This window comes from Xylophilus rhododendri (assembly GCF_009906855.1).
Classification (GTDB): Bacteria; Pseudomonadota; Gammaproteobacteria; order Burkholderiales; family Burkholderiaceae_C; genus Xylophilus; species Xylophilus rhododendri.
Map to the genome: position 1 here is coordinate 5,668,612 of NZ_CP047650.1, position 55,368 is coordinate 5,723,979.

General features: G+C 68.5%; 55 protein-coding genes, 1 pseudogene and 2 riboswitches (2 of these 58 cut by a window edge). Of the genes and pseudogenes, 39 read left to right on the forward strand and 17 right to left on the reverse strand.

All coding sequences use genetic code 11. The features are described from left to right. The 10 genes from GT347_RS26245 to GT347_RS27315 form a co-directional block, all read left to right on the forward strand. Positions 1–1,434, forward strand: partial view of an NADH-quinone oxidoreductase subunit M gene (locus GT347_RS26245; RefSeq protein ID WP_160554989.1) — the 3' portion only. 42 nt of this gene lie to the left of the window's left edge; the window shows 1,434 of its 1,476 coding nt (coding positions 43–1,476); its start codon lies off the left edge, out of view; the stop codon is at positions 1,432–1,434. Positions 1,435–1,458: 24 nt separating this feature from the next. After that, positions 1,459–2,943 carry an NADH-quinone oxidoreductase subunit NuoN gene (nuoN, locus tag GT347_RS26250; protein WP_160554990.1) on the forward strand — a complete coding sequence of 495 codons (1,485 nt, stop codon included), beginning with the start codon at positions 1,459–1,461 and terminating at the stop codon, positions 2,941–2,943. A 28-nt stretch (positions 2,944–2,971) separates the two neighbouring features. Beyond that, the gene (locus GT347_RS26255) at positions 2,972–3,277 is read left to right on the forward strand and encodes a DUF2818 family protein (RefSeq protein ID WP_160554991.1); all 306 of its coding nucleotides are present in this window, start codon (positions 2,972–2,974) and stop codon (positions 3,275–3,277) included. A gap of 4 nt (positions 3,278–3,281) precedes the next feature. Continuing rightward, positions 3,282–3,947 carry an NUDIX domain-containing protein gene (locus tag GT347_RS26260; RefSeq protein ID WP_160554992.1) on the forward strand — a complete coding sequence of 222 codons (666 nt, stop codon included), beginning with the start codon at positions 3,282–3,284 and terminating at the stop codon, positions 3,945–3,947. Further along, positions 3,944–4,420 carry a DUF1178 family protein gene (locus tag GT347_RS26265; protein ID WP_160554993.1) on the forward strand — a complete coding sequence of 159 codons (477 nt, stop codon included), beginning with the start codon at positions 3,944–3,946 and terminating at the stop codon, positions 4,418–4,420. The genes GT347_RS26260 and GT347_RS26265 overlap by 4 nt, the downstream gene beginning before the upstream one ends. Before the next feature lie 13 nt (positions 4,421–4,433). Then, entirely contained in the window at positions 4,434–4,604 is a 171-nt protein-coding gene (locus tag GT347_RS26270) for a hypothetical protein (protein ID WP_160554994.1), read from the forward strand. Positions 4,605–4,765: 161 nt separating this feature from the next. Beyond that, positions 4,766–4,963 carry a CsbD family protein gene (locus GT347_RS26275; RefSeq protein ID WP_160554995.1) on the forward strand — a complete coding sequence of 66 codons (198 nt, stop codon included), beginning with the start codon at positions 4,766–4,768 and terminating at the stop codon, positions 4,961–4,963. A gap of 229 nt (positions 4,964–5,192) precedes the next feature. Next, on the forward strand, positions 5,193–5,675 hold the full coding sequence (locus GT347_RS26280) for a BON domain-containing protein (RefSeq protein ID WP_160554996.1): 483 nt from the start codon (positions 5,193–5,195) through the stop codon (positions 5,673–5,675). A 48-nt stretch (positions 5,676–5,723) separates the two neighbouring features. Beyond that, positions 5,724–6,932 (forward strand): PLP-dependent transferase, encoded by a 1,209-nt coding sequence (locus tag GT347_RS26285; protein ID WP_160554997.1) that lies wholly within the window; start codon positions 5,724–5,726, stop codon positions 6,930–6,932. Positions 6,933–6,996: 64 nt separating this feature from the next. Then, positions 6,997–7,173, forward strand: a complete 177-nt coding sequence (locus GT347_RS27315; protein WP_195812373.1) for a hypothetical protein — start codon at positions 6,997–6,999, stop codon at positions 7,171–7,173. Positions 7,174–7,193: 20 nt separating this feature from the next. On the opposite strand, the gene GT347_RS26290 is transcribed toward GT347_RS27315, so the two are convergent. After that, complete coding sequence (locus GT347_RS26290) at positions 7,194–7,811, reverse strand: arylesterase (RefSeq protein ID WP_160555529.1); 618 nt, start codon at positions 7,809–7,811, stop codon at positions 7,194–7,196. Between the two features lie 54 nt (positions 7,812–7,865). Here GT347_RS26290 and GT347_RS26295 point away from each other — a divergent pair, with 54 nt between their 5' ends. After that, on the forward strand, positions 7,866–8,564 hold the full coding sequence (locus tag GT347_RS26295; protein ID WP_160554998.1) for an ABC transporter ATP-binding protein: 699 nt from the start codon (positions 7,866–7,868) through the stop codon (positions 8,562–8,564). Positions 8,565–8,571: 7 nt separating this feature from the next. Then, on the forward strand, positions 8,572–9,324 hold the full coding sequence (gene rlmB, locus GT347_RS26300; RefSeq protein WP_160554999.1) for a 23S rRNA (guanosine(2251)-2'-O)-methyltransferase RlmB: 753 nt from the start codon (positions 8,572–8,574) through the stop codon (positions 9,322–9,324). Here the strand turns inward: rlmB and mltB are convergent. The 4 genes from mltB to GT347_RS26320 are packed head-to-tail and all read right to left on the reverse strand — an operon-like array spanning position 9,321 to position 14,440. Further along, entirely contained in the window at positions 9,321–10,460 is a 1,140-nt protein-coding gene (gene mltB, locus GT347_RS26305) for a lytic murein transglycosylase B (protein WP_160555000.1), read from the reverse strand. The genes rlmB and mltB overlap by 4 nt on opposite strands. A 7-nt stretch (positions 10,461–10,467) precedes the next feature. After that, the gene (locus GT347_RS26310; RefSeq protein ID WP_160555001.1) at positions 10,468–12,534 is read right to left on the reverse strand and encodes a transglutaminase family protein; all 2,067 of its coding nucleotides are present in this window, start codon (positions 12,532–12,534) and stop codon (positions 10,468–10,470) included. After that, complete coding sequence (locus GT347_RS26315) at positions 12,528–13,523, reverse strand: DUF58 domain-containing protein (RefSeq protein WP_229722546.1); 996 nt, start codon at positions 13,521–13,523, stop codon at positions 12,528–12,530. The genes GT347_RS26310 and GT347_RS26315 overlap by 7 nt, the downstream gene beginning before the upstream one ends. Next, the gene (locus GT347_RS26320; RefSeq protein ID WP_160555003.1) at positions 13,520–14,440 is read right to left on the reverse strand and encodes an AAA family ATPase; all 921 of its coding nucleotides are present in this window, start codon (positions 14,438–14,440) and stop codon (positions 13,520–13,522) included. Before GT347_RS26320 ends, GT347_RS26315 begins: the two co-directional genes overlap by 4 nt. Before the next feature lie 43 nt (positions 14,441–14,483). Between GT347_RS26320 and GT347_RS26325 the strand changes: the two genes are divergently transcribed. The 11 genes and pseudogenes from GT347_RS26325 to GT347_RS27320 all read left to right on the forward strand — a co-directional run bounded on the left by GT347_RS26325 (position 14,484) and on the right by GT347_RS27320 (position 26,517). Beyond that, complete coding sequence (locus tag GT347_RS26325; RefSeq protein ID WP_160555004.1) at positions 14,484–15,437, forward strand: histone deacetylase family protein; 954 nt, start codon at positions 14,484–14,486, stop codon at positions 15,435–15,437. Positions 15,438–15,441: 4 nt separating this feature from the next. After that, positions 15,442–16,695, forward strand: a complete 1,254-nt coding sequence (locus GT347_RS26330; protein WP_160555005.1) for a mechanosensitive ion channel family protein — start codon at positions 15,442–15,444, stop codon at positions 16,693–16,695. 45 nt (positions 16,696–16,740) lie between these two features. Further along, positions 16,741–17,490: an electron transfer flavoprotein subunit beta/FixA family protein gene (locus tag GT347_RS26335; protein WP_160555006.1), complete on the forward strand. Its 750-nt coding sequence runs from the start codon at positions 16,741–16,743 to the stop codon at positions 17,488–17,490. After that, a complete protein-coding gene (locus GT347_RS26340; RefSeq protein WP_160555007.1) occupies positions 17,490–18,422 on the forward strand; it encodes an electron transfer flavoprotein subunit alpha/FixB family protein in 933 nt (310 codons plus the stop codon). The genes GT347_RS26335 and GT347_RS26340 overlap by 1 nt, the downstream gene beginning before the upstream one ends. 105 nt (positions 18,423–18,527) lie before the next feature. After that, positions 18,528–19,619: an acyltransferase family protein gene (locus GT347_RS26345; protein WP_160555008.1), complete on the forward strand. Its 1,092-nt coding sequence runs from the start codon at positions 18,528–18,530 to the stop codon at positions 19,617–19,619. Between the two features lie 104 nt (positions 19,620–19,723). Further along, positions 19,724–20,907, forward strand: a pseudogene (locus GT347_RS26350) (multidrug effflux MFS transporter). 68 nt (positions 20,908–20,975) lie between these two features. Continuing rightward, a riboswitch (FMN riboswitch) is annotated at positions 20,976–21,132 on the forward strand. A 119-nt stretch (positions 21,133–21,251) separates the two neighbouring features. Continuing rightward, complete coding sequence (locus GT347_RS26355) at positions 21,252–21,737, forward strand: 6,7-dimethyl-8-ribityllumazine synthase (RefSeq protein WP_229722548.1); 486 nt, start codon at positions 21,252–21,254, stop codon at positions 21,735–21,737. Positions 21,738–21,862: 125 nt separating this feature from the next. After that, positions 21,863–23,047 carry a helix-turn-helix transcriptional regulator gene (locus GT347_RS26360; RefSeq protein ID WP_160555010.1) on the forward strand — a complete coding sequence of 395 codons (1,185 nt, stop codon included), beginning with the start codon at positions 21,863–21,865 and terminating at the stop codon, positions 23,045–23,047. A 54-nt stretch (positions 23,048–23,101) separates the two neighbouring features. Beyond that, positions 23,102–24,079, forward strand: coding sequence for a CDF family Co(II)/Ni(II) efflux transporter DmeF (gene dmeF, locus GT347_RS26365; RefSeq protein ID WP_195812374.1), 978 nt, complete (start codon positions 23,102–23,104; stop codon positions 24,077–24,079). A 45-nt stretch (positions 24,080–24,124) separates the two neighbouring features. After that, a complete protein-coding gene (locus tag GT347_RS26370; protein ID WP_160555012.1) occupies positions 24,125–25,126 on the forward strand; it encodes an XdhC family protein in 1,002 nt (333 codons plus the stop codon). Positions 25,127–25,239: 113 nt separating this feature from the next. Further along, complete coding sequence (locus GT347_RS27320; RefSeq protein ID WP_195812375.1) at positions 25,240–26,517, forward strand: hypothetical protein; 1,278 nt, start codon at positions 25,240–25,242, stop codon at positions 26,515–26,517. A 20-nt stretch (positions 26,518–26,537) separates the two neighbouring features. Here the strand turns inward: GT347_RS27320 and GT347_RS26380 are convergent, their stop codons facing one another. Both GT347_RS26380 and GT347_RS26385 read right to left on the reverse strand, forming a co-directional pair. Beyond that, the gene (locus tag GT347_RS26380; protein ID WP_160555013.1) at positions 26,538–28,124 is read right to left on the reverse strand and encodes a methyl-accepting chemotaxis protein; all 1,587 of its coding nucleotides are present in this window, start codon (positions 28,122–28,124) and stop codon (positions 26,538–26,540) included. Between the two features lie 110 nt (positions 28,125–28,234). Further along, positions 28,235–29,215, reverse strand: coding sequence for an NAD(P)H-quinone oxidoreductase (locus tag GT347_RS26385; protein WP_160555014.1), 981 nt, complete (start codon positions 29,213–29,215; stop codon positions 28,235–28,237). A 108-nt stretch (positions 29,216–29,323) separates the two neighbouring features. After that, a riboswitch (cobalamin riboswitch) is annotated at positions 29,324–29,570 on the forward strand. A 169-nt stretch (positions 29,571–29,739) separates the two neighbouring features. On the opposite strand from GT347_RS26385, the gene GT347_RS26390 reads away from it, so the two are divergent. The 8 genes from GT347_RS26390 (at position 29,740) to GT347_RS26420 (ending at position 39,501) form a co-directional block, all read left to right on the forward strand. Further along, positions 29,740–30,216, forward strand: a complete 477-nt coding sequence (locus tag GT347_RS26390; RefSeq protein ID WP_160555015.1) for a hypothetical protein — start codon at positions 29,740–29,742, stop codon at positions 30,214–30,216. Beyond that, positions 30,213–30,563, forward strand: coding sequence for a DUF2149 domain-containing protein (locus GT347_RS26395; protein ID WP_160555016.1), 351 nt, complete (start codon positions 30,213–30,215; stop codon positions 30,561–30,563). Before GT347_RS26390 ends, GT347_RS26395 begins: the two co-directional genes overlap by 4 nt. Then, complete coding sequence (locus GT347_RS27795) at positions 30,560–31,147, forward strand: hypothetical protein (protein WP_229722963.1); 588 nt, start codon at positions 30,560–30,562, stop codon at positions 31,145–31,147. The genes GT347_RS26395 and GT347_RS27795 overlap by 4 nt, the downstream gene beginning before the upstream one ends. Further along, entirely contained in the window at positions 31,075–34,626 is a 3,552-nt protein-coding gene (cobN, locus tag GT347_RS26400) for a cobaltochelatase subunit CobN (protein ID WP_229722954.1), read from the forward strand. The genes GT347_RS27795 and cobN overlap by 73 nt, the downstream gene beginning before the upstream one ends. Before the next feature lie 25 nt (positions 34,627–34,651). After that, the gene (locus GT347_RS26405) at positions 34,652–36,778 is read left to right on the forward strand and encodes a TonB-dependent receptor (protein WP_160555017.1); all 2,127 of its coding nucleotides are present in this window, start codon (positions 34,652–34,654) and stop codon (positions 36,776–36,778) included. Further along, positions 36,778–38,271, forward strand: coding sequence for a PepSY domain-containing protein (locus GT347_RS26410; RefSeq protein WP_160555018.1), 1,494 nt, complete (start codon positions 36,778–36,780; stop codon positions 38,269–38,271). Before GT347_RS26405 ends, GT347_RS26410 begins: the two co-directional genes overlap by 1 nt. Positions 38,272–38,392: 121 nt before the next feature. Further along, positions 38,393–38,683, forward strand: coding sequence for a hypothetical protein (locus tag GT347_RS26415; protein WP_160555019.1), 291 nt, complete (start codon positions 38,393–38,395; stop codon positions 38,681–38,683). A 35-nt stretch (positions 38,684–38,718) separates the two neighbouring features. Next, the gene (locus GT347_RS26420) at positions 38,719–39,501 is read left to right on the forward strand and encodes a heparan-alpha-glucosaminide N-acetyltransferase (protein ID WP_160555020.1); all 783 of its coding nucleotides are present in this window, start codon (positions 38,719–38,721) and stop codon (positions 39,499–39,501) included. A gap of 54 nt (positions 39,502–39,555) precedes the next feature. Here the strand turns inward: GT347_RS26420 and GT347_RS26425 are convergent, their stop codons facing one another. The 7 genes from GT347_RS26425 to pncB form a co-directional block, all read right to left on the reverse strand. Then, complete coding sequence (locus GT347_RS26425) at positions 39,556–40,344, reverse strand: peptidylprolyl isomerase (RefSeq protein WP_160555021.1); 789 nt, start codon at positions 40,342–40,344, stop codon at positions 39,556–39,558. Between the two features lie 121 nt (positions 40,345–40,465). Beyond that, positions 40,466–40,774: a BolA family protein gene (locus GT347_RS26430; protein WP_160555022.1), complete on the reverse strand. Its 309-nt coding sequence runs from the start codon at positions 40,772–40,774 to the stop codon at positions 40,466–40,468. After that, positions 40,771–41,328 carry a septation protein A gene (locus tag GT347_RS26435; protein WP_160555023.1) on the reverse strand — a complete coding sequence of 186 codons (558 nt, stop codon included), beginning with the start codon at positions 41,326–41,328 and terminating at the stop codon, positions 40,771–40,773. The genes GT347_RS26430 and GT347_RS26435 overlap by 4 nt, the downstream gene beginning before the upstream one ends. 103 nt (positions 41,329–41,431) lie before the next feature. Continuing rightward, positions 41,432–41,857, reverse strand: a complete 426-nt coding sequence (msrB, locus tag GT347_RS26440) for a peptide-methionine (R)-S-oxide reductase MsrB (RefSeq protein ID WP_160555024.1) — start codon at positions 41,855–41,857, stop codon at positions 41,432–41,434. Continuing rightward, entirely contained in the window at positions 41,854–43,365 is a 1,512-nt protein-coding gene (locus tag GT347_RS26445) for a protein adenylyltransferase SelO (protein ID WP_160555025.1), read from the reverse strand. Before GT347_RS26445 ends, msrB begins: the two co-directional genes overlap by 4 nt. A gap of 57 nt (positions 43,366–43,422) precedes the next feature. Next, entirely contained in the window at positions 43,423–43,929 is a 507-nt protein-coding gene (locus GT347_RS26450) for a hypothetical protein (RefSeq protein ID WP_160555026.1), read from the reverse strand. Between the two features lie 87 nt (positions 43,930–44,016). Then, entirely contained in the window at positions 44,017–45,222 is a 1,206-nt protein-coding gene (gene pncB / locus GT347_RS26455) for a nicotinate phosphoribosyltransferase (RefSeq protein WP_160555027.1), read from the reverse strand. A 61-nt stretch (positions 45,223–45,283) separates the two neighbouring features. Between pncB and arfB the strand changes: the two genes are divergently transcribed. Further along, on the forward strand, positions 45,284–45,691 hold the full coding sequence (gene arfB / locus GT347_RS26460) for an alternative ribosome rescue aminoacyl-tRNA hydrolase ArfB (protein ID WP_160555028.1): 408 nt from the start codon (positions 45,284–45,286) through the stop codon (positions 45,689–45,691). A 19-nt stretch (positions 45,692–45,710) separates the two neighbouring features. Here the strand turns inward: arfB and GT347_RS26465 are convergent, their stop codons facing one another. After that, positions 45,711–46,136, reverse strand: coding sequence for a hypothetical protein (locus GT347_RS26465; RefSeq protein ID WP_160555029.1), 426 nt, complete (start codon positions 46,134–46,136; stop codon positions 45,711–45,713). 367 nt (positions 46,137–46,503) lie between these two features. Between GT347_RS26465 and GT347_RS26470 the strand changes: the two genes are divergently transcribed. After that, positions 46,504–47,001, forward strand: coding sequence for a hypothetical protein (locus GT347_RS26470; RefSeq protein WP_160555030.1), 498 nt, complete (start codon positions 46,504–46,506; stop codon positions 46,999–47,001). A gap of 113 nt (positions 47,002–47,114) precedes the next feature. Next, positions 47,115–48,281 (forward strand): MFS transporter, encoded by a 1,167-nt coding sequence (locus tag GT347_RS26475; RefSeq protein ID WP_160555031.1) that lies wholly within the window; start codon positions 47,115–47,117, stop codon positions 48,279–48,281. 159 nt (positions 48,282–48,440) lie between these two features. Here GT347_RS26475 and GT347_RS26480 read toward each other — a convergent pair whose 3' ends face one another. Further along, entirely contained in the window at positions 48,441–50,666 is a 2,226-nt protein-coding gene (locus GT347_RS26480; protein ID WP_160555032.1) for an NADP-dependent isocitrate dehydrogenase, read from the reverse strand. Between the two features lie 161 nt (positions 50,667–50,827). Next, the gene (locus GT347_RS26485) at positions 50,828–51,286 is read right to left on the reverse strand and encodes an Lrp/AsnC family transcriptional regulator (protein WP_160555033.1); all 459 of its coding nucleotides are present in this window, start codon (positions 51,284–51,286) and stop codon (positions 50,828–50,830) included. Positions 51,287–51,396: 110 nt separating this feature from the next. Here GT347_RS26485 and metC point away from each other — a divergent pair, with 110 nt between their 5' ends. From metC to GT347_RS26510, 5 genes are all read left to right on the forward strand, one after another. Continuing rightward, positions 51,397–52,578, forward strand: a complete 1,182-nt coding sequence (gene metC, locus GT347_RS26490) for a cystathionine beta-lyase (protein ID WP_160555034.1) — start codon at positions 51,397–51,399, stop codon at positions 52,576–52,578. A 22-nt stretch (positions 52,579–52,600) separates the two neighbouring features. Then, positions 52,601–54,109 carry an FAD-dependent oxidoreductase gene (locus tag GT347_RS26495; protein WP_160555035.1) on the forward strand — a complete coding sequence of 503 codons (1,509 nt, stop codon included), beginning with the start codon at positions 52,601–52,603 and terminating at the stop codon, positions 54,107–54,109. Further along, on the forward strand, positions 54,106–54,615 hold the full coding sequence (locus tag GT347_RS26500; RefSeq protein ID WP_160555036.1) for a CMD domain-containing protein: 510 nt from the start codon (positions 54,106–54,108) through the stop codon (positions 54,613–54,615). Before GT347_RS26495 ends, GT347_RS26500 begins: the two co-directional genes overlap by 4 nt. Next, positions 54,612–55,220 (forward strand): peroxidase-related enzyme, encoded by a 609-nt coding sequence (locus GT347_RS26505; protein WP_160555037.1) that lies wholly within the window; start codon positions 54,612–54,614, stop codon positions 55,218–55,220. Before GT347_RS26500 ends, GT347_RS26505 begins: the two co-directional genes overlap by 4 nt. Positions 55,221–55,323: 103 nt before the next feature. Beyond that, on the forward strand, positions 55,324–55,368 hold the beginning of the coding sequence (locus tag GT347_RS26510; protein ID WP_160555038.1) for a Bug family tripartite tricarboxylate transporter substrate binding protein. 972 nt of this gene lie beyond the right edge of the window; 45 of the gene's 1,017 nt are visible here — the first part of the coding sequence; its start codon is at positions 55,324–55,326; the stop codon falls past the right edge of the window.

The following is a 55,368-nucleotide window of genomic DNA, read 5'->3' on the forward strand; positions in this document are numbered from 1 at the left end:
GGTGCTCTCTCTCTGCTGCTGGGCCGCCAGGGCCAGCAGAACCTGGTGCGCTGGCTGGCGCTGGCCGGTTCGCTGATCGCGTTCCTGGTCACGCTGCCGGTGGTCTTCGGTTTCCGCACCGGCACCGCCGCGATGCAGTTCGTCGAACGGCATGACTGGGTCGAACGCTTCAACATCCACTACCACCTGGGCGTGGATGGCCTGTCGATGTGGTTCGTGCCGCTGACGGCCTTCATCACGGTGATCGTGGTGATCGCCGCCTGGGAGGTCATCACCGACCGGGTGCACCAGTACATGGGTGCCTTCCTGATCCTGTCGGGCCTGATGATCGGCGTGTTCTCCTCGCTCGACGGCATCCTGTTCTACGTCTTCTTCGAAGCCACGCTGATCCCGATGTACCTGATCATCGGCATCTGGGGCGGCCCGAACAAGATCTACGCGGCCTTCAAGTTCTTCCTGTACACGCTGCTCGGCTCGCTGCTGACGCTGGTCGCGCTGATCTACCTGTACATCGCCTCGGGCGGCAGCTTCGACATCGCCACCTGGCACAAGCTGCCGCTGTCGATGACGGCGCAGACGCTGATCTTCTTCGCCTTCCTCGCCGCCTTCGCGGTGAAGGTGCCGATGTGGCCGGTGCACACCTGGCTGCCCGACGTGCACGTGGAAGCGCCCACCGGCGGCTCCGCCGTGCTGGCCGCGATCATGCTGAAGCTGGGTGCCTACGGCTTCCTGCGTTTCTCGCTGCCGATCGCGCCCGACGCCGCCCACAAGTGGGCTTGGCTGCTGATCACCTTCTCGATCATCGCGGTGGTCTACGTGGGCCTGGTCGCGATGGTGCAGAAGGACATGAAGAAGCTGGTGGCGTATTCATCGGTGGCGCACATGGGCTTCGTGACCCTGGGCTTCTTCATCTTCAACGACCTCGGCATGGCCGGCGGCATCGTCCAGATGATCGCCCACGGCTTCGTCTCCGCCGCGATGTTCCTGTCGATCGGCGTGCTGTACGACCGGGTGCACTCGCGTGACATCTCGGCCTACGGCGGCGTGGTCAACAAGATGCCCCGTTTCGCCGCCTTCGCGCTGCTGTTCGCCATGGCCAACTGCGGCCTGCCGGGCACCGCCGGTTTCGTGGGCGAGTGGATGGTGATCCTGGCCGCGGTCAAGTTCAACTTCTGGATCGGCCTGCTGTCGGCCACCGCGCTGATCCTGGGCGCGGCCTACACCCTGTGGATGTACAAGCGGGTCTACCTCGGCCCGGTGGGCAACCACCATGTGGAGGAACTCAGCGATATCGGCGCGCGTGAGTTCCTGATCATGGCGCTGCTGGCCATCGCCACGCTCTACATGGGCCTGTATCCCAAGCCCTTCACCGACGTGATGGATGCATCGGTGCAGAACCTGCTGCAACACGTTGCCCAGTCCAAGCTGCGCTGACCGAACGAATAAAAGACTGACGTTATGGAATCCTTCGGCTGGGCCACCCTGTACCCGGAAATCCTGCTGCTCGTGGCGGCCTGCGTGATCGCGCTGGTCGATCTGCGGGTCACCCACAAGCACCGCACGCTCACCTATGTGCTGACGCTGCTGGCCATCGGCGCCGCCTCGCTCATCGCGGGCGTGCAGGCGGCAAGCACCGAAACGCACTACGGCTTCTCGAACATGGTGGTCAGCGACCCCATGGGCAACTGGCTCAAGTGCTTCTCCGGCATCGCCATGATGGTGACGCTGGTCTATGGCCGTCCTTACGCGGCCGACCGTGAGATGACCCGCGGCGGCGAGCTGTTCACCCTGGGCATGTTCGCGCTGCTGGGCATGTTCGTCATGACCTCGGGCAACAACTTCCTGGTAATCTACCTGGGCCTGGAACTGCTGACGCTTTCGAGCTACGCCCTGGTGGCGCTGCGCCGCGACGACGGCACGGCCACCGAGGCCGCGATGAAGTACTTCGTGCTCGGCGCCATGGCCAGCGGTTTCCTGCTCTACGGCATGTCCATGCTGTACGGCGCGACCGGCTCGCTGGACATCGGCCAGGTGATCAAGGCCGTGTCTTCCGGCCAGATCCGCCACCAGGTGCTGGTCTTCGGCCTGGTCTTCATCGTCGCCGGCCTGGCCTTCAAGCTGGGCGCCGCACCTTTCCACATGTGGGTGCCGGACGTCTACCAGGGCGCACCGACCGCCGTCACGCTGATCATCGGCGGCGCCACCAAGCTGGCGGCCTTCGCCATGCTGATGCGCCTCCTGGTCGAGGGCCTGCTGCCCCTGGCCTTCGACTGGCAGCAGATGCTGGCGGTGATGGCGGTAATATCGCTGGTGGTGGGCAACTTCGCCGCCATCGCGCAGAGCAACTTCAAGCGCCTGCTGGCCTATTCGACTATCTCGCAGATGGGCTTCGTGCTGCTCGGCCTGATGTCGGGTGTGATCGGCGGCAATGCCTCGTCGGCCTACAACGCCTACAGCTCGGCCATGTTCTACATGGTCACCTACGTGCTGACCACGCTGGCCTCCTTCGGTGTCATCCTGATGCTGGCCAAGGAAGGCTTCGAGAGCGAAGAGATCTCCGACCTGGCGGGCCTCGGCCAGCGCAGCCCGCTGGCTGCCGCCGTGCTGTCGGTGTGCATGTTCTCGCTGGCCGGCCTGCCGCCGCTGGTGGGCTTCTACGCCAAGCTGTCGGTGCTGCAGGCGCTGATCACCACCGGCCTGCCGCTCTACATCGGCCTGGCTGTGTTCGCGGTGGTGCTGTCGCTGATCGGCGCGTTCTACTACATCCGGATCGTCAAGGTCATGTACTTCGACGCGCCCAAGCTGCCGGTGCTGGCCGCCGCGCCTGCCGATGTGCGGGTGGTGCTGGCCGTCAATGGCGCCCTGGTGCTGGTGCTGGGCCTGCTGCCCAGCGCGCTGATGAAGCTCTGCGCCGACGCCATCTTGCGCACCCTGGGTTCCTGAGCCGCGCGAGCGGCTGGAATCTTTCCGGATGGCAACGCATTTTTCCGTCTGGCTGGTGCTATTGGTGGGCCTGCTGGCCGCCAACCTGCCTTTCGTTTCGGAGCGCCTGCTGGGTGTGGTCGCGCTGAAGCGGGGCGACAAGCCCGGGCTGGCGCGCATCGGCGAGCTGGTGCTGCTGTACTTCGTGGCCGGAGCGGTCGGCCTGTTCCTGGAAGACCGGGCCGGGCAGATCGCACCGCAGGGCTGGGAGTTCTATGCGGTCACCGGCGCGCTCTTTTTGACCTTCGCCTTTCCCGGCTTCATCTGGCGCTACCTGCTGCGCCGCAAGGGCTGAGGCGATGGCTTCGCAGGGCACGCCCGCAACGGGCGACGACTCCCATCTGGCAGAGCGCCGCATCTCAGGCGAGAAGCTGCTGCAGGGCAAATTCCTCGAAGTGTGGCGCGACACGGTTGCCTTGCCGGATGGCCGTACCTCCACCCGCGAATACCTGATCCATCCCGGCGCCGTGGTGGTCATTCCCCTCGTGGAAACACCCGAAGGCCTGAAGCTGGTGCTGGAGCGCCAGTACCGCTATCCCATCGAGCAGGTGGTGATCGAATTCCCGGCCGGCAAGCTCGATGCCGGCGAACGCATCTTCGACTGCGCCCGCCGCGAGCTGCTGGAAGAGACCGGCTACACCGCCGGCGAATGGGCGCGTGCCGGCCTGATGCATCCGGTCATCTCCTACTGCAACGAGTTCATCGACATCTGGTTCGCACGCGGCCTGACGCCCGGAGAACGCAAGCTCGACGAGGGCGAGTTCCTCGATGTCTTCCTGGCATCGCCCGAAGAGTTGTTCACCTGGTGCCGCGACGGCCGCATCACCGATGCCAAGACCATGAGCTGCATGCTGTGGCTGCAGAACGTGCTGTCCGGCGCCTGGCCGCTGAGCTGGCGTTCTGCCGAGGCCTGCGATGCCGAGGAAACCCGCAAGCCCGTGCGCGGCTCTGTGGGCGCCGTATGAAGGTGCTCGACCTGCAGTGCGGCGGCCGGCACAACTTCGAGGGCTGGTTCGGCTCCGAGGATGAGTTCCGCGACCAGCTCGGCCGCGGGTTGGTGGCCTGTCCGGTCTGCGGCGATACGCAGATCGCCAAGATGCCTTCCGCGCCCCGGCTGAACCTGTCCGGCGCCCGCGCCGGTATCGATGAAGCAAAGGTCGCGGACCCAGCCCCGGCTACCGTGGCACCCGCGGCACCGGCTCCCTCGCCGCAGGAAGAGCAGCTGCGTGCCGCCCTCTGGCGTGCAGCCCGCGCGGCGGTCGCCAGTGCGGAGGACGTGGGCACCCGTTTCGCCGACGAGGCCCGTCGCATCCATCACGGTGAAGCCGAGGAACGCGGCATCCGCGGCCAGGCCACGAGCCGTGAGGCCCGTGAGCTGGTGGAGGAGGGCATCGCCGTCCTGCCGGTACCCGACGCCCTCAAAGAAACCTTGCAGTAAGAGAGACTGAACGATGCAATGGCAAGGCGTGGTGGTGGCATTGGTCTGCCTGGTGGTGACGGCCCTGGTCAGCCGTTATGTGCGCCGGGCGATCGAGCGCCGGCAGGCCCGCAAGCGCCAGGCGTCGCTGCCCGCCGCCAGCCGGCAGGTACGCCGGGCCGCCGAGCGCAAACGCAAGGCCTGACGCGGCCTGGCCGGTGAGGGAGGGATCACGCTCTCCCGCGTCCTTCCGCTTGTCCTACGCCATCATCAGCGGGCTCCCACCCATGCGCACCGGCGAGCTTTCTACAGTGAATTCAACAGCAGGCACATCAGCCGCTGCCTAACCACTGAAGAGGAATTGTCATGAACGAGCATCAAGTCAAGGGCCGCGTCGAACAAGCCAAGGGCACCATCAAGGAAGTCGCCGGCAAGGCCGTCGGCAACGAGCGCCTGCAAGGCGAGGGCATGGCCGACAAGACCGCCGGCAAGGCACAGGCCAGCTATGGCGATGCCAAGGAAAACCTCAAGGACGGCGCCAAGAAGGCCGTCGACAAGCTCTGATTCAGAGTCTGCACCATGTGCATCGGTAGCGAGGGCGTAGCCGCCCCCGACCGACGAACCCCGAAAGCCGCACGGTGATGAGCCGTGCCCCGCTTCGGGGTTTTGTCATCGTCACGCGTAATAAGAACGAAGGCAGTCCGCAGCGCAGGTCGGAACATCCGACCGCCAGGCGAGAGGCCCGGCCATCTTGAACCTGCCACGGGGCAGGAGGTCTTGAGGAGAGACGAGCATGATTTCCAGAATGTCCTTGCGCACCTGCGCCTCGGCTATCGCCCTGTCGGCCATCGCAATGGCCATGAGCGGATGCCAGAAGAGCCCCGAGCCCACCACCGTCGGCCAGAAGGTGGATGCTGCCATCGACAAGACCAAGGATGTCGCAGCCGATGTGCGTACCGAGGCGCGTACGGCACTCAGCGATGCCCAGACCCGCCTGAATCAGGACGGTCCCAAGGTCGAACAACGCGCCAAGGCCGCCGCCACGCTGACGGCCAAGGTGATCGACGATGCGGCCATCACCGCACAGGTCTCCGCCGGCCTGGCCCGCGACCCCGACCTGAGCGCGATCAAGATCGATGTGGATACCAAGGACGGCGCGGTCATCCTGCGCGGCCCGGCGCCCTCGGCCGATGCCCGTGAACGCGCCGGCCAGCTCGCACGCGGCGTGCTGGGTGTCGTCTCGGTGGACAACCAGCTGGTCGTCAAGACGGGCTGACAAGAGCGGTTTCGAACCCGCCCTGCGGTCCGTGGGTACGATGGCTGCATGACCCTCGATATCGCGACCTCGCTCATCCACCATCCCTACCGGCCACCGGCCGATTTCGATGCGCCGCAGCCCGGCGTGCACAAGGCTTCCACCGTCTTCTTTCCCAATGTCGCCGCGCTGGAAGCGCGTGAGTGGCGCGACAAGTCTGGCTATACCTACGGCCTGCACGGCACCCCCACCACCTTCATCCTGGAAGAGCGCCTGGCCACGCTGGAAGGCGGCCTGCAATGCCTGCTGGTGCCGAGTGGCCTGGCGGCGATCGCCTGCGTCTCGCTGTCGCTGCTGCAGGCCGGCGACGAGGTGCTGCTGCCGGACAACGTCTACGGCCCGAGCAAGGCACTGGCCGAGGCGGAGCTCAAGGCCCTGGGCATCGGCTGGCGTCTCTACGACGCCATGGACCCGGCTTCGCTGGAGGCCGCGCTGTCCGAGCGCACCCGGCTGGTCTGGCTGGAGGCGGCCGGTTCGGTCACCATGGAATTCCCGGACCTGCCCCGGCTGGCCGCCATCTGCCGGGCGCGCGGCGTCCTGAGCGCGCTGGACAACACCTGGGGCGCCGGCCTGGCCTTCGATCCCTTCCGCTTGGACGAAGCAGGGCAGGGCGTCGATCTCACCATCCACGCCCTCACCAAATACCCCAGCGGTGGCGGCGATGTGCTGATGGGCAGCATCGTCACCCGTGACGAGGCGCTGCACATGCGCCTGAAGATGACCCACATGCGCCTGGGCATCGGCGTGGGCGCCAACGACACCGAAGCGGTGCTGCGCTCGCTGCCCAGCATCGCGCTGCGCTACGACGCGCAGGATGCCGCCGCGCGTGTGCTGGCCGGCTGGCTGACGGATCGCCCGGAAGTTGCCGCCGTCCTGCATCCGGCCCTGGCCGGCTCGCCCGGCCATGCGCACTGGCAGGCCCTGTGCGGCGCGCGCGACCGCGCCGCCGGCATCTTCTCGCTGGTGTTCCAGCCCTCGTTCAGCCGCGCCCAGGTGCATGCCTTCTGCGATGCGCTGCGCCTGTTCCGCATCGGTTATTCCTGGGGCGGACCGATCAGCCTGGTCGTTCCCTACGATATTTCCGGCATGCGCGACCCCGGCGTCACACGCTGGTCACACCCCGGCACGCTGGTCCGGCTGTGCATCGGATTGGAGTCGGTGGAGGACTTGCGTTTGGATTTGGCCCAGGCGCTGGCTACACTGGCCCCCAAACGCTGATTTGCAGCGCTTATAGACCATCGCATGCGCTCTTTTCAGTGCCGCATGCACACCAGGAGATTGCGTGGCTACACCGAATTACGGATACGAAAAACGGCAAAAGGAATTGGCCAAGAAACGCAAGAAGGAAGACAAGCTCCGCGCCAAGGCCGAGCGCAAGACCGGTGAGGACGGCGAGCCGGTGCAGGACGAGGCCGGCACCACCGACGAGGTGGCGGGCACCGAGCGCCGCACCGAATAAGCCTGCGCTGCCGGCGCCAGCTACCGGGGCAGCAGCGGCGCCAGCGACGGCCAGACGTTGTCCAGCATGCGCGGATGCGCGCTGGCCAGCGGATGGATGCGGTCGGGCTGGAAGTTGGCCTCGGCATCCGGGGTATCGGCCACCCCGCGCAGCAAAAAGGGCGCCACCGCGCTGCCCGTCTTTTTGGCTACTGTCTCGAACACGCCCGAGAACTTCTGCATGTAGTCGCCGCCATAGTTGGGCGGCACCTGAATCCCCACCAGCAAAACCTTCGCCTTGATGGCCTGCGCCGCCTTCACCATGGCGGTGAGGTTGTCCTCGGTGCCGGCCAGCGGCAGGCCGCGCAGGGCGTCGTTGCCGCCGAGCTCGATCACCACGATGTCGGGCTTGTTCTTGGCCAGCAAGGGCGCCAGCCGGGCGCGGCCGCCGGAGGTGGTGTCGCCGCTGATGCTGGCGTTGACCACGGTGGCGGGCACCTTCTTCTCCGCCAGCCGCTTCTCCAGCAGGGCGACCCAGCCGCTGCCCCGGGCCAGGCCGTATTCGGCGCTGAGCGAATCGCCCACCACCAGGATGGTCTGCGGCACCGCCGGCCTGGCCGCGCAGGCCGTCAGCGGCAGGCCCGATGCCAGGGCGCCCATGGAGGCCAGGCCAATCACGATACAGTCTCTACGCTTCACTTCAACAGGCCTTTCATGACTGAGCCGGACCAGGCGCCCGAACCCATCATCGCGGTGGAACATCTCACCAAGTCGGTTTCCGACGCGACCGGTACGCTGGACATTCTCCGGGATATCGAATTGCGCCTGTTCCCAAGGGAAACCGTGGCCATCCTCGGCGCCTCGGGATCGGGCAAGAGCACGCTGCTGTCCATCCTGGCCGGGCTGGACACCCCCACCAGGGGCACCGTGCGGCTGGACGGCGAGGACATCTTCGCCATCGACGAGGACGCCCGCGCCGCGCTGCGCGCTCGCAAGCTGGGTTTCGTGTTCCAGAGCTTCCAGCTGATGGTCGGCATGACCGCGCTGGAGAACGTGATGCTGCCGCTGGAACTGGGCGGCCGCCGCGATGCCCGCCGCATCGCCAGCGACATGCTGGGCCGGGTCGGCCTGGGCCAGCGGCTCGGCCACTACCCGCGGGTGATGTCCGGCGGCGAACAGCAGCGGGTGGCGCTGGCCCGGGCCTTCGTGGTGGAGCCGGCCGTGCTGCTGGCCGACGAGCCCACCGGCAGCCTGGATTTCGCCACCGGCGAACGGGTGATGGAGCTGATGTTCGAACTCAACCGCGAGCGGGGTACCACGCTGGTTCTGGTCACGCATGACCGGGCCATCGCCACCCGCTGTGACCGCCGCATCGAGATCGAGGCAGGAGCACTGGTGCCAAGCCCGGGATAATGCGCGGATGTCTACTCCCAAAGTGCTGTTCGGCTTCCATGCCGTCGGCGTGCGCATCAAAACTGCGCCGGCCTCGGTCATCGAGGTGTATTTCGATTCTTCCCGGCGCGATGCGCGCATGCGGCAGTTCACCGACCGCGCGCGCGAGGCCCATGTGCGCCTGATCGAGTCCGACGGACTGCGCATCGCCAAGCTGGCCGGCAGCCATGGCCACCAGGGCGTGGCCGCCAGGGTGCACGACCTGCCGCAGGCGCGCTCGCTCGACGAACTGCTGGAAAACCTGGAGGAGGCCGGCGGCGATCCGCCGCTGCTGCTGGTGCTCGACGGCGTGACCGATCCCCACAACCTCGGCGCCTGCCTGCGGGTGGCCGACGGCGCCGGCGCCCATGCGGTGATCGCACCCAAGGACCATGCGGCCGGCATCAACGCCACGGTGGCCAAGGTGGCCAGCGGCGCGGCCGAGACGGTGCCCTATTTCATGGTGACCAATCTGGCCCGCACGCTGGGCGAGCTGAAGGAGCGCAACATCTGGTGCGTGGGCACCAGCGACGACGCGCCGGGCACGCTCTACCAGACCGACCTGCGCGGCGCGACCGCCCTGGTGCTGGGCGCCGAAGGCGACGGCATGCGCCAGCTGACCCGCAAGACCTGCGACCAGCTGATCTCGATCCCGATGCAGGGCGGGGTCGAGAGCCTGAACGTATCGGTGGCCAGCGGCGTGTGCCTGTACGAGGCACGCCGCCAGCGCTTGATCGTCTAGCGCGCGGCGGCCACGGCCGCGCCCAGTTCCAGCACCGCCATCGCGTAATAGCTCGACCAGTTGTAGCGGGTGATGACGTAGAAGTTCTCGGTGCCGGCCACATAGCTCGGAACGTCGTCGCCGTTCTGCAGCTCGATCAGCGCGAGCGGGCCGGCATGCTGGAGTGCCGGGCCTTCCAGCACCACGCCCTTGGCAGCGAAGCCAGCCGGGTCGAACGTGGGTTTGATGTCCGGCGCCAGCAGCGCGGGCAGGTCCAGCCGGGCCGCGTCGAAGGACACCGGGTAGGTCGCTGTCATGCCGGTCTTCCAGCCGAAGGCGCGGAAATAGCTGGCCACCGAGCCGATGGCGTCGTCGGCGCTGTTGAACAGGTCGATGCGGCCGTCGCCGTCGAAATCCACCGCCCAGCGCTTCCAGCTCGAAGGCATGAACTGCGGCAGGCCCATGGCACCGGCATAACTGCCGCGGGCGGTGGTCGCGTCCAGCGTGCCTTGTTGGGCCATCACCAGGAAGTTCTCCAGCTCGCCGCGGAAGAATTCGGCGCGCTCGGCCGCGCGTGGATGCTGGGCCGGGAAGTCGAAGGACAGGGTCGCCAGCGCATCGAGGATGCGCACATTGCCGCTTTGCTGCCCGTAGATGGTTTCCACGCCGATGATGCCGACGATGATTTCCGCCGGCACGCCGTACTGCGCCTCGGCCCGCGCCAGCGCCGCTGCATGCTCGGCCCAGAAACGCACCCCGGCGCGGATGCGGACCGGCTCGACGAAACGGCTGCGGTAAAGCCGCCAGTTCTTGGCCGTGCCGCCGGGCGGCGGCAGCACCAGCTTCGGGACGTAGGGCAGAAAGCCGGCTTGGCCGAGGGTGGCGCGGGTCCAGTCCGTGTCCAGGCCGCGCCGTGCGGCCAGTTCGTCGGCGAAGCGCATCGCGTCTTCCCGGGTGGCGTAGCGCACCAGCGGCGCTGCCGCCTTGGTGCCGGATGCCTTCGCGGTCCTGGCCTGGGGTGAGGCGTGTGCCTTGGAGGATGCGTGGTGGGTGCTGGCAGAGGCGGCAAACGCCAGTCCGGCCAGGCCGATGCCGATGGCGAGCTGGAGGCGATCGCGGCGGCGGAAGGAGGGCGGTGCTTGCAGTTCGTGGGGCATGGAGTGTTCAGTGGGCGCGCTCGCGTTCGGGCCAGCGCAGCCGGTGCATCTGGCGGCGCAGTTCGCCGAGGGCGGCGCGCGAGGCGCTGGTTTCGGCCGGCGCGTAGCGCTGGGCTTCCAGGCGCAGCAGCCAGTCGGACAGCGGCCGGGCGCTTTCGCCGAAACGCTGCACCGCCTGGCGAGCCAGCGCGCGCGGCGGCACCGCTTCGGTGGAAGGCATGCCCTTGCGGGACAGGCGCTGGCGCGCATCGGCATACAGGCGCAGCCAGGGATCGCGCCGCCTGCGCAGCGTGGCCTGCCAGGCGACGCCGGCCAGGAGTCCAACCAGGACCAGCACCGCCAGCACACGGGCCATGCTGCGCCAGTCGGGCGCATCGAAGCCCAGACGCTTGAGCAGGTCGAGCTGGCGGTCCTCGGTGTAGTTCAGCACCCACTGGTTCCAGCGGTCGTTGAGCGCCTCCCAGGTGGCACGCAGCCGGCTGCTGAAGTTGTTGCCGACGACGGCGCCGAAGGCCTGGCCGAAAGCGCCTTCGGGCGCCGGGGCGCGGAACTCGGCCAGGCGCTCGGGTGCGACCGAGGCGGTGGGGTCGACCCGCACCCAGCCCTGGCCGTCCATCCAGACTTCGGTCCAGGCATGGGCATCGCTCTGGCGCACGGTCCAGACGCCGTCCACGCTGTTGGGTGCGCCGCCCTGGTAGCCGGTGACGATGCGGGCCGGCACGCCCGCCGCCCGCATCAGCACCGCGAAGGCCGAGGCGATGTGTTCGCAGAAGCCGGCCTTGCGCTCGAACCAGAAGTCGTCGGCGGTGTCGCGGCCGTAGACGCCGGGCTCCAGCGTGTAGCGGTAGCCGCCGCTGCGCAGCCGGGCCAGGGCGGCATCCACGAGCTCCGGGGTGCCGCCGGCCGCCACCGCGGGCTGGGCGCGCAGTTCGCCGGCCAGGGCGCGGGTGCGCGGGTCGAAGCCGGTGGGCAGGGCGGTGTATTCCGCCAGCGAGGCGGGCGTGGCCTGCACGCCGAGCTGGTAGTCCGGATAGCTGGCGGCGCGGTAGCGCAAGACCTGGCTCAGGGGGCGGGCGGAGACCCATTCCATGTCGCCGCTGAGAAAACCCTCGGCGCCCTCGGGCCGGGCCGGCGCCGCGTCCATCACCAGCAGCCAGTGGCGGCCGCTGGGCTCCAGCGTGGCCTCGTAGCGGATCGGCTCGCCGCGCACCTGCAGCCGGGCGGGCGGCAGCCAGCGCGGCTGGTAGCGGCCGTTGAACTGCTCGGTGGCGGGCGTCCAGTTGCGGCCGTCGAAGCGGCTGAGCACCGGGCCGCGGAAGTACAGGGCCTGCTGCGAGGGCTGGGCGCGCGCGGGCAGGTCGGGGAAACGGATGCGCATGACCGGCGAGCCGTCCTGCGCCAGCGCGGCGATGTTGCCCACCCGCATGTCCTCCGACAGGCCGGTGCGGGCGCGCGAGGTGTCGCCCGGCACGCCCCACAGCGGCGCCACGCGGGGGAAGAAGAGGAACAGCGCGGCCATCACCGGCGCACCGAAGACCATCAAACGAAATGCGGTGCGCGCCGCCAGCGCCAGCGGCGGCCGGCCGACCGGCATATGCGCCTGCACCAGCGCCGTCAGCAGGCCGAACAGGCCGACCAGCGCGATCACCGCCAGCGGCAGCGCCTGCGAATACAGGAAGTTCATCAGCAGCACGAAGAAGCCGAGGAAGAACACCACCATGGCGTCGCGCCGAGCGCGCAGCTCCAGGGTCTTCAGGGCCAGCAGCAGCACGGCCAGGCTGATGCCGGCCTCGTAGCCGGCCAGGGTGCGGAAGCTGCCGAAGACGGCGGCCACGGCCAGCACCAGCAGTCCCACCCGCATGGCGCGCGAGGGCAGCGGCGCCGCGCGCCAGGCCAGCCAGGCGCGCCAGCCCAGCAGCAGGGCGGCGATGGCGCCGGTCCAGGGGCGCAGTTCCAGTGTCAGCGGGGCGATCACCCAGGCCAGCACCGCCAGCAGGAAGAGCGTGTCGCGGCTGTCGCGCGGCAGCGATTGCCAACGCTGCCAGCGGGCCGACGAGGGCAGGGTGTTCAGCATCGCGCCAGGGCCTCCAGGCAGCGCAGGCGGTGGGCCGCCCCCTGGTCGGGCGCGATCTCCAGGCCGGGCAGGCGCAGGCCGTAGGGCTGGCCCAGGTGTTCGGCCGCGAGCACCCAGGCGCACAGGCGGGACAGGCGCTCTTCCAGCGGAATGGCGCCGGCGGCCAACAGGTCCAGCCAGAGATCGGATTCGGTGGGCTGGGCGGTGTCGCGGCTGGTGAGTTCGCCGCTGCCGGCGGCGATGGCGCGGGCGGATTTCTTCCACACCACCTGGCGCAGCGGATCGCCCCGGCGGTAAGTGCGCACGCCTTCGGGCTCGGCGCCGCCGGTGGCGCTCAGGCTGCTGCGCCGGTCGCCGCCTTCACGCGGCGTGCCGGCCGGCAGGGGCTGGGCGGGTTGTTCGGGCTGGGGATAGACCAGCACCTTGCTGGCCGGGCGCCAGACCGTCCATGCGCGGAAGGCGCCGATCGGAAACCGTGTCTCGGCCTCCAGCGGCTCCAGCGCATGCAGGCCGCGCCCGGGCGGCATCCAGGCGAGCTGCACCAGGGCCCGTCCGCCGGCGGGCACATCGGCCCAGGCGCGTTCCTGCTGGCCGCGCAGGCCGACGGCGATGCCGGGGCGCAGCCGGCCGCGCTTGCCGCCGTCCTCGTCGGCGATCTCCACTTCCAGCACGGCGGCGCTGCCGGCGAAGCAGGGCGACAGCGGCAGCAGGTGCAGCGTGGCGCCGCGCAGGTTGCCATGGCCCACATGCATGGCGGCCAGGGCGCTGCCGCCCAGCAGAAAGGTCAGCAGATAGCCCAGGTTGAGCTGGAAGTTGATCGAGGCCACCAGCAACACCAGCAGCACGCCGGCCAGCATGAAGCCGGCGCGGGTGGGCAGGATGTAGACGTTGCGCTGGGTCAGCAGCTGGGTGTCCTGGCGCGGCGCGCGCGAGAACAGCCAGCGCTGGGCGCGGCCCGCGGGCGGTGCTTCGCTGGGCAGCGCCGTCACGGCAGCGGCACCGCCTCGCCCATGGCGCGCACCTGTTCGACCGCGCCGCGGCCGGCACCGGCCACCGGCACCAGCCGGTGCGCCACGCATTGCGGCAGCACCGACTGCACATCGTCCGGCGCCACATAGTCGCGTCCGGCCAGCAGCGCCTGCGCCTTGGCCGCGCGCAGCAGGGCGATGCCGGCGCGCGGCGACAGGCCCTGCACGAACCAGCGGCCCGAGCGCGTGGCGGCGATCAGGGCCTGCAGGTAGTCGAGCAGCGGCTCGGCCGCATGCACCGCCAGCACCTGCTGCTGGAGCGCCTGCAGCTCCTCGGTGCTGAGCAGGGGCAGCAGGTGGTCGAGCATCTCTCGCCGGTCCTCGCCCGACAGCAGCACCCGTTCGGCGGCGCGGTCGGGGTAGCCCAGGGAGATGCGCATCAGGAAGCGGTCGAGCTGCGACTCCGGCAGCGCGAAGGTGCCGAGCTGGTCGTGAGGGTTCTGGGTGGCGATCACGAAGAAGGGCTCGGGCAGGGCGCGGGTCGCGCCTTCCACCGTGACCTGCTTTTCCTCCATGGCTTCGAGGAGAGCGCTCTGCGTCTTGGGACTGGCGCGGTTGATCTCGTCGGCCAGCAGCACCTGGGCGAAGACCGGGCCGGGGTGGAAGACGAAACCCTCGCGGCCGCGTTCGTAGACCGACACGCCGATCAGGTCGCTGGGCATCAGGTCGGCGGTGAACTGCACCCGCGAGAACTGCAGGCCGAAGGTGATGGACAGCGCATGCGCCAGCGTGGTCTTGCCGACGCCCGGCACGTCCTCGATCAGCAGGTGGCCGCCGGCCAGCAGGCAGGCCACACAGTCCCGTACCTGCTGCGGTTTGCCCACGATCACGGTGTTAAGCTGGTCCAGCAAGGCCTGGAGTTTCTGGCGTGTCTGCATAGGGCGCGACGTTAGCTCAAAAACAGTGTGAGACCCGAGAGACATGAACAAGACCGGCTATTTCACCCACCCGGCCTGCCGCCGCCACGACATGGGCCGGGGCCATCCCGAATGCCCGGCGCGGCTCGATGCGATCGACGACCGGCTGCTGTTGACCGGCGTGCTCGACGCCCTCGACCGGCAGGAGGCGCCGCCGGCCGACGACGCCGACCTGCTGCGCGCCCACACCCCCGCCCATCTGGCGCATCTGCGTGAACTCGATGCCCGGCTGGCGGCCGACCAGGCCGCTGGCGGCCCCGCGCTGGCCGCCATCGACCCCGACACCAGCCTCTGCGCCCACAGCCTGGAAGCCGCCTGGCGCGCCGCCGGCGCCGCCGTGGCCGCCACCGATGCGGTGGTGACCGGCGCCCTGGCCAATGCCTTCTGCGCCACCCGCCCGCCGGGCCACCATGCCGAGCACGGCCGGGCCATGGGCTTCTGCCTGCTCAACAACGTGGCCGTGGGCGTGCGGCGCGCGCTGGAAGTGCATGGCCTGCAGCGGGTGGCGGTGGTCGATTTCGACGTGCACCACGGCAATGGCACCGAAGACATCCTGCACGGCGACGAGCGGGTGCTGATGGTCGGCCTGTTCCAGCATCCCTTCTATCCCTTCACCGGCGAGCCGCCGGCCGCCGACAACATGCACAACGTGCCCGTGCCGGCCTACACCCGCGGACCGGCGGTGCGCGAGATCGTCAGCCGGCAGTGGCTGCCCCTGCTGGAGGCGTTCAGGCCGGAGATGATCTTCATCAGCGCCGGCTTCGACGCCCACCGCGAGGACGAGCTCGGCCAGCTCGGCCTGGTCGAGGCCGACTACACCTGGATCACCGAGCAGCTGCAGGCCGTGGCCCTGCGCCATGCGGGCGGGCGCATCGTCTCCTGCCTGGAGGGCGGTTATGCGCTGGATGCGCTGGCCTGCAGCGTCGAGGCCCATGTACGGGTACTGGCAGGAGTCTGAAACCATGCAGGCATTGCAGAAACTGATCGCCGATTTCCATGCGTCCGACCCCTGGCTGGGCCTGCTGCTGCTGGCCCTGTGCCTGGCCGTCGCCTGGCTGCTGGCCAAACGCCTGGGCCGTGGCCAGTCGCAGGGCGCGGCCTCGGTCTGGTTCGGGCGGCATACCGCCGACGGGCTGATGTTCCCGCTGCTGGCGCTGCTGCTCGTCTATGCGGCGCGCACCGGCGTGGCGCTGTACCGGCCGGCCTTCGTGCTGCAGATCGCCGTGCCGGTGCTGGTCTCGCTGGTGGTGGTGCGGTTGTGCGCGCGGGTGCTGCTGTCGGTGTTTCCGCAGTCGCCGGCCTCGCGGCTGATCGAGCGCTTCGTCTGGTGGGGCGCCTGGCTGGGCGCGGCGTTGTGGGTCACCGGCCTGCTGACGCCGATGCTGGCGCAACTCGAAGCGGTATCCCTGCATTTCGGCAAGACGCGGGTGGACCTGCGCACCCTGCTCGAAGGCGGGCTCTCCGCCGGCTTGGTGCTGGTGCTGACCTTGTGGGTCTCCGCGGCCTTCGAGCGCCGCATCCTGGCCAGCAGCTTCACCGACCTGTCCTTGCGCAAGGCCGCGGCCAATGTGGCGCGGGCGGTGCTGCTGCTGGTCGGCCTGCTGTTCGTGCTGAGCACGGTGGGCGTGGACCTGACCGCGCTGTCGGTCTTCGGCGGCGCCATCGGCGTCGGCCTGGGCTTCGGCCTGCAGAAGCTGGCCTCCAACTACATCAGCGGCTATGTGATGCTGCTGGAGCGCTCGCTGCACATCGGCGACAACATCCGCATCGACAGCTTCGAAGGCCGCATCACCGACATCAAGACCCGCTACACCCTGGTGCGGGCCACCAACGGCCGCGAATCCATCGTGCCCAACGAGACCTTCATCACCCAGCGGGTGGAGAACCTGTCGGCGGCCGACCTGAAATTCCGCCTCTTCACCGAGATCACCGTGGGCTACGACTCCGATGTGGAACTGGTACGCCGCATCCTGGCCCAGGCCGCGGCGGCGCAGGACCGGGTGATCGCCTCGCCCGAGCCGGTGGCGCACCTGCTGCAGTTCGCGCCGGACGGGCTGATGTTCGCGCTGAACTACTGGATCGCCGACCCGGCCGCCGGGCAGGACAGCGTGCGCTCGGCCGTCAACCTGGCCGCGCTGGCCGCCCTGCGCGAGGCGGGCATCGAGCTGCCTTTCCCGCAGCGGGTGGTGCGCATGGTGGATACCCCGGCGAATTAGAATCGTCAGGCTGTATTCATCGTGAAGCTATTGGAGGCAACTGCAATGAAGGTACTGGTCCCCGTCAAGCGGGTCGTCGACTACAACGTCAAGGTCCGCGTCAAGTCGGACGGCAGCGGCGTGGACATCGCCAACGTCAAGATGAGCATGAACCCCTTCGACGAGATCGCCATCGAAGAGGCGGTCCGGCTGAAGGAGAAGGGCCTGGTCACCGAAGTCATCGCCGTGTCCTGCGGCGTGGCCCAGTGCCAGGAAACGCTGCGCACCGCGCTGGCCATCGGTGCCGACCGCGCCATCCTGGTCCAGACCGATGTGGAACTGCAGCCCCTGGCCGTGGCCAAGATCCTCAAGGCCCTGCTCGACAAGGAACAGCCGACCCTGGTGATCCTGGGCAAGCAGGCCATCGACGACGACAGCAACCAGACCGGCCAGATGCTGGCCGCCCTGGCCGACCTGCCGCAGGCCACCTTCGCCAGCAAGGTCGAACTGTCCGCCGATGGCGTGCAGGTGACCCGTGAAGTCGATGGCGGCCTGGAAACGCTCAAGCTCACGCTGCCCGCCATCGTCACCACCGACCTGCGCCTGAACGAGCCGCGCTACGTGACGCTGCCCAACATCATGAAGGCCAAGAAGAAGACCATGGACACGCTCACCCCCGCCGACCTGGGTGTGGACGTGGCCCCGCGCCTGAAGACCTTGAAGGTCAGCGAGCCGCCCAAGCGCGGCGCCGGCATCAAGGTGCCCGATGTCGCCACGCTGGTGGCCAAACTCAAGACCGAAGCGAAGGTGATCTGATGGCCGTCCTCGTCATTGCCGAACACGACAACGCCGCGATCAAGCCGGCGACCCTCAACACCATCACCGCAGCCAAGGCCTGCGGTGGCGATGTGGCCGTGCTGGTCGTGGGCCAGAACGCCCAGGGCGCGGCCGATGCGGCTGCCAAGGTGGCTGGCGTCAGCAAAGTGATCCTGGCCGATGGTCCGAGCCTGGCCGAAGGCCTCGCCGAGAACGTCGCTGCGCAAGTGCTATCCATCGCTTCCGGCTACAGCCACATCCTGTTCCCTGCCACCGCGGCCGGCAAGAACGCCGCCCCGCGTGTGGCGGCCAAGCTGGACGTGGCCCAGATCAGCGACATCACCAAAGTCGATTCGCCCGACACCTTCGAGCGGCCGATCTACGCCGGCAACGCCATCGCCACCGTGCAGAGCGGCGATGCGACCAAGGTCATCACCGTGCGCACCACCGGCTTCGACGCGGCAGCGGCCGAAGGCGGCAGCGCATCGGTCGAGAAGATCGACGCGGTGGCCGACAGCGGCAAGAGCAGCTTCGTCGGCCGCGAGGTCACCAAGAGCGACCGGCCTGAACTCACCGCTGCAAAAATCATCGTCTCCGGCGGCCGGGCGATGGGCTCCAGCGACAAGTTCAACGAGGTGCTCACGCCCCTGGCCGACAAGCTCGGCGCCGCGCTCGGCGCCAGCCGCGCGGCCGTCGATGCGGGCTACGCCCCCAACGACTGGCAGGTCGGCCAGACCGGCAAGATCGTGGCGCCCACGCTCTACATCGCCGCCGGCATCTCGGGTGCGATCCAGCACCTGGCCGGCATGAAGGACTCCAAGGTGATCGTGGCGATCAACAAGGATCCGGAAGCGCCGATCTTCGGCGTGGCCGACTACGGCATCGAAGGCGATCTGTTCATCGTGGTGCCGGAACTCGTCGCCGCGCTCTAAGCCGCGCGCTGCCGGACGCCGATGCGGGCACTGCCCGCGTCGGCGTTTTTTTCAAGAAAAAAAGAGACATCTCCCGACCAGGCGAAGACCTGGCTGCGCTCCCCCATGAAGACACCCGCCGCCCGGCTGCCACTGATCGACTCCCTCAAGGGACTGGCCTGCTGCCTGATCGTCTGGCACCACCTGGCCTTCTACGGCCCGATGTCCGAAGTCGCGCGTCCGCTGGCCCCCTGGCTGATGGACGTGCTGGCCGACTACGCCCGCATGGCGGTGCAGATCTTCCTGGTGATCGGCGGCTTCCTCAACGCCCGTTCGCTCGCGCCCCGCGGCACCGGGCGCATCGAGGCGCCGCTGGCACGCATCGGCAAACGTTACCTGCGCCTGGCCATGCCTTACCTGGTGGCGCTGGCCACCGGCATGGTGGCGGCGATGCTGGCCCGGCCCTGGCTGCCCGGCCCGGTGGTGCCCGCCGCGCCGCACGAGGCGCAACTGCTGGCGCACGGTTTCTTCCTGCAGGACCTGGTGGGCCAGGAGGCGCTGTCGGCCGGCGTCTGGTATGTGGCCATCGACTTCCAGCTCTTCGCCGCCACGGTGCTGCTGTTCTTCGCCGCGCAGCGCTGGTCCAGCCGGCCGGCGCTGACGGTGTTTTGCCTGGTCTCGGGCATCGCCGCGGTGTCGCTGGTGGTGTTCAACCGGCTGCCTGCGCTGGATCCGACGGCGCTGTATTTCTTCGGTGCCTACGGGCTGGGCATCCTGGCCTGCTGGGGCGCGCATTCGCCGCGGCCGGGGCGCTGGATGGCGGGCATCGCGCTGCTGGGCGGCGTCGCGCTGGCGGTGGATTTCCGGGCCCGGATCGCCATCGCCCTGGCCGCCGCGCTGCTGCTGCTGTGGGCGCATGCACGCCACCGCCAGGGTGATGCCGAGCCGGCGCTGCTGCGGCCGCTGGCCGGGGTGGGGCGCATCTCGTACTCGGTGTTCCTGATCCACTTTCCGGTGCTGCTGTGCGTGGGCGCGCTGGTGCATCACCTCTGGCCGGCCCTGCCATGGGCCAACGCGGCGGGGATGGCCTCGGTGTTCGGGCTCTCGCTGCTGGCGGGCCTGCTGCTGCACCGCACGGTGGAGTCGCGCGGCGCGGGGCCGGGGCGCCTGCTGCTGGTGATGGTTTCGCTTCTGTGCCTGGGCGCCTTCCTGGATTGAGTGCCCCCGCGGCGGCGGGTTTTCCCGCAGTTCGTTATCCTCGCCGCATCGATTTCCCCAGCCCCGCGGCATGTCTCGCCGCCTTCCGGGCGCCTCGTTCCCACATGAAAAACAACTTCCTGCGCGCCGCCGTGGTGCTCGGCCTGCTGTCGGCCATCGGCCCTTCGCCATCGACATGTACCTGCCGGCGCTGCCAAGCATCGGCCAGTCCCTGTCCGCCTCGCCGATGGCGGTGCAGATGAGCCTGATGGCCTTCTTCATCTCCCTGGGCGTGGGCCAGCTGGTCTACGGGCCGGTGTCGGACATGCTGGGCCGCAAGCCGCCGCTGTATTTCGGCCTCGGCCTTTTTGCGCTGGGCAGCGTGGGCTGCGCGCTGGCGCCGGACATCGGCACCCTGATCGCCCTGCGTTTCGTGCAGGGCCTGGGCGCCTGCGCCGGCATGGTGGTGCCGCGCGCGGTGGTGCGCGACCTGCACACCGGCCCGGACGCGGCGCGCCTGATGTCGTTGCTGATGCTGGTCTTCAGCGTCTCGCCCATCCTGGCGCCGCTGGCCGGCAGCCTGGTGATCGAGGTGGTGGGCTGGCGCGGCGTGTTCTGGGCGGTGACCGGCGCCTCGTTGCTGGGCCTGGTGCTGCTGGCCACCAGCCTGCCGGAGACCCGGCCGCCGGCCGATCGGGTGGAGAGCACGGTGCGCGGCGCCATCGCCGGCTACCGCCGCCTGCTGGGCGACCGGCATTTCCTGGGGCTGGTGTTCATCGGCGCCTTCGGCATTTCCAGCTTCTTCGCCTACCTGGCCCATTCCTCCTTCGTGCTGATCGGGCACTACGGCCTGACGCCGCGGCAATACAGCCTGGCCTTCTCGCTGAACGCCGCCTCCTTCATCGGCGTCTCCCAGTTCACCGGCAAGCTGAGCCGGCGCTTCGGCCTGAAGCCGCTGGTCTCCGGCGCGGTGGTGGGCTATGCGCTCACCATGGTGCTGCTGGCGGCCTGCAGCCTGATGGGCATGGAGTCGCTGGCGCTCATCATGGTGCTGCTCTTCATCGGCTACGGCTTCCTGGGGTTGATCGTGCCGACCACGGCCGTGCTCTCGCTGGAGGCTCATGGCGCCATCGCCGGCACCGCCTCGGCCCTGATGGGCACCCTGCAGTTCGTGACCGGCGCGGTGGTGATCGCCGTGTCCGGCGTGTTCATGGACGGCACGGCCCGGCCGATGCTGGTGGCGATCGCCGTCTGCGCCTTGCTGTCCTTCGTCACCGCCCGGTTCACGCTGCGTGGGCACGGCCATTGAGGCGGGCGCCAGCAGGATCGCCCAAGCTCTCCTAGAATCCCTCCCGCGCCCTGCATCCAACGCAGGGCGTACGTTTTCAGGGCGGGGTGAAACTCCCCACCGGCGGTGATGGCGCATCCAGCGCATGAGCCCGCGAGCGTCCGCAGACGGCCCCCGTCCGCGGAGTCAGCAGATTCGGTGAGATCCCGAGGCCGACGGTCACAGTCCGGATGAAAGAAAACGTCGGCCCATCTCGATGGCCGTACTCCGTCTGCAGCCGATGCAGGGGAGGGCGGCCACCGGCGTGGCTGAATTGCCCTGGACCCTGCCGTTCTTCTCGATCCGGTTTTCGGCCGTCCATCCTCGTGAACTCTCGCTCTCCCTTCCCGGCCGCCAGTGGCCGCATCGCCCTGGTGCATGCCAGCTGGCACCTCGACATCGTCAAGCAAGGCTGCGATGCCTTCATCGCCAGCATGGTGGAACTCGGCTTCCCGGCCGATCGCATCGATGTGCTGGCCGTGCCCGGCGCCTTCGAAATCCCGCTGCATGCGGCCAAGCTCGCGGCGCGCGGGCGCTACGCGGCCATCGCCACCTGCGCGCTGGTGGTCGACGGTGGCATCTACCGCCACGACTTCGTGGCCAGCGCCGTCATCGACGGCCTGATGCGGGTGCAGCTCGACAGCGGCGTGCCGGTGTTCTCCGCCGTGCTCACGCCCCACCATTTCCATGAGCATGCCGAGCACCGCGACTACTACCTGCGGCATTTCCAGGTGAAGGGGCGTGAGCTGGCGCAAGCCTGCGTCGCCACGCTGGAGAGCCTTCAACAGCTGCAGGCCCTGACGGGATCCTGAGTAAAGGGCCTTGCGGCCCAATAATTTAGCTATCGGGAGTGCCGGTCCGATTGCGTGCGTCTGACTTTGTGTCCAGAATCGGGCTAGTTGAAACAAAGCGTGTCGCGCTGCGGAGGGCTGGCCCGATGGAAGTGGTGAGCGATCTCTACGATCAACTGGTACATCAGATCTACGACGCCGCCCTGCATCCCGCGCGTTGGGCCGGGGTCGTCGAGCGCATCACGGCGGCCTGCGGCGGCTCCAGCGGCATGCTGTTCACGCCCATGGCCGGCCCGGCGGAGGGCGGCATGGCGATCGTCAACAACATCCCGCAGGCCACGCTGGAATTCTGGGCGGCGCGCAGCATCCACGACGATCCCTACGTGCAGGCCGCCCATCGGCGCGGCCTGGTGCGCGAGGGCGTGGCGATCAACGGCAGCGACCTGGTCTCCGATACCGAGCTGATCGCCACCCGTTTCTACCGCGAGCTCTGGGCGCCGATCGAGCTGCGCCGCCTGTGCTACGGCGTGATCTTCGACGGCACCGACTCCTTCAAGCTGCCGACGGTGATCTCGGTGTTCGGGCGCCTGCGCGACCAGCCTTTCAACAGCGCGCACACCGAGCTGATCGAGCGCCTGCTGCCGCATCTGTCGCGCGCGCTGGGCGTGATGTTCCATCTGCGCGAAGCCCATCTGCGCGAAGCCGTCTCGCTGGCGGCTCTGGACCGGCTGGCCTCCGGCGTGGTGCTGCTGGACGGCCGCGCCCATGTCTGTTTCGCCAATACCGCGGCGCGGCGCCAGGTGCAGGCCTCCGACCGCTGGGAGCTGCGCCGCGACCCGCTCGGCCGCGAACAGCTGGTGCTGGCGGACCGGCGCGACAAGCTGGACGTGGATTTCCAGCGCACGGTGGCCGCCGCCATCGATCCGCTGTCGACCGCGGTGCCCGAGCACTTCTCAGAAGCCATGATCCTGCCCGACGCGCACGGCCGGCCGGGCTGGGTGGTGCATGTGGCGCCGCTGGGCGCGGACGGGGCCGACTCCGCCTTCGGCAGCGCGGGCGGCGCGGGGGCGCGCGCCATCGTCTTCCTCTACGACCTGGCGGCCGCGTCGGCGGTGCCGCCCAAGCTGCTGTCCAAGCTCTTCGGCACCACGCCGGCCGAATCGCGGGCGGCCTTGCAGCTGCTGCAGGGCGGCAGCATCGAGGTGATGGCCGAACGGCTGGGGGTGGCGGCCAACACCTTGAAGTCGCAGTTGAAGAGTGTCTACGGCAAGACCCGCACGCACCGGCAGGCCGATCTGCTCAAGCTGCTGTTGTCGCTCGCCACGCCCTAGCCGTCACGGCCGATGGGCATACTTGGCCGGGCATTCACAGCCAGGAACGTTCCCATGCAGACACAAACGGCGGCCCAGGACTGGCGCCACTCCCACGTTTTCCACGAAGGCAATCCCCTGGCCAAGCGCAACACCGCCTGGGCCGTGGCCCTGACCGCCGCCATGATGGTGGTGGAGATCGCGGGCGGCTGGGTCTTCAATTCCATGGCGCTGCTGGCCGACGGCTGGCACATGAGTTCCCACGCGCTGGCGCTGGGCCTGGCGGTGGCGGCCTATGCGGCGGCGCGGCGGCTGCAGGGCGACAGCCGCTTCGCCTTCGGCACCTGGAAGATCGAGGTGCTGGGCGGCTACACCAGCGCCATCCTGCTGCTGATGGTGGGCGCGCTGATGCTGTTCCAGTCGGTCGAGCGGCTGATCGCGCCGAGCCCGGTGCACTACGACCAGGCCATCGCCATCGCGGTGGTCGGCCTGGCGGTGAACTTGGTCTGCGCCTGGCTGCTGCGCGACGGGCACCAGCACCACCACCACCACCACCACCATGGGCATGATCACCACCACCACGACCATCACGCGCACGGCCACGATCATGGCCATGCCAATGGCCATGAAGACCTGAACCTGCGTGCCGCCTACCTGCATGTGGTGGCCGACGCCGCCACTTCGGTGCTGGCCATCGTCGCCCTGGTCGCCGGCAAGTTCTGGGGCTGGGTGTGGATGGACCCGCTGATGGGCATTCTGGGCGCCGGCCTGGTGGCGGTCTGGGCCTTCGGCCTGTTGCGCCAGACGGGCCGGGTGCTGCTGGACGCCGAGATGGACGCCCCGGTGGTCGAGGAGATCCGCGAGGTGATCGCCGCCAGCCCGATCCCCGCCACCATCTGCGACCTGCATGTCTGGCGGGTGGGCTCGGGCAAGTTCGCCTGCATCGTCTCGCTGGCCACGGAGCAGGCGGTGGAGCCGGATTACTTCAAGCGGCAGCTGCGCGTCCACGAGGAACTGGTGCATATTTCGGTGGAGATCAACCGCCTGGCGTGACGAACGGAAACGCCTGTACCGCCGCGCCACGCGCACCATAGGACGATGGACAAGATCGACATCACCGTACTCAAGGCATTGCGCGACTGGCGCAAGGCCGGCCGCCACGCCTTGCTGGCCACCGTGGTGCGCACCTGGGGCTCCTCGCCGCGCCCGGTGGGCTCCACCCTGGCCTTGCGGGAGGACGGGGCGGTGGTCGGCTCGGTCTCCGGCGGCTGCATCGAGGACGACCTGATCGCCCGCCACGCCCACGGCGATTTCAGCGGCTCGCCCGAGCTGCTGCGCTACGGCATCGATGCCGACGAGGCCCACCGCTTCGGCCTGCCCTGCGGCGGCACGCTGGAGCTGATGCTGGAATTCGACCCCGACCCCGCCGGCCTTTCGGAGCTGGTGGAGGCGCTGGATGCCGGCAAGCTGATGCGCCGCCGGGTGGCGCTGGGCGATGGCGGCGTGAGCCTGGCGGAGACGGCGCGGCCGGAGGCGCTGAGCCTGGACGGCCAGGCGCTGAGCGCCACCTTCGGACCGGGCTTTCGCATGCTGCTGATCGGCGCCGGCGCCCTGTCGGAATACCTGGCGACCATGGCGCAGTTCAGCGGCTTCGCCGTCACCGTCTGCGATCCGCGCACCGAATACAGCGGCCACTGGTCGGTACCCGGCGTGAAGATGGCCGAGGGCATGCCGGACGACGCGGTGCTCGCCTTCCATCCCGACCGCCGCAGCTGCGTGATCGCGCTGACCCACGACCCCAAGCTGGACGACCTGGCCCTGCTCGAAGCCCTGCAGAGCGAGGCCTTCTACGTGGGCGCCATCGGCTCGCGGCGCAACAACGCCGCGCGCCGCGAGCGCCTGGCGCAGCATTTCGACATACCGGCCGAGGCGCTGGCGCGCCTGCGCGGGCCGATCGGCCTGTACATCGGCAGCAAGACGCCGCCCGAGATCGCGGTGAGTGTGATGGCCGAGGTGCTGGCGGTGAAGAACGGCGTGGCCCTGCCGGCCGAGATGGCCGTGGCGGTGGGCAAGGAAAAGGCTCCGGCGCTGGCCGCCTGAGGCGGCCTTCGGCTTTCGCGCCGCACAGGCGTTTTGCCGCAGCGCCGGCAGCAGGGGCGAGCCCACCATCGGCTCCCTCTCTTGTTCTGCGCCGGCCCGCCGGCCCTTGAAAAATGCGAATCGACAAGCTGGTGCAGGGTGTCGTGCAGGGCATTGCCCTGCTGGCCGTGGTCAACCGGGCCCAGGACCTGCCGCCGGCCCGCATGATGGGCCGGCCCATCGGCGACCGCCAGGCCGCGAACCGGCACGAGGTGCTGGATGTGCTCGACGGGCTGGGCCATTTCCCGATCACCTCCGATGCGTACGGGGCATTCGGCCCGCCCACTCCCGCGTCCGCGCGTGGCGATGCGGCCGGCGCCGATGACAGCGTGGACTATTACTCGGACGAGGACAGCGAGTCCGAGGCCGGCGACATGCAGATCATCCGCATCAGGGAACCCGCGAGCACCCCCGTTCCCAGGACCTTTCGGCAGCGCACGGTCCAGCCCGACCTGCACCGGGCATCGTTCTATCAGCTGACGGACCTGCACATGGCCGTCCACAACTACTTCCAGCGCCTGGTGCGCACCGATTTCGCGCTGCCGATCGGCCATCCCTTCGCCGACCATGTGCTGGAGCGATACGTCAAATTCCGACGCACGCGCATCTCGGATATCGACCGGCAGATCGGCGTGCTGCGAAGCCAGATGGAGGGCACCGAGCGCGAGCGGGGGCGCCTGGAAATCTCGGGTCCGTCCAGCGCGTCGGAGCAGGCGATTTGGCTCGACCGCATCGAGCGCCTGCAGCTGCAGATCAGCGGCCTGACCATGGACCGCGAGCTGATCGAGGAGGGCATACGCAACGCGACGGCCGTCTTCGGCCGGGCCAAGGCCTTCTGCATCAGCCTGCAGCAGATCGTTCGCGCCCAGGTGGCCAAGCGGCCTGAAGCGTGGGCGCCCTACATCTACCAGGCGGCCAAAGGCGTGCTCGATCAGGCCTATGCCTCGCTGTTCTCGGATCGCCAGGACGGCGCCATGGTGGAGGATTTCCTGAACATCGGCGGCTATGTGCGTGACGAGGTGGAGCGGCTGCTGCCGGCGTCTTTGGCCGAGTCGACGACCGACAGCAGCACGACGAGCACCACGACCACCGAGGCGCCGACCACCACGATGTCGACCACATCGACCGCATCGACCACATCGACCACGACGCCAACCGTCACGTCCACGACCACGACCAGGAGGCCGGGAACGACCACCCGCCGCCGCCCCGGCACGCTCAGGACCACGCCCAGGACCACGCCCAGGCGGCGGGCCACCGCACGTGCCACGACGGCGAAAGCCAAGAAGGCCAAGGGCGGCTTCTTCAGCTCCTTCGAGCTGCCGCGCTTCAACATGATGCCGCCCGGCTGAGCCGGGCCGGGCCTGGCCGCTCAGCCCGCGTAGGGCAGCGCCGCGCCGTGCGAGTCCGGCAGGCGGAAGGTCCCCACCAGCGTCGAGAGCTGCTGCGCCTGGGCGCGCAGGCCTTCGGCGGCGGCGGAAGACTGCTCCACCAGCGCCGCGTTCTGCTGCGTCATCTGGTCGAGATGGGTGACGGCCTCGCTCACCTGGCCCAGGCCGGTGCTCTGCTCGCTGGTGGCCACCGAGATCTCGTTGATGATGGCCGTCACCCGCGCCACCGAGCCCACGATCTCGCCCATGGTCACGCCCGCGGCCTGCGCCAGTCCGGCGCCTTCCTGCACCTGGCGCACGCTGTCGGCGATCAGCCCGCCGATCTCCTTGGCGGCGGTGGCGCTGCGCTGCGCCAGATGGCGCACTTCCGAGGCCACGACGGCGAAGCCCCGGCCCTGTTCGCCGGCCCGCGCGGCTTCCACCGCGGCGTTGAGCGCCAGGATGTTGGTCTGGAAGGCGATGCTGTCGATCACGCCGGTGATGTCCGAGATGCGGCGCGAGGACTGGGCGATGCCCTCCATGGTGGCGACCACCTTGGCCACCGCGTCGCGGCCGCTGCCGGCGATGCCGCCGGCGGTGTCGGCCAGGCCGCTGGCCTGGCGGGCCGCGTCGGCGGTCTGGCGCACGGTGGCCAGCAGCTCTTCCATGCTGGCGGCGACTTCCTCCAGGTTGGAGGCGGTCTGCTCGGTGCGCGCGGCCAGGTCGTTGTTGCCGGCGGCGATCTCCGAGCTGGCCGAGGCCACGCTGGTGGCGGCGTTGCGCAGGTCACCCACCAGGCCGACCAGGCGCGCCTGCATGCCGCCCAGGCCGGTGAGCATGGCCTGCATCTCATCGCGGCTGTCGGCGCGCGGGGCCGGCAGGCGGGTGCTGAGGTCGCCGTCGGCGATGCTGCCGGCCACCCGCGAGGCGGAGGACAGCGGCTGCAGGATGGAGCGCGCCAGCAGCCAGGCACCGAGCACGCTGGCCAGCATGCCGAGCACCGTGCCGGCGATCAGCAAGCCGATGCCGGTGCTGGCGCTGTGTTGCGCTTCTTCGCGGGCGTCGGCCACCAGCTGGCGCTGGTGTTCGGCCAGGTCTTCCACCGATTTGGCATAGGCGTCCGCCGCGGGGCGCAGGGTGCTGCCCACGGCGTCCGGCGGCAGGGTCTCGCCGTCCTTGCGGCGCTTGACCAGGCCGTCGCGCACCTTGCGGAACTGGTTGCCGGCGGTATCGACGGCGTCGAACAGGCGTTTGGATTTCTCGTCGGTGGCCAGCTCGTCCAGGCGCTTGCGGACTTTTTCCGAGCGCGCCGAGGTGGCCTTGCGGTCGGCATCGATGCGGGCCACATAGGCCGGGCTGGCGTCGGTCTCCAGCAGGGTTTCGGCGCGGGCGGCGCTGATCACCACGATGGCCTGCAGCTCACGCGCCAGCAGGGCGCGCTCGGCCGAGGGGCCGCCCAGGTCGTCGGCCAGGCTTTCCAGCTCCGTCAGCCGCCACACGCCAATGGCCGAGGCCAGCGCCATCACCAGGCAGACCAGTCCGAATGCCACCGCCAGCCGCGGCGCGAGCCTTGCACGAGAGAGAAACATCGATCGACTTCCGTTGGATACAGGCGCGCCCGTCTGCCGGGATGCAGGTTCAGCGCTTCCTGTCAGGGTTATCGGCAGGCCGGCGCAAGAATTGAGCCGGCCGCACCGATTCAGGGCAAAAGCATGATCTTGCCCACGTTCAGGCCGGATTCCATGCGCCGGTGCGCCTCGGCGGCCTGGGCCAGCGGGTAGCGGCTGTCGATCACCGGCTTGAGCCGGCCATCGGCGAAATGGCCCAGCCAGGCCTCGGCGAAACGCCGGGTCATGGCCTGCTTGACCTCGGCGGTGCGGGATTTCATCACCGTGCCCATGATCTGCAGGTGGCGGAACAGCACCCGGTCCAGCGGCAGCGCAGCGCCCGCCGCGCCGCCCATCAGCCCCACCTGCACCAGCCGGCCGCCGGTGGCCAGCGCGCGTACGTTGCGCTCCAGGTAGGGGGCGCCGATGAAGTCGATCACCACGTCCACGCCGGCATCGCCGGTCTCGGCCTGCAGCACCTCGGCGAAATCCTGGCTGCGGTGGTCGATGAGCACGTCGGCGCCCAACTGGCGCACCTCCTCGTGCTTGGCGGCGCCGGCCGTGGCGAAGACCTTGGCGCCGACGGCGTGCGCCAGCTGCACCGCCGCCGAGCCCACGCCGCCGGCCGCGGCATGGATCAGCACCTTCTCGCCCGGCTGCAGCCGGCCCAGGTGCACCAGGGCTTCATGGGCGGTGACGAAGACTTCCGGGATGGCGCCGGCCTCGACGATGTCCATGCCCTCGGGCACCCGCATCGCCATGCGCCAGTCGAAGCGGGCCAGCTCGGCATAGGAGCCGCCGCCGACGATGCCCATCACCCGGTCGCCGATGGCGAAACCGCGCACTTCCGAGCCCATGGCGACGACCTCGCCGGCGATCTCCAGGCCCATCAGGCTGGAATCGCCGAAATCGGCGCGGCCGTAGGCGCCGCGGCGCTGGTTGAGGTCGGCGCGGTTGACGCCTGCCGCGCGGTTGCGCACCAGCAGGTCGTGGGGGCGTACTTCCGGGTCGGGCACTTGGGTGAGTTGCAGGACATCGGCTTCGCCGAAGGAGTCGAGGGTGATGGCTTTCATGGGGGCGGATCCTCGCATGGGCGGGCAGGGCGCCGCGCCGGGCACGCCGGATGCCCTGTGCTCTGAGGACGGGGCTGGCGTTTCGTCACGGGCATCTGAAGACGCGTAATAGAATGTCACGAGTTGGTGCTCGTGGTCCTGTCCTGGACCGCAGTTCAACGGGAAGCAGGAGGGCCGTCCGACACCGGAGCCCGACCTGCGCTGCCCCCGCAACGGTCGGCGGAAGAAGCCACGCGGCGCATCGCTGCCGCGGCTTCAGCATCCCTCTCACAGCCACTGGGCGCTTCGGCGCCTGGGAAGGCGGGGGATGCCGTTTCCGCCCAGCCCGGATACCGGCCAATGAAGAGGCCGCCGCTTCGACAAGAAGCGGCGGCCGTTGATGTCCAGACCCGGCGGGGATGCCGGGGCAGGGCGACCGAGAGACCTTCCTTCGCTGACCCATCCGCCCTTCAGGCCGGGTCGCGCTCGTCCGTCGCCGGTCCGCTTTGTCCCGTTTGCCAATTCCCGCCACCCAAGGAATTCGCATGCTGGAAGAAGGTTTTTCACACGTCGCCCAATCGCTGCTGACACCGGTGCTGCTGCTGGTCGGCCTGGGGTTTCTCTATGCCCTGTGGCTGGCCGGCGCGACGCTGGTCGAGGCCTTGCAGCGCTGGCGCCAGCCCGGCTACCGCGCCTTGCGCGCAGTGCCCGAAGCCTCGATGGACGAGCTGGAGATGGCCGTGCTGCGCCAGATCGAGCCGGTGCGCCTGCTGAGCCGCCTGGCGCCGATGCTGGGCCTGATCGCCACCATGGTGCCCCTGGGCCCCGCGCTGCAGAGCGTGGCGGCGGGGCAGGGGCAGCAGGCGCTGTCGGTGTTCAGCGGCGCCTTTGCCGGCGTGGTGCTGGCGCTGGCGGCGGCTTCGATCGGGCTGGTGGTGTATTCGGTGCGCCGGCGCTGGCTGCTGGCCGAGCTGTTCGCGATCCGCAAGGCGCGCGGGCTGTCCGACGGAGTCCAGGCATGAGCAAGGCCACGCTGCAGGTCCTGCACGAGGACGACGACGATCCGATGCTCTCGGCCGTCAACCTGGTCGATGTGTTCTTGGTGCTGGTGGTGGCGCTGATGACGGCTGTCGCCGCGCAGAAGCAGAGCGCCGTGCCCGAGGGCGCGACGGTGGTGCGCAATGCCGGCCAACCGGACATGGAGATCGTCGTGCGCGAGAAAGGCAAGGACGTGCGTTTCAAGGGCTCCGGCAGCGCCAGCGCGGGGCAGGGCGTGCGGGCCGGCGTGGCCTACACGCTGGAGGACGGGACCATGGTCTACATCCCCGAGGACAAGGCAGCGCCCGCCGCGGCCGCGCCGGCCAAATGAGGATCGCCGCCTGGTGCCGGCGCCTGATGCTGTCGGCGGCCTTGCTGGCCGCGCCCGCCTGGGCGGCCGACAGCCTGTTGTGGATCACCGCCGATGTGACGACCGCCGCGCGCACCGCCATGGTCGAGCGCCTGGGCGCGCGCAGCGGCTTCGCGGTGCGCCATCTCGAATACCCCATCGCCGGCAGCGCGAGACTGAGCGATGCGGAATCCGCCACCCTGCGCGGCGCCTGCGAGGGTGCGGCCCTGGTCTGGATCGATGCCCGCCATCCCTCCATCGAGGCCCGGCTGCGCGGCCTGCTGCAGCAGGTGCCCGGCTGCGAGCGGCCGGCGCCGCGCACCGTCTGGGTCACGGCCACCGGCCCGGCCGAGGCCATGGACATGGCCGCCTACCTGCGTGCCGGCGGCGAACGCAACCTCGGCCCCGCGCTGGCCCTGGCCCGTGCTGCCGTCGATGGCAGCGGGCCCCCAAGCTGCCGCCGCCCGCGCCTTGGCCCACGCAGGGCCTGTACCTGCCGGATGCGCCGGGCACTTTCGCCGATGCCGCCGCGCTGGCGCGCTGGCAACAGGCCCAGGCCGAACTGAAGGATCTGCCCGCGGTCGCGGTGCTGGTGCACCGTTATCACTTCATCGACGGCAGCACCGACTGGCTCGACAGCTGGCTGCGCGGCTTCCGCCGCCAGGGCCTGCTGGCCTATGCGGTGTTCTCGCCGGCCACCAGCGCGGCCGAGCTGCAGTCGCTGCTGGAACTGCCCGCCACCCACCGGCCGCATCCGCGTGCGCTGGTGCTGCACCAGCTGCTGCCGCGCGGCGCGGAGCTGCAGCCGCTGCTGGAGCGCTGGGGCACACCGCTGCTGGCCACCCAGCCCTATCGCAACGGCGATGTGGCCGCCTGGCAGGCCGATGCGGTGGGACTGGGCAGCAGCGACGTGCCTTTCTACCTGGCGCAGCCGGAGGGCGCGGGTGCCATCGACCCGGTGCTGGTCACGGCCCAGGCCGCGGGCGGTGCAGGTACGGCGCTGATCGACGTTCAGGCCGATGCGGTGGTTGCCAAGGCCCGCCGGCTGATCGCGCTGCAGACCCGGCCGGAGCATGACAAGCGGCTGGTCGCCATGGTCTACAACTACCCGGCGGGCGGCACCAATTTCGGCGCCTCCTTCCTCAATGTGCCGCGCAGCCTGGAGCGGGTCTCCGGTGGCTTGGCCGAAGCCGGTTACGACACCCATGCGGTTTCCGAAGCCGACTGGATCGCCGGCCTGCAGCCCCTGCTGCGCGCCTACTACCCCGGCGCCGACCTGCGTGCGCTGCTGGAGGCCGACCGCGCCGCCGCCGTCCCCCTGGTCGACTACGAACGATGGTTCGCCACCCTGCCGCAGGCCGTGCGCGAGCGGGTCACCGGCCAATGGGGCCCGCCCGGCCGCAGCCCCTATGTGCTTCAGTGGAAGGGCGCGCCGGTCTTCGTGATCCCGCGCCTGCAGGTCGGCAAGCTCTCGGTGCTGCCGCAGCCGCCGCGCGAGGAAACCCTGCGATCGGGCCAGAGCCCCTTCATGCACCGCAGCAAGACCCCGCTGTCGCACCACTACCTCGCCACCTATTTCTGGGCCGGTCAGGCCGATGCGCTGATCCACTTCGGCACCCACGGCACGCAGGAATGGGCGCCGGGCAAGTCGCGCGGCCTGTCCATGGACGACGACGCCATGCTGCCCCTGGCCGCGGCATCGGACCATGTGCCGGTCGTCTACCCCTACATCGTCGACAACCTCGGCGAGGCGCTTACCGCCAAGCGCCGCGGCCGGGCGCTGCTGGTGAGCCACAAGACGCCGGTGTTCTCCCCGGCCGGCTTCAACGCCCGCATGGCGCGCATGCACGAGCTGATGCACGAATGGGAAACCGTGGACGCCGGCCCCACCCGCGCGGCGCTGGAACGTGAACTCACCAAGCAGTTCACCGAACACCAGCTGCACCGCGACCTGGGCTGGACACCCGAGCGCATCGCCGAGCACTTCGAGGGCTTCCTGGAGATCCTGCATCCCTACCTCGACTCGCTGGCGCAAAGCTCCCAGCCCAAGGGCCTGGCCACCTTCGGCGTGGCGCCGGACACCACGCTGCGGCGCCAGACCATCATGCAGTCGCTGAGGAAACCGCTGATCGAGGCGCTGGGCGAAGACATCGACGAAGCCTTCCTGATCGACTACGCCAGCATGCCCACCGCCCGGCCGGCGCGCTGGCTGGACCTGGCGCTGCGCGATGCCGAGGCAGCCAGCGTGCTCGACCTGCGCAAGGAGCCCAGGGTGGCGGGTGTGATCCCCAACCATGCCGCCCTGAAGCCCATCGACACAACAGCCCTGCTGGCCCTGGCCAAACGCGCGCAGGAGCTGGACAAGCTGCTGGCCACCGAAGGCGAGATGCCCGGCTTGCTGGCCGCCCTGGACGGCCGTTTCCTCACCGCGGCCTACGGCGGCGACCCGATCCGCAACCCCGACAGCCTGCCCACCGGCCGCAATCTCACCGGCCTGGACCCCGCTCGCCTGCCCACTCAGCAGGCCTATGCCGTCGCGCAAAGCGTGTTCGACGACTGGCTGAAGGCCTGGCGCCATGAGCACGACAAGCGCATGCCCGAACGACTGGCCCTGTCCCTCTGGGCCGGCGAAACCCTGCGCCAGCAGGGCGTGCTGGAGGCCGAAGCCCTCATCGCCCTGGGTGTGCGCCCGGTGTGGGATGCCTCCGGCCGTCCGCAGCAGGTGCAGCTGATCCCCTCGGCTGAACTCAAGCGCCCGCGGGTGGACGTGCTGCTCAGCGTCACCGGCTCCTACCGCGACCAGTTCCCGGTACTGATGGCGCTGCTCGACCAGGCCGTCGCGCTGGCCGCTGCGGCCACGGAGGAGGGCGGTCAACCCACCGCCATCGCCCGCAATACCCGCCAGGTCGAGGCCGAGCTGCTGCAGCGCGGCGTGCCGCGCGAGCAGGCCGCGCTGCTGGCCCGCGCCCGCAGCTTCGGCAACAGCGCGGGCGACTACGGCACCGGCATCGCCGAAGCCGTGCAGGACGACGGCCTGCAGCGCGAGGACAGCCGTCTGGGCGACATGTTCCTGCAGCGCATGAGCCAACCCTATGTGGACGGCCGCCCGGTCGAGGGTCTGGCCCAGGGCGCCGCCGCCGAGGCGCTGGGCGCCCACCTGCGCCATACCGATGCGGCGGTGATGTCGCGCAGCTCCAACCTCTACGGCATGGTGAGTTCGGACGATCCCTTCCAGTACCTGGGCGGCCTCTCCGCCGCCGCCCGCAGCGCCGGCCGGAAGGAAGGGCTGGACCTGTACGTGAGCCAGGTGCAGGACAGCGGCGAAGTCCACAGCGAGGCCGCCAGCCGCAGCATCGCCCTGGAAATGCAGAGCCGCTACCTGCACCCCGGCTGGATAGAGGCGCAGAAGCAGGAGGGCTATGCCGGCACGCTGCAGGTGCTCAAGGCCGTGCAGTTCGCCTGGGGCTGGCAGGCGGTGGCGCGCGACACCATCCGCTCCGACCACTGGCAGAGCTTCTACGAGGTGCTGGTGAAGGACAAGCACCACATGGGCATCCCCGAGTGGATGCGCAGCCATCCCCAGGCTTTCGCCCAGACCCTGGAGCGCCTGGTGCAGGCCCAGCGCCAGGGCTACTGGGCGGCCGACGAGGACGCGCAGAAGCAGCTCGCCCAGCTCTACCGCGAACTCACCCGCGACGCGCCGCTGGCCAACGAACTGGCCTCGGTGCGGCAATGGGCCGAATCGCCCGAGCGCCGCGAGGCCACATCCGCCGACCAGGGCACGGCCGCGCTCGGCATGGCGGCCGTAGCGCCGACCGCACCCAGCCTGCCGGTGCCGCCGGCCGCACCGCCCGCAGCCGAGCCGGCCGCCGCCGCCGCGCCGCCGGTGACCGGCATGCGCCTGGTGCGCCAGCCCGATCCGGCCCCGGCCAGCAACACGGCCGTCCAGCGCCTGCTGCAGCTCTTCGCCTGGGGCGTGATGGCCCTGGCGGCCCTGGCCGGCGCCGTCCGCCAATGGCACTCGGGCCGCCCGCAACCGACCTGACCGAATGAAAACGAGGAGAGACCCGATGAAGACCGCCCAATCCCTGCACCGCCTGGCCCTGGCCGGCGCCGCCCTGGCCCTGCCGCCGGCGGCGGCCATGGCCCAGGCCACGCTGCCCACGGTGGAGATATCCGACATCCAGGGCAAGCCCGGCGCCACGCTGGACCTGGACCTGCCCAACAGCACCGCCTCGCGCCTGGGCCTGTCCGCCCGCGAGACGCCGGCCAGCGTCAGCACGCTCAGCGCCGCCGACATGGCCGAGCGCAACCTCACCCGCGCGCAGGACGTGGCCATCCAGATGCCCGGCGTCACCCAGAACCCCTCGCCGGGCAACGGCGGCACCGGCCTGGTGGCGCGCGGCTTCAACGGCCACAACTCGGTGGCGCAGATGGTGGACGGCACCCGGCTGATCGTGGCCTCGGGCACCATCACCTATCCCTTCTCCACCTGGCCGCTGGAGTCGGTGGAAGTGCTGCGCGGCCCGGCCTCGGTGCTGTATGGCGACGGCGCCATCGGGGCGGCAGTGAACTATGTGACGAAGAAGCCGCGCTTCGACGTCGCCGAGCGCGAGGCTTTTGTCTCCGGCGGCTCCTACGGCACGGTGCAGGGCGGCGTCGGCCTGCGCGGGCCGATCAACGATGTGCTGGCCTATTCGCTGTATGTGGACGCGGCCCACTCGGACGGCTACCGGCGCGACGACGGCTACGAGCGCCAGAACATCTCGGCCGCGCTCGCCATCCGCCCCACGAGCGCGCTGCGCATCGACCTGAGCCTGGATGCCGGCCACAACGACGACTCCACCTACTACGGCACGCCGCTGCGCAACGGCGCGCTGGTCGACAGCCTGCGCCGCACCAGCTTCAACGTCGGCGACGCCACGGTGAACTACAACGATCGCATGTGGCGCGCCAAGATCGACTGGCAGATCAGCGACTCCCTGCGGCTGCGCAACGAGAGCTACTACCTCACCTCCAAGCGCCACTGGCGCAACAGCGAGAGCTACGCCTTCAACACCGCCGGCACCCTGGTCAACCGCAGCGACTACCTGGAAATCCTGCACGACCAGGAGCAGACCGGCAACCGCATCGACCTGGGCTATGTGCGCGCGCTGGCCGGCCTGAAGAACCGCTTCGTCATCGGCCTGGACTACTACCGCACCAAACTGCTGCACACCAACAACTCGCCCTATGGCGGCACGAGCACGGTGGACCCGTTCAGCAACTTCGCGGCCGGCTCCTTCACCAGCCCGGTGCCGACCACGCCAGGCCGCCGCTCCACGCTGGAGACGGCCGCGCTCTTCGCGGAAGACTCCATCGAGCTGTCGCCGCAATGGAAGCTGGTCGCCGGCCTGCGCCGCGATGCGATGGATTTCGACAACCAGGATCTGCACACCGGCGTCGATCTGGGCAAGAAGTACCACCCGGTCACCGGCCGCGTCGGCGCGGTGTGGACGCCGCTGCAGGACCTCTCCGTCTATGGGCAATACGGCACCGGCACCGATCCGCTGAGCGGCGCGCTCTCGCTGCCCAACGGCAGCAGCAGCTACGACCTGACCCGGGGCCGGCAGCTGGAGTTCGGGCTGAAGGGCGCCATGCCGGCGATCCAGGGCGAGTGGACGGCCGCCGTCTACCGCATCGAGAAGCGCAACATCCTCTCGCGTGACGCGATCAATCCGCTGGTCACGCAGCAGATCGGCAAGCAGTCCTCCACCGGCATCGAACTGGCCCTGGCGGCCGAGCCGCTGCGCAACTGGACGGTGGATGCCAATGCCGCTTTCCTGCGGGCGCGCTACGAGGACTTCCAGGAGCTGGTGGGCACGGCCTTGGTCAGCCGCGACGGCATGGTGCCGACCAATGTGCCGGAGCGCAGCGCCAATCTCTGGACCGGGTACCGCTTCACGCCGCAATGGTGGGCCGGCTTCGGCGCGCAGTACGTGGGCCAGCGTTATTCCAACAACGCCAACACCACCTCGCTGCCGGCCTACACGGTGCTGAACGCATCGCTGGCCTGGCGATATTCGCCGCAGCTGACGCTGTCGCTGGCGGTGAACAACCTGGCGGACCGCGACTACGCGCTGTCCGGCACCGGCAATGTGCGCTGGCTGCTGGGCGCTCCGCGCACGGTGCAGCTGACGGCCCGCGCGCGCTTCTGATGGCGCGCGGGGCGGGGCCGGTCAAGGCGGCGCTGGTCTGGTTGCACAAGTGGCTGGGGGTGACGCTGGCGTTGCTCTTCCTGATGTGGTTCCTGAGCGGGCTGGTGCTGTATTTCGTGCCTTTTCCCAATCTGGGTCAGGCCGAGCGGCTGGCCGCCTTGCCGGAGCTGCCGGCGTCCGGTCCTGCCTTGATGACAGCGCAGGAGGCGGCCTCGCGCAACGGGCTGCGTTTCAGCGAAGCGCGCCTGGGCATGCTGGACGGCCGGCCGGTGTGGCGCCTGCTGGCCGGCTCGCCCGCCGTGTGGACCGTGGTGGATGCCGTCGATGCCAGCCGCGTCGCGCCGCTGGACGCCGCCCACGCACGGACGGTCGCCGAGGCTTTCAGCGGCCGGCATGCGGTGGGCGCCGAGCCCATCGACCGCGACCAGTGGACCGTGCCGCAGGGCTTGAACCCCTATCGCCCCCTGTTCAAGATCGCCCTCGACGGCGACGACGGGCTGGAGCTGTACGTCTCGGCCGGCGCCGCCGAGGTGGTGCGCGACACCCGCCGCGCCGAGCGCTTCTGGAACTGGGTGGGCGCCGTGCCGCACTGGATCTATCCGACGGTGCTGCGGCAGTTCCCGCTGGCCTGGAACCGCACGGTGGTGTGGCTGTCCATCCCCGGCGTGGTCCTGGCGGCGAGCGGGCTGGCGCTGGGCGTCTGGCAGCTCTTCCTGAACCGTTCGCGCTGGATTCCCTACCGCAAGTTCTGGATGCGCTGGCACCACATCGCCGGCCTGGCGGCGGGCGTGGTGACGCTGAGCTGGATCTTCTCGGGGCTGATGTCGATGAACCCCTTCGATGTGTTTTCGCCGCGCGGCGCCACGGCGGCGGAGCGGGGCGCCTGGGCCGGCGCGCCGGCCGTCGCCACGCTGCGGCCGGACGAAGCCCTGGCCGTAGCGCGTGGGCATGGCCTGGCGGCGCGTGAACTGGAGCTGCTGCAGGTCGGCGGCCATGCCTGGTACCGCCTGCGTGATGCGGAGGATTCCTGGCTGCTGCCCGCCGATGCCAATGCCCCGGCCGAGGCCGTGCGCGCCTTGCCCGATGCGCTGCTGCAGCCTTTGATGTCATCGCTGCGGCCCCGGGCGCGTACTCCGCAGATCGAGCGCTTGAGCGCCTACGACGACCTGTACTACAGCCGCGACCCGCAAAGTGCCGAAGCCCGCTTCAACCGGCCGCTGCCGGTATGGCGCCTGGCCTGGCCGGACGGCGTCACGATCTATGCCGACCCCGCCTCGGCCCGCCTGCTGCTGCGCGTGGACGACTCGGGCCGCTGGCAACGGCTGTTCTACAACGGGCTGCACAGCTTCGATTTCGCGCCGCTCATGGCAAGGCCGTGGCTGCGCCATCTGCTGGTGGTGGGCTTTTCGCTGCTCGGCACGGCGCTCTGCCTGACCTCCTGTGTCATCGCCTGGCGCGTGCTGGTGTCGGCCAAGCCCGCGAAGCGGCGCTGAGTGGCCTGGATTACACGGTCCGTAACAATTTTTCGATTCGTGTGACGGAAGATGTTTCAATGGCTTGGGCACTCAGCCCGCGCCTACAAAAATTCCATCAACTCACTCGAGGACCGTCGTCATGAAGAAGTTCACGTTTGCCATCGCCGCCGCTGCCCTGCTGGCTTCCCAGGCCTTTGCCCAGTCGGCTCCCGGCCCGGCCGATGGCAGCAGCAAGACGCCCCAGCTGCCGGCGGGCAGCGCCGCCAAGCCCGGCGGCGTGGGTGACGGCAACGCCATGGGCGCCGCCAAGCCGGCATCGCCCAGCAAGGCCGAACGCAAGGCCGCGGGCCAGGAACGCCGCGCCAAGATGAAGGCGGCCAACAAGGGCGGCGAAATCCCGGCGCCTTCGGTCCAGCCCAAGAGCTACTGAAGCGACGCCGCCGCGGCGCTGCTTACACTGCCGGCATGCCCGCAGTGTTCCGCCCGGCCCAGCGCCTTCGTCCCCTTCAGAACCGCGCAGCGCGTCTCGACGCCCTGCGCGGTTTTGCCGTGGTGTGGATGAGTTTTTTCCACTTCTGTTTCGACCTCAACTACTTCGGCTTCCTGCATCAGCACATGCTGTCCGATCCCGCGTGGACGGGGCAGCGCGCGGCCATCGTCAGCCTGTTCCTGTTCTGTGCCGGGGTGGGCCAGGCACTGGCGTCCGAGGCCGGGCAGGGCTGGCCGCGTTTCTGGCGGCGCTGGGCGCAGGTGGCGGGCTGCGCGCTGCTGGTGACGCTGGCCACCTACGCCATCTTTCCGCAGAGCTTCATCGGTTTCGGCGTGCTGCATGGCCTGGCGGTGATGCTGATCGTGGCGCGTGTCTCGGGCCGGCTCGGCCGCTGGCTCTGGCCGCTGGGCGCGGTCGCGCTGCTGCTGCCCTGGCTGGCCGAAGCCTGGCTGCCGGGCACCGCGCTGGAAGCCGCCTTAAACGGCGTGCCGCTGCGGGTGCTGGGGCTGATCACCGTCAAGCCGATCACCGAGGACTATGTGCCGCTGCTGCCCTGGCTGGGCATGGTGTGGTGGGGGCTGGCGGCGGGCCAGTGGCTGTCACGCCGCCGGCCGCGCCTGCTGCAAGGGCCGCCGCCGGGCGGAGCGGCGGGCAGGGCGCTGGCCTGGCTGGGGCGGCACAGTCTGCCCTGGTACATGCTGCATCAGCCGGTGCTGATGGGGCTGGTGGCCGCGACCGCCTGGGCGCTGCATCGCTGAGGCATGAAAAAAGCGACCCGAAGGTCGCTTTCCGATGGGAGCCGGGCAGGAGTCTTATTCGACCTTGGCCTTGCTGCGCAGGTCCTGCTGGTAGGCCGCCAGCTTCTGCTGCTGCAGCTGCTGCACGATCTGCGGCTTGACCTGGTCGAAGGGCGGCAGCTTGGCTTCGCGCACATCGTCCAGGCGGATGATGTGGTAGCCGAACTGGCTCTTCACCGGGGTCTCGGTGATCTGGCCCTTCTTCAGGCTGGCCAGGCCATCGCTGAATTCCTTCACGTAGTTGTTCGGGCTGGCCCAGTCAAGCTCGCCGCCGTTGGCGCCGGAGCCGGTGTCCTTGGACTGCTTCTTAGCGATGTCCTCGAACTTCGCACCCTTCTTCAGGCGGGCGATGATGTCCTTGGCGTCGGATTCCTTGTCCACCAGGATGTGGTGAGCCTTGTATTCCTTGCTGCCGTTGGCGGCGGCGAACTTGTCGTATTCGGCCTTGGCTTCGGTGTCGCTGATCGGGTTCTTGTCCTGCCACTTGGCGAAGAGGTCGCGGATCAGGATGGTCTGGCGGGCCAGCTCCATCTGGTTCTTGTAGTCCTCGGTGCCTTCCAGGCCTTGCTTCTGGGCTTCCTGCAGGAAGATCTCGCGGGCGATGACTTCGTCCTTGATCTGGCCTTCGACTTCGGGCGTGATGGGACGGCCGGACTTGGCGATCTGCTGGCTCAGCACGTCGGCGCGCGACTTGGGCACGGCCTTGCCGTTGACCACGGCGATGTTCTGCGCCAGCACCGGCAGCGCGAAGGCGGCCAGCAAGGTGGCGGCGAGCGCGGTACGAGTCTTGCGGTTGTTCAGCATAGAAATCCTCGGATGTCCGATATTGGAGTAGATGAGAGGGGAAAGGCTTGAAGTGCCCGGTAGTCCGATCGTCGCATCCGGCGAGCCGGATGGCGTGTTCGGGAGTATCGGCGAGACCAGGTCAGACAGCGGCGGGCGTGGAAGGTTCCGGAAGGACTTCGATCGCCAGTGCGTGAAGGCCGGCGTCCAGAAAAGGACGCAGGGCATCATACACAAGCCGGTGCTGCGCCACACGGGTCCGCCCGGCCAGCGCAAGCGACGCGATACGCACCCGGAAATGGGTGCCGAAACCGCTGCCGTTGGCGCCGACATGGCCGGCATGCGCGGCGCTTTCGTCGATGACTTCGAGCCGTGTGGGCTGCAGCGAGCGCTGCAGCTGCGCGACGAGCGCATCGGCGGTGATGTCCTGGGGCTGGATCATGGCCGTCATGCGCGCGGATCGTTGGCGGCCGGGTCCTCGGGCAGCACATGCTTGCCGAGGTACAAGCCCTGGGCGACCACGAAGACCAGCATCAGCCCCATGCCGCCGAAGAGCTTGAAATTGACCCAGGTATCGGTGTCGAAGTGGAAGGCCACCCAGAGGTTGAGCACGCCCATCACCGCGAAGAAGCCCACCCAGCTCCAGTTGGCCACGCGCCATGCCGCGTCGGGCAGCTGCATCTGCGCGCCCATCAGCGACTTGAGGAAGTTCTTGTTGAAGAACAGCTGCCCGCCGGCCAGCACCAGGCCCATCACCCAGTAGAGCACCGTGGGCTTCCACTTGATGAACTCCTCGTTGTGCGCGATGAGCGTGGCGCCGCCGAACAGCACGATCACCACCAGGCTCACCCACTGCATGGGTTCGACCTTGCCGCGCTTGAACCGGAACCAGCCGATCTGCAGCACGGTGGCGGCGATGGCGATGCCGGTGGCGACGTAGATGCCGCCCAGCTTGAAGGCGACGAAGAACAGGATGATGGGAAAGAAATCGAGCAGCAGCTTCATGCGCAGGTTCCGCGGGGGCAGGGCTCCGACAGGCCGGGCCGGCCGGCGGGGGAAACCGCTATTGTGCAGCGTTGCGCAAGGCCGCTTCGCGAGGCGGCTTGGTTCACTTGCCCTCGGGCGTGAAGTCGAGCGAGGCCGAGTTCATGCAGTAGCGCAGGCCTTCGGGGCCGGGGCCGTCGGGGAACACATGGCCCAGGTGGGCATTGCAGTTGGCGCACACCGTCTCGGTGCGCACCATGCCGTGGCTGCGGTCCACGATTTCCTTGACCGCGCCGGGGATGGCCTGCGAGAAGCTGGGCCAGCCGCAGCCGGCGTCGAACTTGGTGCCCGAATCGAAGAGCTTGGCGCCGCAGACGATGCAGTGGTAGCTGCCGTCGGCCCAGACGGCGTTGTACTTGCCGGTGAAGGGCCGCTCGGTGGCGGCATGGCGGGTGATCTGGAAGGCGCCCGGCTCGGCCTGCTTGTCGGCGAGGCGCTCCTTCCATTCGGCGTCGTCACGGGGCGGAGTGGCTTGGGTGGTGTCGGTCATGATGAGCAGCTGATCTCGATGGTGGAGGCCCAGTCGGGCGGGAAGTCGGCGAAGGTCTCGAAGCCGGGATGTTCTTCACATGGGGCGGCGAGCAGGGTCGTCAAGGTGGCGACGCCGCTGAAGTCCTGCTGCCGGGCCTGGCGGATGGCCAGCTCGCCCAGGTGGTTGCGCAGCACGAACTTCGGATTGATTGTGAGCATCCTGGCGCCGGCCTGGTTGCGATCGGTATCGGCCAGGCGTGCCTGGTAGCGGGCCATCCAGGCGTCGAAGCCTTCGCGGTCCAGGAAGAGGTCGCGCACCGGCTCCATGGGGCCGCCGGCCATGTGGGTGGACAGGCGGCGCCAGAAGATGGTCCAGTCGACCCGGGTCGCGGCCAGCAGGCGCAGCAGGGCGTCGAGCAGTTCGGCATCCTGGTCCTGCGCGTCGGCCAGGCCCAGCTTGGCGCGCATGCGCTGCAGGAACTGCTGGGGGAACAGCGTCTTGTAGGGCTCCAGGGCCCGCATGGCGAGGTCCGTCTCCTCGATCAGCGGCATCAGCGCCTGGCCCAGGCAGAACAGGTTCCAGTAGGCGACCTGCGGCTGCTGGTCGAAGGCGTAGCGGCCCTGGGTGTCGCTGTGGTTGCAGATGTGCTTGGGGTCGAAGCCGTCGAGGAACTGGAAGGGGCCGTAGTCGATGGTCAGGCCCAGGATGCTCATGTTGTCGGTGTTCATCACGCCGTGGCAGAAGCCCACCGACTGCCAATGCGCGATCAGCGTGGCGGTGCGGCGGGTGACCTCGGCCAGCAGCGCCGCATAGGCATTGCCGTCGAAGCCCTCGCCGGCGCGGGCCTGCGGAAAGTGGCGGTCGATCACGTGGTCGGCCAGGGCGCGCAGGGAGGCGATGTCGTCGCGGCTGGAGAAATGTTCGAAGTGGCCGAAGCGGATGAAGCTGGGTGCGAGCCGGGTGACCACGGCCGCTGTCTCGATCTCCTCGCGGCGCACCGGCGCGGGCGAACCGACCACACACAGGGCGCGTGTGGTGGGAATGCCGAGCGCGGCCATGGCCTCGCTGCAAAGGAATTCGCGGATGCTGGAGCGCAGCACCGCCCGGCCATCGCCGCCGCGCGAATACGGCGTGCGGCCGGCGCCCTTGAACTGCACTTCGAGCGGGCCGCCCGGCGCGGCGACTTCGCCCAGCAGCAGCGCGCGGCCGTCGCCCAACTGACCGGCCCAAACACCGAACTGGTGTCCGCTGTAGACCGTGGCAGCCGGCTGGCTCCCGAGGATGGGGCGGCTGCCGGCCAGGGCTTCGATCACCCCGGGTTGCTGCAGCCGCTCCAACGGCAGGCCCAGCACGGCGGCGGCGGACTCGCTGGCGCCGACCAGATAGGGCTCCGGCAGGAACTGGGCGGGCAGGGCGGTGCCGAAGGCGGGCAACAGGGCCGCGAAGCCGGGCTGCCAGCGAAGACCCAGGTCGACGGCGGCGGGCGCGGGATCGGCAGGCACGGATGGCGAAAGAATGGCACTCATGCCCGGATTTTCAGGCACCGGCTTCAGCCGTGCGGATCGGCGGGAATTGCGGTCCGCTCAATCCGGCCCGAACAACCGCCGTCGGTCGATGTCGGTATAGACGATGCGCTGCACCACGCCGGCCCGGTCGATGTGGATGCTGATGATGCGCGGGTTGTTGATGTCGTTGAAGCGGTAGTCCCAGATCGGGCCGTCGAAGCTCGCCACCCGCACGATGCGCATGGGCCGGCCGTAGGTGAAGAGGATCTCCTCCTGACGCGTCTGGCCGAGAGCGATGCGGTTGAAGTTCTCGTAGCGCAGGGCCTGGTCCTGCCGCAGCAGGCGGCCGCTGGGGTCGAAATCGAAGTCGAACACCTGGTAGCCCGCCGGCATCTGCGAATACTGCAGGCGCTGGCCGCCGTCGGGCAGCGGGTAGACGCCCGTCGGCGTGCCCATGCGCGCCTGCAGCGCGGCGGGGCTGGTGTTGCCATCGACCTGCGAACCGATGGGGCCGACGGCGCATGCGGCCAGCAGCGCGGCCAGCGCCAGGGAACCGGCGAGCTTGAACATGGGGAGACGGGACATGGCCACTTCCTTCAAAACGACGATGGTGAAAAACCCGTGGCCGCAGCCCTGTCAGCGCACGGCCCGCATTCACGTGCGGCGCTTGCCTCAGGCCGTGGGAACCGGCGGCGCCGCCACCTTGAACACCTGGGCCAGATAAGCCAGGAAGGTGTGGTCGTCGCACAGGGTCTTGCCCGGCGAGTCCGACAGCTTGGCCACCGTCTGGCCGTTGCAGGAAGTCAGCTTCATCACGATGTTGAGCGTGCGCAGGCCCATGTCGTTGGTGAGGTTGGTGCCGATGCCGAAACCCAGCGTCACCCGGTCGCCGAAATGCCGGTACAGCGACAGGGCCGAGGGCAGGTTCAGCCCGTCGGAAAACACCAGGCGTTTGGTGTGGGCATCCAGCCGCAGCTTGGCGTAGTGGGCCAGCGCCTTCTCGCCCCAGACCACCGGATCGCCCGAGTCGTGGCGCAGGCCGTCGAAGAGCTTGGCGAAGTAGAGGTCGAAGTCCGCCAGGAAGGCATCCATGCCGATCACGTCGGTCAGCGCGATGCCCAGGTCGCCGCGGTATTCCTGCACCCAGTCTTCGAGCGCGGCGCGCTGGAAGTCGCGCAGGCGCACGCCCAGCGCCTGGTAGGTCTGCAGGTATTCGTGGGCCATGGTGCCTATGGGCACGATGTCGAGTTCCATCGCCAGCTGCACGTTGGAGGTGCCGCGGAAATAGGGCTGGGCCTGGTCGCGCAGCACTTCCACCACCTCGCGCTGCCAGGCGCGCGAGAAGCGTCGGCGCACGCCGAAATCGAAGAACTCGAAGGGATGGCGGCGCGGCATCTCGCGGCTGAACTCGTGCAGCAGCTCGATCTTGCCGGCCAGGCGTTTCCTGCCCTCGGCCAGCGCGGCCTCCTGGTCGCTGCGGCGGAAGTACAGCTCGTTGACGATGGACAGCACGAAGATCTCGAAGCCCATCACATGGACCTGCGGACCCTTCACGTCGATGCGCAGATGCTCGCCGTCGGCGTATGCGTGGATGAACTCGCGCTGGAAGGAGAAGATGCGCAGGTAGTCGATGAAGTCCGCGCGCATGAAACGCAGGCCGCGCAGATAGGCCTGCTCGGGCGCGGTGAAACGCAGGCTGCAGAGGTGGTCCAGCTGCTCGTTCACATCGCTCACCAGCTCGGCCAGCGGATAGGCCGTGGTGTTGCGGCAGTTGAAGGTGTATTCAGCCTCGTTCTGCGGATGCCGGTGCAGGATGGCCTGCCACATGGTGAACTTGTAGAGGTCGGTATCCAGCAGGCTGGTGATGATGGGTGTCATGTCTCTCTGCGCCGATATAGCCGGTCGAGTCTATGCGTTGTGCGGCTACAGTGCTGGCCTGATGAAAACCGTGCCCGTCCTGGTCGATGAAAGAGAAGTGGTCTGCACCGCGATCCGCGCGCAGGGGGCCGGGGGGCAGAACGTCAACAAGGTGTCGAGCGCGGTGCACCTGCGCTTCGACATTCCCGCCAGTTCGCTGCCCGACGATGTGAAGCAGCGCCTGCTGGCCAGCTCCGACAGCCGCATCACCCGCGAAGGCGTGCTGGTGCTCAAGGCCCAGCAGCACCGCACGCAGGAGATGAACCGGGCCGATGCGCTGGCGCGGCTGCAGGCCATCGTGGACAGCGTGGCGGTGGCGCCCACGGTGCGTCGCGCCACCAAGCCGACTTATGGCTCCAGGATGCGGCGGCTGGAGGGCAAGAGCATCCGTTCCGACACCAAGAGCCTGCGCGGCCGGGTGCGCGACTGAGGCTCTGCGTGGCCTGGCGCTATTCGTTCAGCAGGACGAACTGGAGCGCCAGTTTCGGCAATTGGCTGGGGTAGGGCGTGATGGTGACGGCCGCGTTTCTTCTCAGTTCGAATCCCGGAACTTCGCCGTGCAGCGTGTCGCCGAAGCCGCCGATGGAGATTTCCTGCGCCTGCTGAAATTGCAGCCGATCGGTATTGGCCTCCCACAGCTTGATCTTTCCTTCGATCAGCTTGCCGGATTCGGTGCGCGGCTTGGTCCATGGCTTTTGAAGCGGCGCGACGAAGTCATAGCTGAAGTCGGACCACAGGACCGGGTCCATGCACCGCAGGGACCAGCCGTCGTCGCGGATGTTGATCATGAGCGGACAGGCACCTAAATTGAAAAACCCGCCTGCGCCGTTTTCGACGAGGCCGGTTCCGCCCATGATCTTGATATAGCTTGCCATTTTCTACCTGAGCATGCTGGTTGCGAGTACGCACTCCAGTTTGTCGAGGTGTTGGCATTCATCAAATAGGGAGGGTGTACTAGCTAATGGTTTGGGTGCGTTAGTGGCTTGGATGTTTGAAAAATCGTCGGCGCGGCCAATGACTGTTATGCATGTGGCAACAAGTAAAACATTTTTTCAAACTTTAATTAACTTAAAACCAACTCCAGCTTGTGTCTAGGAAATCTGTTTTAGAGAAGGCTCAATGAAAATTTGATGGATCTGAGGATGTTCACATTTGGGTGTAAGTGTTTATTATGCGGCGCTTCGAGTACATCGCGAGCAAGCCAATGCGTCAACGCTTGCGAATTTTCCAAGTGACATCCAAATGCGCGACTCTGCTGCAAATCATATTCAATTGTCCGAATCTTCGCGGCCACCACCAATAAACAGATTGGCCACTATTTGCGACGACCCCCTTGGACTCACGTGCAGTATGGACGTGGCAAGCAGATGGGGCGCGGCACGGGAATTGCTGCCACACTCCTCTTTCGAATTGGCCGCACTGTCAGTCAAGGAGGGAAATGCGGATGCATTCCTTGTCGCAGGAGCCTATCCGCATTTGAATGCATTCATCATGGATGCGGATTTGCTCGTGCGCGACACGTTCGTCATGAAGATTCCGGCCCTGATTCTCGCGTGCAGAGCCAATGAAAGGAGCAATGAATTCGGCACGCTGTTTCATCACCCCGCAGTGACGCCGTTGCTTTCAGAGCTTGCAGTCGGTTGGAAAGAGGCCGTGCATGCTCCGTCAAATTCGCAAGCTTGTCGTGAGCTTATTTCCGCGCCCGGTCCGGCGCTTTGTATTACCAACTCCTTTGCGTAAAACATTTCGGGCTGAAGGTTTTGAGCATCCTGCGCGAAGGAATCCTGATGCCGTGGATTTGCTTTGAAAAAAGGCGGGCGCTTTCGGAAGCTCCGACGCGATGAAAGGTCGCCATGCATGATGGAAAAACCAAGTCTGGCGGCGGTGTGGCCGCGCTGGTGCTGGGCGTGGTTGCGATCGGCATTGAAGGCTTGATCGTCGCGCCCGTATTGGCCGACATATCGGGAGCCTTCGGTGTGGCCCCGGCGCAGGCTGCCTCGGTGGTGTCGGCTTACGGGCTGTCGCTGGCGATCGTCGCGCCGCTGGTCGCTTTGCTGGGATGGCGCGTGTCGCGCAAGACCGCCATGCGCGCGGGATTGATCATGTTTACCGCAGCAGGCCTGCTGTGCGCCTGCGCTTCGAGTTTCCAGACCCTTTTGCTGGCCCGTGCGGCTTGTGGCGCCGCGGTGGGAATTTATCTGCCCGCGTGTTATGCCTACGTAGGTGATACGACAGCTTATGAACAGCGGGGCCGGGTGATGGGGCGCGTGATGGCCGGCTGGTCTTTGGCTTTGATCCTGGGAGTCCCGCTGGGCAGCTTGCTGGCTCAGTTCTGGGGCTGGCGATCTGCGTTCATCGTGACGTCCGCCCTGAGCGCTGTGGCGGCCGTGATGGTGGCCAGGCTGCCGGCCGGGCCGCCGCAGGCGGCCGCATCGAGCCTTTTGCCGCTCTCCGGCAGGCTGTATTTGGGCAAGGGTGTGCCGGCACTGCTGCTCCTCAATTTCTTCGACATGTTGAGCTTCTACGGCGTCTACACCTTCCTCGGTGTGGCGGTGAGGCAGCGACTGGGCGGGGGCAGCGGGTTCTTCGGGTGGTTCGTGTGCTGTTATCGCCTTGGGCTGCTGCTCAGCACTTCCAATGCCCGTGTCCTGGATCGTTTCGGCAAGGAGCGTGTGCTGGGGCTGGTGCTGGTCTTGCTGGCAGGCCTGCTCGGGCTGCTGCCGGCGGCGCTGCAGCATGTGACGGCGCTCGCGGGGGTGATGCTGGTCTGGGGTGTGCTGCAGGGCCTGGCACAGACCGGCAGCGCCACCCTGGTCACGGCCGCGTCCGGCACCGCGCGCGGGCTGGCGATGGCATGCATGAGCTGCAGCACCTACATGGCGGTCGGAATTGGTTCTTTTGCTGGCGGCCGGCTGATGCACGCAATGGGTTTCGAAGCGCTGGCGCTGGCTGGCACGCTGTCTGCGGTGCTGGCGTTGGGCCTGCTTCGTCGATATTCAGCCGCGAAGCCGACCATTTGAAAGAGCCGGCCGTATGTCACCAATGGTCTGCTGCGCTTCTGCAAGTGCGCGGCAGCGGGTGGGCCGTGCTGCACACCAGTACGCGCAAGCCTATAAAAAAGCCGGCGGCCCGTAAGGACCGCCGGCTTTCAGGAACGACCTGATCGACGCTGACGCGGATCAGCCGTGCGAGCTCAGCGCCGCATTCAGCGTGGCGCTGGGCCGCATCGCCGCGGTGGCCTTGGCCAGGTCCGGGCTGTAGTAGCCGCCGATATCCACCGGCTTGCCCTGCGCGGCGGCCAGCTCGGCCACGATCTTGGCCTCGTTGTCGCCCCAGTCCTTGGCCAGGCCCGAGAACTGCGCGGCCAGTTCCTTGTCTTCGGTCTGCGCGGCCAGGGCCTGCGCCCAGTACAGGCCCAGGTAGAAGTGGCTGCCGCGGTTGTCTAGGCCGCCGACCTTGCGGTCGGGCGACTTGTCGGTGTCGAGGAACTTGCCGGTGGCTTCGTCCAGGGTCTTGGCCAGCAGCAGGGCCTTGGCATTGCCGTTGGCGCGGCCCAGGTGTTCCAGCGAGGCGGCCAGGGCCATGAATTCGCCCAGCGAATCCCAGCGCAGGAAACCTTCTTCCACGAACTGCTGCACGTGCTTGGGGGCCGAGCCGCCCGCGCCGGTCTCGAACAGGCCGCCGCCGGCCATCAGCGGCACGATGGACAGCATCTTGGCGCTGGTGCCCAGTTCCATGATGGGGAACAGGTCGGTCAGGTAGTCGCGCAGCACGTTGCCGGTGACGGAGATGGTGTCCTTGCCGGCGCGGATGCGGTCGATGGACAGCTGCGTGGCGGCCACCGGCGCCAGGATCTGGATGTCCAGGCCGCTGGTGTCGTGGTCCTTCAGGTAGGTCTTGACCTTGGCGATGATCTGCGCGTCGTGGGCGCGCTTCTCGTCCAGCCAGAACACGGCGGGCGTGTTCGATGCGCGGGCGCGGTCGACGGCGAGCTTGACCCAGTCCTGCACCGGTGCGTCCTTGGTCTGGCACATGCGCCAGATGTCGCCCGGCTCGACTTCCTGGCTCAGCAGGACCTTGCCGGATTCGTCGGTGACGGTGACGGTGCCGCCCTTGGCGATCTCGAAGGTCTTGTCGTGCGAGCCGTACTCTTCGGCGGCCTGGGCCATCAGGCCCACGTTGGGCACGGTGCCCATGGTGACCGGGTCGAAGGCGCCGTTCTTCTTGCAGTCCTCGATCACGGTGGCGTAGACGCCTGCGTAGCTGCGGTCGGGGATGATGGCCTTGGTGTCCTGCAGCTGGCCGGCCGGATTCCACATCTTGCCGCTGTCGCGGATCATGGCGGGCATGGAGGCATCGACGATCACGTCGCTCGGCACATGCAGGGTGGTGATGCCCTTGTCGGAGTTCACCATCGCCAGGGCCGGCAGCTTGTCGTAGGCGGCCTGGATGTCGGCCTCGATGGCGGCCTGGTGCTCGGCCGGCAGCGACTTGATCTTGGCGTAGAGGTCGCCGATGCCGTTGTTGGGATCGAAGCCCACCTTGGACAGCAGCTCGGCGTTCTTGGCCAGCACGTCCTGGTAGAAGACCGACACGCCGTGGCCGAAGATGATGGGGTCGGAGACCTTCATCATGGTGGCCTTCAGGTGCATGGAGAACAGCACGCCCTTGGCCTTGGCATCGGCCACCTGGGCTTCGAGGAAGCTGCGCAGCTTGGCCTTGCTGAGCACGGCGGCGTCGATGATCTCGCCGGCCTTCACCGCGGTCTTTTCCTTCAGCACGGTCTTGCTGCCGTCGGCGGCGGCCAGCTCGATCTTCACGCTGCCGGCGGCAGCCACCAGGGCGGACTTCTCGGTGCCGAAGAAGTCGCCGTCCTGCATGGAGGCGACATGCGACTTGCTGTCGGCCGACCAGGCGCCCATCTTGTGCGGGTGCTTGCGGGCATAGTTCTTGACCGACAGCGGCGCGCGGCGGTCGGAGTTGCCTTCGCGCAGCACCGGGTTCACGGCGCTGCCCTTGACCTTGTCGTAGCGGGCCTTGACGTCCTTGTCGGCGTCGGTCTTGGCCTCATCCGGATAGGCCGGCACCTTGTAGCCATGGGCCTGCAGCTCGGCGATCGCGGCCTTGAGCTGGGGCATCGAGGCGCTGATGTTGGGCAGCTTGATGATGTTGGCTTCGGGCTTGGTGGCCAGGGCGCCGAGTTCGGCCAGGGCGTTGTCGATCTTCTGTTCGGCCGTCAGGAAGTCGGGGAACACGGCCAGGATGCGGCCGGCGAGCGAGATGTCGCGCGTCTCGACGACGATGCCCGCGGACTTGGCGAAGGCCTGCACGATGGGCAGCAGCGAGTGGGTGGCCAGCGCTGGGGCTTCGTCGGTCAGGGTGTAGATGATCTTGGCAGTGGACATGTCGATTGGATCTTTGCGGGCCCGTGGGTCCGCGGTGGCAATGAATGGGTGGGAGCACCGAAGAGCGCCCCGGATTGTCGCCAAAAATCGGGGCTTCGCGTCAAGTCTTATAAAAGACCTGGACGTAAACCCTTGGCTGGCGTGCGCGCGGCCTGCCGATTTCAGGCGTATTCCAGGGGCAGGGCGGTGGTGTACTTGATCTGTTCCATGGCAAAGCTGGAGCTGACGTCGGAGAGTTCTATCTCGCGGATCAGGCGTTTATAGACCGCGTCGTAGCCCTTGATGTCGGGCACCACCACCCGCAGCAGGTAGTCCACGTCGCCGCTCATCCGGTAGAACTCGACGATCTGCGGGATGGCCGCGACCACGGCCGTGAAACGCTTGAACCACTTCTCGTTGTGCTCGCTGGTGCGCACCGAGACAAAGACGGTGACACCGACATTGAGTTTGTCCGGATCGAGCAGGGCCACGCGCTGGCGGATGAAACCCTCACGCTCCAGGCGCTGGATGCGGCGCCAGCAGGGCGTGCTGGACAGGGCAACCTGTTCGCTGATCTCTTGCAGCGATGCCATGGCGTTTGCCTGGAGGATGGCCAGGATGGCCTTGTCGGTCTTGTCCATGGATTGATTTTTTCGTCGTGGGCTGGTCTGTGGGAATATTTTGCTTGATTGGAGCGAATGAGGGCAAAAGCAGGCAAATTTCGCCCCGGCCGCGCTTCTAGACTTTCGGCATGCCCCTGTCATCCCTGCTCGATTGCGAAACCCGCCTGGTCCACGGCGGCCGCGACCCCTCCAGCCATGCCGGCATGGTCAACACGCCGGCCTTTCGCGGCTCCACCATCGTGGCTTCGTCGCTCGACGAATGGGAGTCGCGCAAGCTGCCGGGCAACCCCTATGCCTCCTATGGCCGCTTCGGCACGCCGACCACCCGGGCGCTGGAGACGGCGCTGGCGGACCTCGAGGGGGGCTTCCGCTCCATCGTCTTCCCCTCCGGCCTGGCCGCCTGCACCCACAGCCTGCTGGCCCTGCTGCGGCCGGGCGACCATGTGCTGATGACCGACAGCGTCTATGGTCCGACGCGTGCCTTCGCCACCACCGTGCTGCGCCGCTTCGGGGTGGAGACCGAGTTCTTCGACCCGGGCGCAGGCGCCGCCATCCGCGAACTGATCCGTCCGAACACACGGGTGGTCTATGTCGAATCGCCCGGCTCGGCCACCTTCGAAGTGCAGGACATACCGGCCATCGCCCGCGAGGCGCACCGTGTCGATGCCTTCGTGGTGATGGACAACACCTGGGCCAGCCCCCTGTTCTTCAAGCCCTTCGAGCATGGCGTGGACATCTCGGTGCAGGCGGCGACCAAGTACATCGTCGGCCATTCCGATGCGCTGCTCGGCGCGGCCACCGCCAACGAACGGGCCTGGCCGCTGCTGCAGCAGGTGGCGCACGATTTCGGCCAGACCGCGGGGCCGGACGACCTCTACCTGGCGCTGCGCGGCCTGCGCACCCTGTCGGTGCGGCTGAACCGGCATTGGGAGAACGGCGTGATGCTGGCGGAGGCGCTGGCCCGCCATCCCATGGTGGCGCAGGTGCTGCATCCGGCCTTGCCTTCGGATGCGGGGCACGCCATCTGGCGGCGCGACTTCACCGGTGCGAGCGGTCTGTTCGCCATCGCGCTGCAGCCGGTCGGCCGAGAGGGGCTGCGTGCCTTCTTCGACGGGCTGGAACTGTTCGGCATCGGCCTGTCCTGGGGCGGCTACGAGAGCCTGGCGCTGCCGATGGATGCGCCCACCCGCTCGGTGAAACCCTGGCGGCATGCGGGGCCACTGGTGCGCATCCATGCCGGGCTGGAATCCTGCAAGGACCTGATCGAGGACATGAGCGCCGCGCTTGACCGCATGCAATGCCTGGTTTGATTCCGCGGTGAGAATCGGCGCAATGGAATCGACAAGTCTCCCTTTTCACACCCGGGCACAGGGCCTGGCCGCACTGGAGAGCCGGCTGGCCCAGGACCTGAGCTATCTCGGCTGGCCGGCCAAGCGCTGGATGCCGGCCCTCACGCATGAAGGCGAGCCGGTGCTGGACGTGGCCATCATCGGCGGTGGCCAGGCCGGCCTGGCCGCCTGGGTCGGCCTGGCGCAGCAGGGCATACGCGCGGTGGTGCTCGACCGTGCCCCGGCCGGCTTCGAAGGCCCCTGGGCCACCACCGCCCGCATGGAGACCCTGCGTTCGCCCAAGGAACTCACCGGCCCGGCCATGGGCCTGCCGGCGCTGACCTTCCGCGCCTGGTTCGAGGCGCAGTTCGGCGAGCAGGCCTGGGCCGCGCTCGACAAGATCCCGCGCCTGCAGTGGATGGACTACCTGCGCTGGTACCGCCAGGCCATGGGCGTGGACGTGCGCAACGACGTCGAGGTCACGGCCATCCTGCCGCGCGCCGATGGCCTGGTGCGGCTGGAACTGCGTACGCCCGAAGAACACAGCAGCCTGCTGGCCCGCCGGGTGGTGCTGGCCACCGGCCGCGACGGGCTGGGCGGCGCGGCCATCCCCGGCTTCGTGCACCGGCTGCCGCGCGAGCGTTGGGCGCATTCCTCCGATGCCATGGACTACGCCGCCCTGGCCGGCAAGCGGGTGGTGGTGGTCGGCGCCGGCTCGTCCTCGATGGACAGCGCCGCCACCGCGATGGAGATGGGCGCGGCCAGCGTGGACCTGCTGATCCGCCGCGACGACCTGCCGCGCGTCAACAAGGGCAAGGGCGCAGGCTCGCCCGGCCTGGTGCATGGCCACTACGACCTGCCCGACGAGCACAAATGGCGCATCCGCCACTACATCAACAAACTCAACGTGCCGCCGCCACGCGGCAGCACCCAGCGGGTGTCGAGTCATGCGAACGTGCGTTTCAACTTCGGCTGCGCCATCCTGGATGTGGCCATGCGCGGCGACACCCTGGTGATCGCCACGCCCAAGGGCCGTTTCGAGGCCGACTTCCTGATCGTGGCCACCGGCTTTCGCATCGACTGGTTCAGCCGGCCCGAGTTCGCCGCCATCGCGCCCCATGTGCGGTCCTGGAGCCAGCGCTTCCGACCCGCGCCGGGCGACGAGGACCAGGAACTGAACGACTCGCCCGACCTCGGCCCGGCCTTCGAACTGCAGGAAAAGACGCCCGGCGAATGCCCAGGCCTGGACCGCATCCACTGCTTCTGCTACCCGGCGGCGCTGTCGCACGGCACCGTCTCGGGCGACATCCCGGCCATCAGCGAGGGCGCGCGCCGGCTGTCTCAAGGCATCGCAAGCTTGTTCTACGCGCAGGATTTCGAACTGCACTTCGCCAACGTGCTGGCTTACGATGAGCCCGAACTGCTGGGCGACGAATGGGTGCCCGCCGGCACCGAGCACATCCTGCAGCCCGACCCCACATCCCTGACGACCTCATCCGGTACACAGCCATGACTTCTCCCGACATCATCGACGGCGTGGTGCCCCTGGCCGCAGGCCATCCGGTGCACGCCCTGCGCCACGAACGCCAGAAGGTGGTGGCCGCCACCCAGGCCAGCTACGAAGCCCTGTTCGCCCCCGAAGTGCGCGACATTTCCGTGCCCGAGCGCCTGATGGTGGCGCTGCATGCCAGCCGGCTCTCGCGCTCGGACAGCCTGGCCGCCGTCTACCGCGCCCGGCTGGTGGAGGAGGGCGCCAAGGCCGCCCTGATCGACGCGGTCGACGCCGGCCTGCCGCTGCCCGACAACGAGGAGCGCCTGGCCACCATCCTGGCCTTCACCGGCAAGCTGATCACCAAGCCGATCGACGGCGACCGCGAGGCCGTCGAGGAACTCACGGCCGTGGGCCTGAGCACGCCGGCCGTGGTGGCGCTGGGCCAGCTGATTTCCTTCCTGTCCTACCAGATCCGCGTCGTCGCAGGGCTCAAGGCCCTGGTCGCCGCCACCGGAGACGCAGCATGAGCGACGCCGCCAACACCCCCATCCGCATCAACGGCTTCACCAACGAGACCCTGGGCTGGAAACCCTGGCTCGACACGGTGGAGTTCGCCAGCGCCACGCCCGAGCAGGTCGCCGCGCTGGAGGAGATGAGCCCGGTCGCCAAGAACTCGCCCTACTTCCTGCTGCTGGCGCACCAGCCCGAGATCCTGAAGCAGCGCTCCATCGCCTTCAACGCCATCATGTTCGCGCCGGGCGGCATGCCGCGCGCGGAGCGGGAACTGGGCGCAACGGTGGAGTCGGTGGTCAACGGCTGCGTCTACTGCACCTCGGTGCATGCGCAGCGCTTCGAGCAGCTGGCCAAGCGCAACGACGTGATCACCCAGGTCTTCGAGGATCCGCAGACCGCCGGCACCAGCGAGCGCGAGAAGGCCATCGTGGCCTTTTCCATCCTGCTCGGCCAGCATCCGGAGAACGTCACGGCCGAGCACATCCGCGTGCTGCGCAAAGCAGGGCTGACGGATACCGAGATCCACGACCTGGTCCATTCCGTGGCCCTGTTCGCCTGGGCCAACCGGCTGATGCTGAACCTGGGCGAAGCCGTGTTGCCCGAGGCGCCTTCCGCCTAGAAGCCGCTCGGAATATTTCCGAGCAAGCTCATGCGCGGGCCGGATAAGGGTGGGCGATGTGGGTGATACCGTCGCCTGGCATCCAATTTGCCTAGCTTCCTCCATGCAAAAAACCTCCGCCTTTGCCCGTTCCACCCGCTTCGGCGCC

Excerpts from the sequence above, each read along its gene's own strand:
- nuoN (WP_160554990.1), top strand. The coding sequence starts at position 1,459 with ATGGAATCCTTCGGCTGGGCCACCCTGTACCCGGAAATCCTGCTGCTC.
- GT347_RS26255 (WP_160554991.1), top strand. The coding sequence starts at position 2,972 with ATGGCAACGCATTTTTCCGTCTGGCTGGTGCTATTGGTGGGCCTGCTG.
- GT347_RS26260 (WP_160554992.1), top strand. The coding sequence starts at position 3,282 with ATGGCTTCGCAGGGCACGCCCGCAACGGGCGACGACTCCCATCTGGCA.
- GT347_RS26265 (WP_160554993.1), top strand. The coding sequence starts at position 3,944 with ATGAAGGTGCTCGACCTGCAGTGCGGCGGCCGGCACAACTTCGAGGGC.
- GT347_RS26270 (WP_160554994.1), top strand. The coding sequence starts at position 4,434 with ATGCAATGGCAAGGCGTGGTGGTGGCATTGGTCTGCCTGGTGGTGACG.
- GT347_RS26275 (WP_160554995.1), top strand. The coding sequence starts at position 4,766 with ATGAACGAGCATCAAGTCAAGGGCCGCGTCGAACAAGCCAAGGGCACC.
- GT347_RS26280 (WP_160554996.1), top strand. The coding sequence starts at position 5,193 with ATGATTTCCAGAATGTCCTTGCGCACCTGCGCCTCGGCTATCGCCCTG.
- GT347_RS26285 (WP_160554997.1), top strand. The coding sequence starts at position 5,724 with ATGACCCTCGATATCGCGACCTCGCTCATCCACCATCCCTACCGGCCA.
- GT347_RS26290 (WP_160555529.1), bottom strand. The coding sequence starts at position 7,811 with ATGGGCGCCCTGGCATCGGGCCTGCCGCTGACGGCCTGCGCGGCCAGG.
- GT347_RS26295 (WP_160554998.1), top strand. The coding sequence starts at position 7,866 with ATGACTGAGCCGGACCAGGCGCCCGAACCCATCATCGCGGTGGAACAT.
- rlmB (WP_160554999.1), top strand. The coding sequence starts at position 8,572 with ATGTCTACTCCCAAAGTGCTGTTCGGCTTCCATGCCGTCGGCGTGCGC.
- mltB (WP_160555000.1), bottom strand. The coding sequence starts at position 10,460 with ATGCCCCACGAACTGCAAGCACCGCCCTCCTTCCGCCGCCGCGATCGC.
- GT347_RS26310 (WP_160555001.1), bottom strand. The coding sequence starts at position 12,534 with ATGCTGAACACCCTGCCCTCGTCGGCCCGCTGGCAGCGTTGGCAATCG.
- GT347_RS26320 (WP_160555003.1), bottom strand. The coding sequence starts at position 14,440 with ATGCAGACACGCCAGAAACTCCAGGCCTTGCTGGACCAGCTTAACACC.
- GT347_RS26325 (WP_160555004.1), top strand. The coding sequence starts at position 14,484 with ATGAACAAGACCGGCTATTTCACCCACCCGGCCTGCCGCCGCCACGAC.
- GT347_RS26330 (WP_160555005.1), top strand. The coding sequence starts at position 15,442 with ATGCAGGCATTGCAGAAACTGATCGCCGATTTCCATGCGTCCGACCCC.
- GT347_RS26335 (WP_160555006.1), top strand. The coding sequence starts at position 16,741 with ATGAAGGTACTGGTCCCCGTCAAGCGGGTCGTCGACTACAACGTCAAG.
- GT347_RS26340 (WP_160555007.1), top strand. The coding sequence starts at position 17,490 with ATGGCCGTCCTCGTCATTGCCGAACACGACAACGCCGCGATCAAGCCG.
- GT347_RS26345 (WP_160555008.1), top strand. The coding sequence starts at position 18,528 with ATGAAGACACCCGCCGCCCGGCTGCCACTGATCGACTCCCTCAAGGGA.
- GT347_RS26360 (WP_160555010.1), top strand. The coding sequence starts at position 21,863 with ATGGAAGTGGTGAGCGATCTCTACGATCAACTGGTACATCAGATCTAC.
- dmeF (WP_195812374.1), top strand. The coding sequence starts at position 23,102 with ATGCAGACACAAACGGCGGCCCAGGACTGGCGCCACTCCCACGTTTTC.
- GT347_RS26370 (WP_160555012.1), top strand. The coding sequence starts at position 24,125 with ATGGACAAGATCGACATCACCGTACTCAAGGCATTGCGCGACTGGCGC.
- GT347_RS27320 (WP_195812375.1), top strand. The coding sequence starts at position 25,240 with ATGCGAATCGACAAGCTGGTGCAGGGTGTCGTGCAGGGCATTGCCCTG.
- GT347_RS26380 (WP_160555013.1), bottom strand. The coding sequence starts at position 28,124 with ATGTTTCTCTCTCGTGCAAGGCTCGCGCCGCGGCTGGCGGTGGCATTC.
- GT347_RS26385 (WP_160555014.1), bottom strand. The coding sequence starts at position 29,215 with ATGAAAGCCATCACCCTCGACTCCTTCGGCGAAGCCGATGTCCTGCAA.
- GT347_RS26390 (WP_160555015.1), top strand. The coding sequence starts at position 29,740 with ATGCTGGAAGAAGGTTTTTCACACGTCGCCCAATCGCTGCTGACACCG.
- GT347_RS26395 (WP_160555016.1), top strand. The coding sequence starts at position 30,213 with ATGAGCAAGGCCACGCTGCAGGTCCTGCACGAGGACGACGACGATCCG.
- GT347_RS27795 (WP_229722963.1), top strand. The coding sequence starts at position 30,560 with ATGAGGATCGCCGCCTGGTGCCGGCGCCTGATGCTGTCGGCGGCCTTG.
- GT347_RS26405 (WP_160555017.1), top strand. The coding sequence starts at position 34,652 with ATGAAGACCGCCCAATCCCTGCACCGCCTGGCCCTGGCCGGCGCCGCC.
- GT347_RS26410 (WP_160555018.1), top strand. The coding sequence starts at position 36,778 with ATGGCGCGCGGGGCGGGGCCGGTCAAGGCGGCGCTGGTCTGGTTGCAC.
- GT347_RS26415 (WP_160555019.1), top strand. The coding sequence starts at position 38,393 with ATGAAGAAGTTCACGTTTGCCATCGCCGCCGCTGCCCTGCTGGCTTCC.
- GT347_RS26420 (WP_160555020.1), top strand. The coding sequence starts at position 38,719 with ATGCCCGCAGTGTTCCGCCCGGCCCAGCGCCTTCGTCCCCTTCAGAAC.
- GT347_RS26425 (WP_160555021.1), bottom strand. The coding sequence starts at position 40,344 with ATGCTGAACAACCGCAAGACTCGTACCGCGCTCGCCGCCACCTTGCTG.
- GT347_RS26430 (WP_160555022.1), bottom strand. The coding sequence starts at position 40,774 with ATGACGGCCATGATCCAGCCCCAGGACATCACCGCCGATGCGCTCGTC.
- GT347_RS26435 (WP_160555023.1), bottom strand. The coding sequence starts at position 41,328 with ATGAAGCTGCTGCTCGATTTCTTTCCCATCATCCTGTTCTTCGTCGCC.
- msrB (WP_160555024.1), bottom strand. The coding sequence starts at position 41,857 with ATGACCGACACCACCCAAGCCACTCCGCCCCGTGACGACGCCGAATGG.
- GT347_RS26445 (WP_160555025.1), bottom strand. The coding sequence starts at position 43,365 with ATGAGTGCCATTCTTTCGCCATCCGTGCCTGCCGATCCCGCGCCCGCC.
- GT347_RS26450 (WP_160555026.1), bottom strand. The coding sequence starts at position 43,929 with ATGTCCCGTCTCCCCATGTTCAAGCTCGCCGGTTCCCTGGCGCTGGCC.
- pncB (WP_160555027.1), bottom strand. The coding sequence starts at position 45,222 with ATGACACCCATCATCACCAGCCTGCTGGATACCGACCTCTACAAGTTC.
- arfB (WP_160555028.1), top strand. The coding sequence starts at position 45,284 with ATGAAAACCGTGCCCGTCCTGGTCGATGAAAGAGAAGTGGTCTGCACC.
- GT347_RS26465 (WP_160555029.1), bottom strand. The coding sequence starts at position 46,136 with ATGGCAAGCTATATCAAGATCATGGGCGGAACCGGCCTCGTCGAAAAC.
- GT347_RS26470 (WP_160555030.1), top strand. The coding sequence starts at position 46,504 with ATGCGCGACTCTGCTGCAAATCATATTCAATTGTCCGAATCTTCGCGG.
- GT347_RS26475 (WP_160555031.1), top strand. The coding sequence starts at position 47,115 with ATGCATGATGGAAAAACCAAGTCTGGCGGCGGTGTGGCCGCGCTGGTG.
- GT347_RS26480 (WP_160555032.1), bottom strand. The coding sequence starts at position 50,666 with ATGTCCACTGCCAAGATCATCTACACCCTGACCGACGAAGCCCCAGCG.
- GT347_RS26485 (WP_160555033.1), bottom strand. The coding sequence starts at position 51,286 with ATGGACAAGACCGACAAGGCCATCCTGGCCATCCTCCAGGCAAACGCC.
- metC (WP_160555034.1), top strand. The coding sequence starts at position 51,397 with ATGCCCCTGTCATCCCTGCTCGATTGCGAAACCCGCCTGGTCCACGGC.
- GT347_RS26495 (WP_160555035.1), top strand. The coding sequence starts at position 52,601 with ATGGAATCGACAAGTCTCCCTTTTCACACCCGGGCACAGGGCCTGGCC.
- GT347_RS26500 (WP_160555036.1), top strand. The coding sequence starts at position 54,106 with ATGACTTCTCCCGACATCATCGACGGCGTGGTGCCCCTGGCCGCAGGC.
- GT347_RS26505 (WP_160555037.1), top strand. The coding sequence starts at position 54,612 with ATGAGCGACGCCGCCAACACCCCCATCCGCATCAACGGCTTCACCAAC.